Genomic DNA, 56871 nt, shown 5'->3' with positions numbered 1-56871 from the left:
CGATGTGGAAGCGGGCGCCGTTGGCGGCGACGTCCCGGTGGATCACCTCGCGCCCGCCCGGTACACCGAGCCGTACGACCGAGGTGGGGTGCTGCGCCGATGGGGGTTGGCCCATAGGGGTGGCGGGGTCCGTCATGAGGACGAGCGTGCCACAGCCTCGATGGCTTCGGGGGACCGGTCCGCGGGCAGCTCCGGCCGCGGGTGCGGCTTGGCGTTCTGCAGCACGCCCGCCGACTGCTTCACCGAGGCGGCGACCTTCTGCGGGCCGCGGCCCTTCTTGGCCTTCTTCGCGAAGACGATGCCGATCAGCGCGAGGAGGGCCGCCACGAGGACGTTCGCCGCGAAGGACAGCAGGAAGCAGACCGCGAGGTTCCAGCCGCTCCAGGTCCGGATGCCGTAGGCCAGCGCGAAGCTCAGCATCGGCAGCGAGAACACCAGGACGGCCCCGGCCAGCGAGAACGCGCCGCCGCTCGTCGCCCCGCGCTTGACGTCCTGCCTCAGCTGCGCCTTGGCCAGCGCGATCTCGTCGTGCACGAGCGCCGACAATTCGGTGGTCGCCGAGGCGAACAGCTGGCCGATGCTGCGTTCGGTGCCGACCGGGCTGCCGTCGGGTGCGCTCATCGCGGTCTCCCTCTTCTGCTGGCTCATCTGCGTACGGTTCCGTGGCTGTCGAACGCTGCCTGACTACGGCGGCCCGACCGCGTACGGTCCGTCTTTTGTACCGTCTCGTCAGATCATGCCGGACCGTCGCCCTCATCGCCTGCCCCGCCCGGCACTTCGGCAAGCCGCGCCGACTCCATCTCGTCGGCGATCCGGCGGTGCTCGGCGGCCTTCTTCTCGTAGATCGCGGCCACACGCAGGTGGTACGCGGGGTCGTCCTCCTCGTAGATGTCCGGGACGCCGCTGAGGTCGTCGTCGCGCTCCTCGTCCGCGATCAGCTTGCGGTACTTGGCGTTCCGTATCTTCAGCAGGACCGTCGCCAGGGCCGCCGCGATGAGGGAGCCGGCGAGGACGGCGGCCTTGACCTCGCTCGTCATCGCCGCGTCGCCTTCGAAGGCAAGCTCGCCGATGAGCAGCGAGACGGTGAACCCGATGCCGGCCAGGGTCGCCACCGCGAACACGTCGGCCCACTGGAGGTCGTCGCTGAGCGAGGCCTTCGTGAAGCGCGCCGTCAGCCAGGTGCCGCCGAAGATGCCCAGCGTCTTGCCGACGACCAGCCCGAGCACGACACCGAGGGTCTCCGGCTTGGTGAACACGTCGGCGAGCGCGCCGCCCGAGAGCGCGACACCCGCGCTGAACAGCGCGAACAGCGGTACGGCCAGGCCCGCCGAAAGGGGGCGTACGAGGTGCTCGATGTGCTCGCCGGGGGAGTGCCGCTCGCCCTCTCGGGTGTGGCAGCGCAGCATCAGGCCCATCGCGACGCCGGCGATGGTGGCGTGGACGCCGCTGTTGTACATCAGCCCCCAGATCACGAGACCGAGCGGGACGTACAGGTACCAGCCGCGGACGCCCTTGCGGAGCAGAAGCCAGAAGACGGCGAGGCCCACGATCGCGCCACCGAGCGCGACCAGGTTGATCGATTCGGTGAAGAAGACCGCGATGATCAGGATCGCGAACAGGTCGTCCACGACGGCCAGGGTCAGCAGGAAGGCGCGCAGGGCGCTCGGCAGGGACGTGCCGATGACGGCGAGTACGGCGAGCGCGAAGGCGATGTCGGTGGCGGTGGGCACGGCCCAGCCGGCCAGGGAGCCGCCGCCGGAGGTGGCGGTGATCGTGTAGACCAGCGCGGGTACGGCCATGCCGCACAGCGCCGCCACCACCGGGAGGGCGGCGGCCTTCGGGTCCTTCAGGTCACCGGCGACGAGTTCGCGCTTGAGCTCGATGCCGGCCACGAAGAAGAAGATCGCGAGGAGTCCGTCGGCGGCCCAGTGCGCGACCGACAGGTCCAGGCCGAGGGCCGCGGGGCCGAAGTGGAAGTGGCTGACGCTCTCGTAGCTGTCGCTCAGCGCCGGTATGTTCGCCCACACCAGCGCGGCGACCGCGGCGACGAGCAGCAGGACACCGCCGACGGTCTCGGTGCGCAGCGCGTCCGCGACGTAGTTCCGCTCCGGGAGGGACAGGCGTCCGAAGGCTTTTCGGGGGGTGCGGGGCGCGGTCACAGGGAGAACCTCCGGTCGATGGGCAGCACAGAACACATGCCGACCAGACTTCCCGGCGCACCATGAGGATCTTCGAGGCCCTTGATTCGAGGAACTCGTTCCGAGGATCTTGTCCCGCGGACCTTGAGGATCTTGTGTTGAGTTTCTTACGCGCTCATTAGCCTACCTAACCTGCGGCGGAAGCGCCGGGTGATCTCCGTGACGGTGCGTAACGTGACGTATCGGTGCCGGCACCCGCCAAAAGGGCACCCGGTGTCTCTCGCCGGGTGCCCTCGGAACGGACGGTTCAGTCCTCGCTGGGCGCCGCGGGGAGCTTCGTCTGGATGAGGTCCATGACGGTGGAGTCGGTCAGGGTGGTGACGTCCCCGAGCTGCCGGTTCTCCGCCACGTCACGCAGCAGGCGCCGCATGATCTTGCCGGAACGGGTCTTCGGCAGCTCGGCCACCGGCAGGATCCGCTTGGGCTTGGCGATCGGGCCGAGGGTGGCGCCGACGTGGTTGCGCAGGTCGGCGACCAGGTCCTCGGTCTCCGCCGCCGTGCCGCGCAGGATCACGAAGGCCACGATGGCCTGCCCGGTCGTCTCGTCCGCCGCGCCGACCACGGCCGCCTCGGCGACCGACGGGTGGGAGACCAGCGCCGACTCGACCTCGGTGGTGGAGATGTTGTGGCCGGAGACCAGCATCACGTCGTCGACCCGGCCCAGCAGCCAGATGTCGCCGTCGTCGTCCTTCTTGGCGCCGTCACCGGCGAAGTACTTGCCCTCGAAACGCGACCAGTACGTGTCGATGAACCGCTGGTCGTCGCCCCAGATGGTGCGCAGCATCGACGGCCACGGCTCGGTGAGGACCAGGTAGCCGCCACCGCCGTTCGGCACCTCGTTCGCCTCGTCGTCGACGACGGTGGCGGAGATGCCGGGCAGCGCGCGCTGGGCGGAGCCCGGCTTGGCGTCCGTGACGCCGGGCAGCGGGCTGATCATCATGGCGCCGGTCTCGGTCTGCCACCAGGTGTCGACGACCGGGGTGGCGTCCGCGCCGATGTTCTTGCGGTACCAGATCCACGCCTCGGGGTTGATCGGCTCGCCGACCGAGCCGAGGACGCGCAGGGAGGACAGGTCGAACTTCGCGGGGATGTCGTCGCCCCACTTCATGAACGTCCGGATCGCGGTGGGCGCGGTGTAGAGGATCGTCACGCCGTACTTCTGCACGATCTCCCAGAACCGGCCCTGGTGCGGGGTGTCCGGCGTGCCCTCGTACATGACCTGCGTGGCGCCGTTGGCGAGCGGGCCGTAGACGATGTACGAGTGGCCGGTGACCCAGCCGACGTCGGCGGTGCACCAGTAGACGTCGGTCTCCGGCTTGAGGTCGAAGACGGCCCAGTGCGTGTACGCCGTCTGCGTGAGGTAGCCGCCGGAGGTGTGCAGGATGCCCTTGGGCTTACCCGTCGTGCCGGACGTGTACAGGATGAACAGCGGGTGCTCGGCGTCGAACGCCTCCGGCGTGTGCTCGGCGGACTGCCGGTCGACGGTCTCGTGCCACCACTTGTCGCGGGAGTCGTCCCAGGCGACGTCCTGGCCGGTGCGGCGGACCACGAGCACGTGCTCGACGGTGCCGGCGCGCTCGACGGCCTCGTCGACGGCGGGCTTGAGGGCGGACGGCTTGCCGCGCCGGTAGCCGCCGTCGGAGGTGATGACGACGCGGGCGTCGGCGTCCTGGATGCGGGTGGCGAGGGCGTCCGAGGAGAAGCCGCCGAAGACGACCGAGTGGGCGGCGCCGATCCGGGCGCAGGCCAGCATCGCGATCGCCGTCTCGGGGATCATCGGCATGTAGACGGCGACCCGGTCGCCCTTCTGCACGCCCAGCTCCAGCAGGGCGTTGGCGGCCTTGGACACCTCGTCCTTGAGCTGGGCGTAGGTGATGGCGCGGCTGTCGCCGGGCTCGCCCTCGAAGTGGATGGCGACGCGGTCGCCGTTTCCGGCCTCCACGTGCCGGTCCACGCAGTTGTAGGCGACGTTCAGCGTGCCGTCCTTGAACCACTTGGCGAACGGCGGGTTCGACCAGTCGAGGGTCTCGGTCGGCTCCTCGGCCCACGTCAGCCGGCGGGCCTGCTCGGCCCAGAAGCCGAGCCGGTCAGCCTTGGCCTGTTCGTACGCCTCCGCCGTGACGTTGGCGTCGGCGGCCAGGTCGGCGGGGGGCGCGAACCTGCGCTCTTCCTTGAGCAGGTTGGCCAAGGATTCGTTGCTCACGACATCTCCCGTTCTCAGGGTTGTCCGTTGTGTCCCAGGCCACAGCTCATCAGACCCGGGGGGCCGATGACAAGGGTCGACGGACAATTGGTTTAGACCTGTCTGGTGGTCGTTCGCCCTCGTGGCCAGTGGTCATCAGTACCCACGGACGCCGGCGGCGCGGGGTTCAGCGCCTGTTACGACGCTCACACTCCCCGCGCCCCGGCTACCCGTACGGCTCAGGCGGTCAGGTCGGTCTCGAGGACCAGCTCGAACACCGCGCCCTCGGCGCTCTCGGCGTCCTCGGAGAGCAGGTACGCCTGGGCCTCGCCCACGTGGAAGTACATGCCCTGCAGTTCCAGGTCCCCGGCGCGCAGCGCCCGGGACACCGCGTCGTGGGCGCGCAGGTGCTCCAACTGCTGGACCACGTTGGCCAGGCAGAGCTGCTCGGCGGCGTCGGTGGGGCGGCGTCCGGCCAGCCGGGGCCGGGCAGCCTCGTCCTCGGGCATGCGCTCCAGGCTCGGCAGCCCGTGCCGCAGCCACCGCTTGAGCGGCGTCCGCGCACCCCCGGGCTCGGCGCTGAGCAGTGCCTGCATGGCCCCGCAGCCGGAGTGTCCGCACACCGTGATGGACCGCACCTTCAGGATGTCCACCGCGTACTCGATCGCGGCGGCCACCGAATCGTCGCCGCTCTCCTCGCCGGGCAGCGGCACGAGATTGCCCACGTTGCGCACGACGAAGAGGTCACCGGGGCCGCTGGAGGTGATCATCGAGGTGACCACCCGCGAGTCGGCGCAGGTGAGGAACAGCTGGGAGGGCTGCTGTCCCTCACGGGCCAGCCGGGCCAGTTCGCCGCGTACCAGCGGGGCGGTGTTGCGCTGGAACGCGCTGATGCCACGCGCCAGTTCCCGTCCGCTGGATCCGGCGGCCCTGCCCGGGCCACCGCGTCCGGTGAGCCTGGCCGGACCGTCGGCGCCGCTCGGGCCGGTCGTCGTCCCGGACGACTCTCCGGTGCCGTCCTGCCGGTCGGCGCCGGGCGGGGGCGCCTGCTGCGGGCGCTCGCACTGGTGGTTGCGCCAGGGCGTCCAGGGGCGGCAGCGGCAGCCGTCCGCATCGGCCGGTTCGGAGATGCGGGTGCCGGGACGGCGGCCGGTGATGTCGACGGAGCCGCCCTGCGCGGTGTGCGTCTTCTGCCAGTCCTGCAGCGTCTCGTACGCCGCGTGGTCCATGAACGACCCGTCCAACTCCACGACGGTGTCGGCTCCCTGGGGGACTTGGTGCAGGACCCGGCTGAGTCTCGGCACGGCGAGGAACGTCAACTGGCCCCGGACGTGGACATGATGGACTCCTTCCGTCTCGTCGTGCGTGATCCGGGTGCGGGACAGGCGCTGCAGGGCGACGCCGACGGCCACGGCGATGCCCAGCGCGACGCCCTCCAGGACGCCGAAGAACACCACGCCGCAGGTGGTGACCGCGTAGACCAGCACCTCACGGTGGCGGGTCACCGTGCGGATGTGGTTCAGGGACACCATTTTGAGGCCGACGGACATGACCAGGGAGGCGAGTGCGGCGAGCGGGATGAACTCCAGGGCCGGGACCATCAGCAGTGCGGCGATCACTACGAGAACGCCGTGCAGCATCGTGGAGTTCCGGCTGACGGCGCCCGCGCCCACGTTCGCCGAACTGCGCACGGCCACACCGGCGATGGGCAGTCCGCCGAGCGATCCGGAGACGATGTTGGCGGCACCCTGCCCGAGCAGCTCGCGGTCGAGGTCGGAGCGTTTCACCCGGCCGCTCAGACCCGGCCGGGCGGCGACCAGTTTGTCCACGGCGACCGCGCCGAGCAGGGACTGCACACTGCACACCAGGGTGGTGGTGAGGACGGCGGCGACCAGGCCGAGCACCGGGCCGTCGGGCAGCGTGGCCAGGGCGTGGCTGCTCCAGGACGGCAGGTCGACTTTGGGCAGGCGGAGCCCGGCGAGGGCCGCGACCACGGTGGCGCCGGCGACGGCGACCAGGGCGGCGGGGACCTTGCCCAGGAGCTGCCCGGCCCGGCCGGGGACCCGCGGCCAGAGCAGCAGCAGGGTCAGGGTCAGCACGCTCACGGCCAGGTCCGCCGGTCTCGGGCTCGCCAGCTGGGCGGGCAGGGCCCGCAGATTGTCGGGCACCGAGCTCTGCGGGGTGCCGCCGAGGACGATGTGCAGCTGGGCGACGGCGATGGTGACGCCGATGCCGGCGAGCATGCCGTGCACGATGGCGGGGCTGACGGCGAGCGCGGAGCGCGCCACGCGCAGGCAGCCGAGGCCCAGCTGGGCGAGCCCGGCGAGCACGGTGATGGCGCAGGTCGTACGCCATCCGTAGCGCACGATGAGGTCGGCGGTGACCACGGTGAGTCCGGCGGCGGGACCGCTGACCTGGAGTGGGCAGCCGCCGAGCCGTCCGACGACGATCCCGCCCACCGCGGCCGCGACGAGGCCGGCCTGGAGGGGGGCGCCGGTGGCGAGGGCGATCCCGAGGGAGAGCGGCAGGGCGATCAGGAAGACCGCGATCGAGGCCGACACGTCGGCGCCCGCGACGCGGAAGCGCCGGGGGCCGCGGGGTGGCGGGCTGTGGGGTGGATGGACGTGCTTGGGTCGGGCCGAATCGGCCCGGGCGGGTACGCAGGCTGACATTGTTTCCCGTCTCCTCCGGGGCTGCGCGGTCGCGGTCATGGTTGGTCCACCGCTGGGCGGGGACGGTTCGCGGCCGTGGGTCACGGCGGGATGCCGAGCACTCACCGAGCACTCGCCGAGTGCGCAATCGTCGCGCTCGGTAAACAGATCGTAATTCAGAGTAAAGGGAAGGCATAGATTTTTCGCGCAAATGGAGTAATGGGCCGCTCAACCGAGTGAATGGGGTATTTCATCGGCTTGTCGTACTAATTCCTTCTCGCTTTCGTGCCACCTTGACGGCGCTGACGGCACATCCCGGCTCAGCACCCGACATCGCCTCGTCGGCGTTGGCCCGAGAGAAGGAAGAAGGTGGGCGGAACATGGCCGCCACCCACAGGATCGCCGCGCGTACCGCGATCGCCGCCGCGGTCTGCGCCGCGTCGCTCGCCGGTTGCGCGATCGGCAGCGGTTCCGGTTCCGGTGAAGGGACGAACGGTCCGGGGAAGGAGAAGGGGAAAGCGGCGCCCGCACCCGAGAACGCGGTCCGGCTGATCGGTGACGGTTCCACCGCGTACACCGGGGCCCAGCCGCATCTCCCCAGACCCGAACGCCTCGAGCCCGGCCGGCGGCCCCCGCAGTTCGTGGTGTTCTCCTGGGACGGCGCGGGCGAGGACAGCCAGAAGCTGTTCTCCCACTTCCGTGAAGTGGCCAAGGAGAACGACGCGACGATGACGTACTTCCTCAGCGGCGTGTACATGCTGCCGGAGGAGAAGCGGGATCTGTACCGTCCGCCGCAGCACTCCCCGGGCCGCTCCGACATCGGCTTCAACGACGAGCAGGGCATCGCCGACACCGTCGAGCAGCTGCGACTGGCGTGGCTGGAGGGCAACGAGATCGGCACCCACTTCAACGGTCACTTCTGCGGCAGCGGCGGCGGCGTCGGCGAGTGGTCCGTCGAGGAGTGGAAGGAGGAGATCCGGCAGGCCAAGCGGTTCGTGAAGACCTGGAAGACCAACACCGGGATGAAGAACGCGGCCCCCCTCCCCTTCGACTACGACAAAGAGCTGATCGGGGCCCGCACCCCGTGCCTGGAAGGCCAGGAGAACTTCGTGCGGGCCGCCGGTGAGATGGGCTTCCGCTACGACAGCAGTGGCGTGAACGACCAGGTCTGGCCGAAGAAGAAGCGGGGGCTGTGGGACGTGTCGATGCAGCTGGTGCCGTTCCCCGGGCACACCTTCGAGCAGCTCACCATGGACTACAACTTCATGGTCAACCAGTCGGGCACCACGACGCAGGGCGACCCCGCCAAGCACGAGCTCTGGGGCGACCAGATGCGCGACGGCCTGCTTCAGGGCTTCCGGCGGGCCTACGACGGCAATCGGGCGCCCCTGATCATCGGCAACCACTTCGAGTCCTGGAACGGCGGTACCTACATGCGTGCCATCGAGGAGGTCGTCGAGGAGGTGTGCACCAAGGACGAGGTGCGCTGCGTCTCCTTCCGGCAGCTCGTGGACTGGCTGGACGCCCAGGACCCGAAGGTGCTGAAGAAGCTGCGCACGCTGGACGTCGGTGAGGCCCCGAAGAAGGGCTGGGCGTCCTTCCTCGCGGCCGGTCCCGCACCGGCGCCGAAGGGCGTGCCAGGGGCGCCGGCCGCCAAGCGCTGACCGCTCCGGCGGGGCCGGCGAGGAGGCGGGTCCGGTGGAGGTGATGGTTCCCGGCGGAGCTGGCGAGGGAGCGGGTCCGGCGGAGGCGATGGTTCCGGCGGAGCGTGGGGGCCCGCTGGAGTGTGTGGGTCCGGTGGTCGAGCGAGCCCGGTGGTGTGTGTGGGCCGGCGGAGGTGTGAGTCCACTGTCCGGCGTGGGAACCGGGTCCGGCGGAAGCGGCGAGGGCGCCGGAGGCGGTGGGAGTGGGGGTCGCGGAGGCTGCATCCGGCGGAAGCGGTGAGGGCGCCGGAGGCGGTGGTGGGGGTGGCGAGGGTGCCGGAGGCGGTGGTGGGGGTGGCGAGGGTGCCGTCACACCGGCGCAGCGACACCTTCGCTGAGGATGAAACCGGGGTCGATCTGTGCTGCCAGGTCGTCCCCGGTGCGCTCGTTGCCCCAGCTGCGGGCGTTCTTCAGGTGGAAGTGGGCCATCTGGTGCGTGTAGCGCGCCCAGTCCCGCAGCTCGTAGGTCGCGGCGACGGCCGTGTGCAGGGTGTGCAGCGCACGGCGGTTGGGCTCCTCCAGGAGCTCGAACCGGGGCGGCCGGCCCTTCTCCATGGCGCGCACCCAGTCCGAGTGCCCGACGGTCACCAGCAGGTCGCTCCCGACCTGCTCGCGGAGGAAGTCGAGGTCGTCCGGCCCCTGCACCTTGTTGCCGACGACCTTCACGGTGACGCCGAAGTCGCGGGCGTACTCCTTGTACTGGCGGTAGACGGAGACCCCCTTACGGGTCGGCTCGGCGACGAGGAACGTGATGTCGAAACGGGTGAACATGCCGGAGGCGAAGGAGTCCGAGCCCGCGGTCATGTCGACCACGACGTACTCGTCACGGCCGTCGACCAGGTGGTTCAGGCACAGCTCCACCGCTCCCGTCTTGGAGTGGTAGCAGGAGACTCCCAGGTCGGCGTCGGTGAAGGGCCCGGTGACCATCAAACGGACGGCCCCGCCGTCGAGTTCCACCGGCCGGGCGCAGGCGTCGTAGACCGGGTTGTCCTCGCACAACCGCAGCAGACGCGAGCCGGCGCCGGGCGGAGTCGTCTTGATCATCTTCGTCGCGGAGGCGATGCGCGGGTTGGTCCCGCGCAGGTAGTCCTTGATCAGCGAGAGGTGGTCACCCATCGCGGGCAGCGAGGCCGCCTCCTCCTCGTCGAGCCCCAGCGCGGCCCCCAGGTGCTGGTTGATGTCGGCGTCGACCGCGACGACGGGTGCACCGGTGGCGACGAGGTGGCGGATGAACAGGGAGGACAGGGTGGTCTTGCCGCTGCCGCCCTTCCCGACGAAAGCAATTTTCATGTTCACCAAGAGTAGTGAAGCGATAGCGGTGGGTGGTAGGTGGTCCCAGGTCTACGTGAAGAAGACCACTCATTCGTGGGGTGTGGCGTCGGGATGCGTAGGGTCGTACTCATGAGTACGACAGGCGCGACCGCTGATCCGCTCGCGGCCCTGGGCGCACTGCCCGGCGTGGCCGAGTCCGTGGAGTCCGTGCGCAAGGCCGTGGACCGGGTGTACGGCCACCGGATCATGCGACGCCGCAGCAACGAGATCACCTCCGAGGCCGCACTGCGCGGCGCCCGGAGCTCGGCGGCGCTGTCCGGGGCGGACTGGGCGCTGGAGGAGGTGCGCAGGCGGACCGACTTCAGCGGTGACGACGAGGCACGGACGGTGGGTGCGGCTCTGCGGTTGACCGCCGAGGCGGGGCAACTGCTGTCCGTCTGGCGGCAGTCTCCGCTGCGGGTGCTGGCCCGGCTGCACCTGGTGGCGGCCGCGACCAAGGCCGATCAGGTGGGACGGCCCCGCCGGCAGGGCGAGCCGGTGGACGAGCCGCTCGTCCGGCTGCCGCTGCCGGACGCCGAGGAGGCGCACGGCCGCCTGGACGGCCTGGCCGGGTTGGTCATGGCGGGTGGTTCCGCGCCGGCCCTGGTGACCGCTGCCGTCGTGCACGGTGAGCTGCTGGCGCTGCGTCCCTTCACCTCGCACAACGGCCTGGTCGCGCGCGCGGCCGCGCGCATCGTCCTGATCAACAGCGGTCTCGATCCCAAATCCGTCTGCCCGGCCGAGGTCGGCCATGCCGAGCTCGGGCGCGCCGCCTACCTGACGGCGCTGGACGGCTACGTCTCCGCGACCCCGGAGGGTGTGGCCGCGTGGATCGCCCACTGCGGCAGGGCGGTCGAGCTGGGCGCGCGCGAGTCGACGGCGGTGTGCGAGGCGCTCCAGCGCGGAGCCGCGTAGGAACGTGGGACGCGCCCAGGGGCAGGGAGCCCGGGAGCCGTGTCGGGCGCGTGGCGTGCCGGGCGGGACGTAATGCGGCGGTACGAGTACTCGTACCGCCGCTGGCATGACCACCGGGTTACCAGGCGTCCTCGATATGTTGCCCATCAGGTCGGGAACTTTGCCCGTCACCTGGTGCGGCTGGCCCGTAATCGACGGGTCGACGTCGCGTGGGTGCCCGATGTCCATGCTCGGTCCGTGGGGCCAAATGCGGTTTTAAGGTGATCCTTTCGGATGTCCTTGGTCTCGCGGGCCGTTGAGTCCTTTGTACTCCTGGCCCGGGGCAAGCGGAAGTGCACGCTGCACTTCTTTACTTTCCCGCTCATACGCGGGTGAAAGAGCGACTTTCGGGGCTGCTCCGTACCGTCGCGGACCGCCGCCGGCTCGCATACCAGACGAGACCCGCGGTGGCCGCTGCGGCGCCCACCGCGGCGGCGGCCACGAGCGCAGGGCGCGGCGGTACGGAGAAGCCCCGGATCCGTTGCTTGAGCCGTACCGGACGATGGAAGTCGAGGATCGGCCACTCGCGCGCGAGAGCCTCGCGGCGCAGTGCCCGGTCCGGGTTCACCGCGTGGGGATGGCCGACGGACTCCAGCATCGGCAGGTCGGTCGCCGAATCGCTGTAGGCGTAGCAGCGGGTCAGGTCGTACCCCTCGGACTCGGCCAGCTCCCGGATCGCCTCCGCCTTGGTGGGGCCGTACGCGTAGTACTCCACCTCTCCCGTGAAGCAGCCGTCGTCGCCCACGATCATGCGGGTCGCCACCACCCGGTCGGCACCGAGCAGCTCGCCGATGGGTTCGACCACCTCGGCGCCCGACGTGGAGACGATCACGACGTCCCGGCCGGCGGTGTGGTGCTCCTCGATCAGGGAGGCGGCCTCGTCGTAGATGATCGGGTCGATCAGGTCGTGCAGGGTCTCGGCGACGAGTTCCTTGACCAGCTGGACGTTCCAGCCGCGGCACAGCGCGGAGAGGTACTCGCGCATCCGCTCCATCTGGTCGTGGTCGGCTCCACCCGCGAGGAACACGAACTGGGCATATGCGGTACGCAAGACAGCCCTGCGGTTGATCAGCCCGCCTTGGTAGAACGACTTGCTGAACGTGAGTGTGCTCGACTTCGCAATGACCGTCTTGTCCAGGTCGAAGAAGGCGGCTGCGCGGGGCATGGAGTGCGGCAAGGAGTGGTTTTCCACGACCCCGAGCATAGGCGCAGCCCATTCGGCGTAAGGTGGGGCGCGTGGGTTTGCCTGAGATGGCTCTCGGGTACACCATGGAAGTCACGGATCGTTCGCGACCGTGCTAACCCGGTCCGACTCCTCCCCCCCCCGAGTCGGCCGTGGAGACGACCCCCGCTCTCCCCCCCGGCGGGGGTCGTCGCATGTCCGGGTGGGTTTTTCTTCTCATCTCATGTTCCAGGGCCGTGTGCTGTGACGGTGCCGGGAGTGCATTGTCATGCCCACGCCTCCTGACGGAGGGTAGTCGTCGCGCTGCTCTCCGGGAGTCGTGGGCGGGGCGGAGCGGGGGAGGGGCGGGGCTCCGCGGTTTGTGGGGGCGATATTCACAACCGTCGAGTTGTCCACAGTTTTCGACCAAGATCCACACGATTTCCCGGATCGGTGCACCGTGATTCCCATGCGTCCGGGCCGCGTCGAGTTCTACGGCCGGTTCTGTTTGCAGGACGCGTATGGCCGGGATCGACCGAAGTTCAAGCCGACGTACAAGTCGGTGTTCACATCGGGCGTTCACGCCGGCCGTTCACGTGGGGACCGGTTGCCGGTTCTTCACGCGATTGCGAATCGCGGGGCCGCGAGGGCCGCGCGAGGCCACAGATGCCGGGTGCGACCGCGGAAGTCGCAGCGAAGGGGGACGCAAGTCATGACCGGAACCATCGTCAACGACCCGCCGCCTGCCGCCGAGGGGCGGCAGAGCGGGCCATTGATCGTCACCGAGGACACCGAACTGCTCGACGACCTGTTGCGTCTGTGCGCGGCGGCCGGTGCCACGCCGGAGGTGCACCACTCGGTGCCGGCGGTACGGGCTGCCTCCGGACAGCGGGGCAGCTGGGAAGCCGCGCCGCTCGTCCTCGTCGGCGACGACGCCGCGCGGCGTGTGCGCGGAGCCGTGCGGAGACGAGGGGTGGTCCTCGTGGGCCGCGACCAGGACGATTCGGGGGTCTGGCAGCGGGCCGTCGAGATCGGCGCCGACCACGTCCTGATGCTGCCCGACGGTGAGCAGTGGCTGGTCGACCGCATCGCCGACGTCGCCGAAGGCGTCGGCCGGCCCGCGCTCACCGTCGGTGTCATCGGCGGCCGGGGCGGCGCCGGAGCGTCGACACTGGCCTGCGCGCTCGCCGTCACCTCCGCGCGCGAGGGGATGCGCAGCCTCCTCGTGGACGCCGACCCGCTGGGCGGCGGCCTCGACGTCCTCCTGGGGGGCGAGACGGCCGAGGGGCTGAGGTGGCCCGCGTTCGCGGCCTCGCGAGGACGGGTCGGCAGCGGCGCCCTGGAGGAGTCACTGCCCGAGCTGCACTCGCTGCGGGTACTCAGCTGGGACCGGGGGGACCGCGTCACAGTGCCGGCCCAGGCCGTACGGGCGGTGCTCGCGGCGGCCCGGCGCAGGGGCGGCACGGTCGTCGTCGACCTGCCGCGCCGGATCGACGACGGCGTCGCCGAAGTCCTCGCCCAGCTCGACGTCGGCCTCCTCCTCGTCCCGGCCGAACTGCGGGCCGTCGCGGCGGCGGACCGGGTGGCCGCAGCGGTCGGCATGGTCCTGCGCGACCTCCGTGTCGCGGTCCGCGGTCCGTACGCCTCCGGGCTCGACGACCGCGAGGTGGCCCGGCTGCTCGGACTGCCCCTGGTCGGTGAGGTGCCCATCGAGTCCGGGCTCTTGCGCGCCACCGAGAGCAGGCGCCCCCCGGGCACGTCCGCACGAGGCCCGCTGGCGCGTTTCTGCCGGGAGTTCTGGGAGCGGGCGCTGGTGGAGACGGGCGGGGCGGCATGAGGGCCCCTGTGGACCTTGCGGGAGCGGGTGGCGGTGTGCCGAGCGGTGGCGTGCCGGCCGAGAGGACCGGAGCCGGGTGCGCGGAGCCGGCTGCCGGGGAGTCCGCGGTCGTGCCGACCTCCCCGGTGCCCGGGGGGACGGGCTCCGGTGCGGCACCGGAGCCCGCTGACGAACGGTTGCCGGACGGGGCTCTCGGAGGATGCGGAGGACCGGCCGCGGAAGGGGCCCAGGCACCGAGCCGCCGGCCTTCCGGGACGGACGCGGGACCGACCGGGCGGGTGGTCCCGCGCTGGGCTTCACGGACGTCCTCTGTCCACGGGCGGCTTCCGGCACTGGTTTCCGGGCGGCTTCCGGAACCGGCATACGGGCGCCCTTCGGCACCGGCTTCCGTGAGAGCCCCGGGCCCCGCTCCCGGCATGCTCGACGGTGTCCGGCGATGGCTCGCCGAGAGTGGGGCCGAGCCGACGCCCGCGCGCGTGGCGCAGGCCCTTCGGGAGCAGGGGCGGGTGCTCGGGGACGCCGAGATCCTCGGCGCCGCCGAGCAGCTGAGGTCGGAGCTCGTCGGCAGCGGACCGCTGGAGCCGCTGCTCGCCGACCCCACGGTGACCGACGTACTGGTGTCCGCCTCGGACCGGGTCTGGGTGGACCGGGGCGGCGGCCTGGAGCTGACGACGGTTTCCTTCCCGGACGCCGGTGCCGTACGGCGGCTCGCGCAGCGCCTCGCCGCAGTCGCCGGGCGCCGGCTCGACGACGCCCGGCCGTGGGTGGACGCCCGGCTGCCCGACGGCACCCGGCTGCACGCGGTACTGCCACCGGTCTCCGTCGGCTGCACGAGTCTGTCGCTGCGGGTGGTACGGCCGCGTGCGTTCACGCTCGACGAACTGGCGACGGCGGGCACCGTGCCGCCCGGCGGCGACCGCGTACTGCGCGCGCTGCTGGGAGCACGGCTGTCGTTCCTCGTCAGCGGCGGTACCGGCAGCGGGAAGACGACGCTGCTGAGTGCGTTGCTGGGGCTCGTCGGACCGGACGAACGCATCGTCCTTGCCGAGGACTCGGCGGAGCTGCGGCCGGACCACCCGCACGTGGTCCGCCTGGAGACCAGGCCCGCCAACCAGGAGGCCGCGGGCCTGGTCACCCTGGAGGACCTGGTTCGGCAGGCACTGCGCATGCGTCCGGACATGCTCGTCGTCGGCGAGGTGCGCGGCGCCGAAGTGGCCCACTTGCTGGCCGCGCTGAACACCGGTCACAGCGGCTGCGGGACGGTGCACGCCAATGCCGCTGCCGACGTACCGGCCCGGCTGGAGGCACTCGGTACGGCCGCAGGCCTCGACCGGGCGGCCCTGCACAGTCAGCTCGCGGCGGCGCTCTCGGTGGTCCTGCACCTGGTACGGGACCGAACCGGACGGCGTCGGATCGCCGAGGTGCACGTACTGGAGCGCGACCCGTCGGGGCTGGTGCGGACGGTGCCGGCGCTGCGGTGGGGCACGGAGGCCTTCGTGGCCGAGTGCGGCTGGGAGCGATTGCGGGAGCTGCTGCGCGGTGGCGGTCTCGAAGCGCGCGCCGACGGACGGGAGGCGTACGGGTGACGGGGACGGGTGAGCTGTCGACGGGTGTGGCCCTGGTCTGTCTGGCGACGGCGGCGTGGCTGGCCGGGAGCGGGTGGCACTCCGGGGCGCGGCGTGCGCGACGGGTGTTCGCCGACGGCGGGACGGCCGGTACCGGACCGCCCACGGTGCGCCTGGTGACGGACAAGCTGCGGTGCGTCCGCGGTCGGCTGAGGCCCGAGTGGTGGTCGTTGACGGTTGGGGTGGCGCTGGCGGTACTGGGCCATTCGGTGCTGCCGGTCGTCGCGGGCGCGGCCGGGGTGCCGGTGCTGCGCCGGACACGCTTGGCAGGCCGCGCGCGACGGGCCCGGGAGCGCCGGCGGGACGCGGTGATCGCGCTGTGCGGGGTGCTCGCCGGGGAGGTGCGGGCGGGACGCCAGCCGGGCGAGGCACTGCTGTGCGCGGCGCACGACTCCGGAGGGCTCGGTGACGCGCAGCCGGCGGTGCTGGCGGCGGCCCGGTTCGGTGGGGATGTCCCGGGTGCACTCGCGGCGGCGGCGCGGCAACCGGGTGCCGAGGGGCTGCGGGGGCTCGCGGCGTGCTGGCGGGTCGCCGTCGACCAGGGTGCCGGACTCGCGGCCGGGCTCGACCGGTTGGAGGGCGCACTGCGCGCCGAACGTGATCAGCGCTCCGACCTGCGCGCCCAGTTGGCGGGTGCGCGCGCCACGGCGGTGATACTCGCCGGCCTGCCGGTCCTGGGCCTCCTGCTCGGAGTCGCCCTCGGTTCCGACCCGTTGGGCGTGCTGCTGCACACCGGGGCCGGGCTGGGCTGCCTGCTGGCCGGCGGGTTCCTGGAGGGCCTGGGCGTGTGGTGGGTGTCGCGGATCGTGCGTGGAGCGGAGTCGGTGTCGTGAACGGGGACGTGGTCCACGGGCTTGGGTCCGTGGTGGGGGCAGTGGCAGGGACGGTGCTGGTCGCCGGATGGCTGGCGCGCGGGTTGGGAGCCGTGCGGCGGGAGCGGACGGTGCGCAGACGGCTCACCGGGCTGCTGGCCCCCGAACCGGCCCGCGCCACCCCACGGCGTGCCGAGCTGCTGGGCGCCGTCCGCGGATGGCTGCCGCTGGTGGGCACGGTGGGCGCGGGATGGGCTCTGCTCGGGGGTGTCGCCGGCGTCGTGGTGGGGCTGGTGGGTGCGGCAGGGCTGTGGCGTTGGCGCTCCCGACGGTCGGCCTCCGGGACGCAAGCGGCGGAGGCCGTGGCCGCGGACGCCGCTCGTCAACTGCCGCTGGCAGCCGACCTGCTGGCGGCCTGCATCGCGGCGGGTGCCGGTCCGGTGGCGGCGGCCCAGGCGGTGGGTGACGCCCTGGGCGGACCCGTCGGGGACGCGTTGGGGCACGGCGCGGCGGAGGTCCGGCTCGGCGGCGAACCGGGCGGGGCCTGGCGCGGGTTGGCCGCGATTCCGGGCGCCGGTCCGCTGGCGCGGCTACTGGAGCGGGCCGACGTGTCCGGCCTGCCCGCGGCCGGTCCGGTCGCCCGGCTCGCGGCCCAGGCCCGTGCCGACTGGGCTCGCGCCACGACGGCCCGGGCCCGCCGGGCGGCCGTCATGGTCACCGCTCCGGTGGGGCTGTGCTTCCTGCCCGCGTTCATCGCGGTGGGCGTGCTGCCGGTGGTGATCGGCCTTGCGGGCGGGGTCCTGGGAGAGGGAGGGGGTGGTGGCTGACGGAACGGAGCGGAGGGCGCGGAGCCCACGAGTGAGTGACCGACGAACGAGTAAGTGAGCAACGAGAACGGACCTTACGGGGGTTGCGATGTATCAGATGTATCAGGTGTGTCGGGTGTATCGGGCGGCACGGGCACGGCTGAGTGCCCGGGTGCGCGGAGCAGTACGTACGGCACGGCGGGACGCGGGAATGGTCACGTCCGAGTACGCGATGGGGATCGTCGCGGCGGTGGCGTTCGCCGTGGTGCTCTACAAGGTGGTGACGAGCGGTGCGGTCAGCGCGGAGCTGCAGGGCATCGTGAAGCAGGCACTCGATGCGCGGATGTGAGCGGGCAGCGGGGACGGGATCCCGCCGAGGAACCGGCAGAGGCTCCGGCAACCGCTTCGGCAGAGGATTGGACAGGGGGTTCGTGACCGCGGAGACGGCCGTGGTGCTGCCGGTGCTGGTGGTGTTCGCGATGGCGCTGGTGTGCGGGCTGCTTGTCGTGGCGGCTCAGATCCAGTGCGTGGACGCGGCGCGGACGGGTGCCCGTGCGGCGGCCCGGCAGGATCCGGCCGACGCGGTAGTCGAGGTCACCGAGCAGGCGGCACCGCGCGGAGCGCGGGTCACGGTCAGCCGGGAGGAGGGCCGGGTCCGTGTGGTCGTGGTGGCCGAGCCACCGGCGTTGCACGGCCTGCCCTTCGAGGTACGGGAGGAGGCCGTGGCTTCGGTGGAGCAGACGGTGGGGGCGGGGCCATGAGAGGCGATGTGTCGCTCGGCGCGGTGACCGCCCTGGGTCCTGGGCCCGGCCCTGAGCCCGCCCCTGAGCCCGTTCGTCCCAGCCCTGAGCCCGCCCCTGAGCCCGTTCGTGGCTCGGCACCTGGCTCGGTACCTGGCTCGGCACCTGGCTCGGTACCTGGCTCGGGGTCTGGCGTCGGCTCAGGCTCCGACATCGGCTCAGAAGAACCGGGCTCGGGCCTCAGCCCGGGCTCGGGCTCCAACCCCGGCTCCGGTCTCAACGGTGGCTCGGGCTCGGCCGCGGGACCCAACCCCGGCTCAGGTTCGGGCTCGGGCTCCGGGCTCGACCCGGGCTCGGGCTCCGGGCTCGACCCGGGCTCGGGATCGGGCTCGGCCTCGGGATCGGGCTCGGGCATCGGATCGGTCCCCGGCCCCGGTGGGGGCTCGGGCGTCGCCTCCGCCTCCGCCCGCGACCGGGGCTCCGCCACTGTGTGGAGCGTCGGAGCCATTGCTGTTCTGTGCCTGGTGTTCGGCATCGTGCTGGCCCTGGGCCAGGCTGTCGTGGTTCGGCACCGGGCGGCCGGCGGCGCCGATCTGGCAGCGCTCGCGGCGGCGGACCACTGGGCACAGGGCGGCAGGGCGGCGTGTGCCCGGGCGGACCGGGTCGCGCGTGCCCAGGGGACGCGGTTGGTGCGATGCGTGCTCACCGGGCAGACCTCGGACGTGACGGCGGCTTCGGGCCGGGGGCCGTTCGCGGCGGAGGTCCGGGCGAGAGCAGGCCCGGCTACGGGCGTGCCGCCGACCGGTGTCGCCCCGGCCGGTGTCGATCCGACCGGTGTCGATCCGACCGTGGCCGTGCCGACCGTGGCCGTGCCGACCGAGGGCCGGTCGACGGGGTTCCTGGCAGGGCCCCCGCCTACCCCGCCTCCCTACCCGCGGCAGGACCCGTCTCCGGCTCTGTCACCGGCTTCGGCGTCGTCCCCGGCTCCGCACCCCGCTCCGGCCCCTCCGCCACCCCACGCAACAGCACCGTGAGCAGCCGCACGGCGCCCCGCTTGTGCAGCGGCTCGTTGCCGTTGCCGCACTTGGGGGACTGGATGCAGGACGGGCAGCCGGCGTCGCAGTCGCAGGAGGCGATGGCCTCCCGGGTGGCGGTGAGCCAGTCGTGGGCCGTACGGAAGGCGCGCTCGGCGAAACCGGCGCCGCCCGGGTGGCCGTCGTACACGAAGACCGTCGGCAGCAGCGTGTCCGGGTGCAGGGGGACCGACACGCCGCCGATGTCCCAGCGGTCGCAGGTCGCGAACAGGGGAAGCATGCCGATCGAGGCGTGTTCGGCGGCGTGCAGGGCCCCGCCGAGGATCTCCGGGTTGATCCGGGCCGCGTCCAGCTGGTCCTCGGTGACCGTCCACCACACCGCGCGTGTGCGCAGCGTCCGAGGGGGGAGGTCGAGTTTCGTCTCGCCCAGGACCTCACCGGTGATGAGGCGCCGGCGCAGGAAGGAGACCACCTGGTTGGTGACCTCGACGGAGCCGTAGCAGAGGCGTCCGTCACCCCAGGGGACCTCGGTGTCGGTCTCCAGGACCGAGATTGCCGTCGTGTCGCGGGCGACCGTGGAGTACGACGGGGTGGCCTGCTCGACCAGCGCGACGGAGTCCTCCAGGTCCAGGGACCGGACGAGATACGTGCGCCCCTGGTGGAGGTGCACGGCGCCCTCGTGGACCGTCGTGTGGGCGGCGCCGGCGTCGACCGTGCCCAGCAGCCGGCCCGTCCCGGCCTCGACGACCTGGACCGGACGTCCACCCTCCCCGCGGATGTCGGTCAGGTCGGCGGCCCTTTCCCGGCGCGTCCAGTGCCAGGCCCGGGTCCGGCGGCGCAGCAGCCGGGCTTCCTCCAACTGGGGGAGCAACTCCTCGCAGGCGGGGCCGAACAGCGTCAGGTCCTCGTCGGTCAGAGGCAGCTCGGCCGCCGCCGCGCACAGGTGGGGGGCGAGTACGTACGGGTTGTCGGGGTCGAGGACCGTGGACTCCACGGGCTGGTCGAACAGGGCTTCGGGGTGGTGGACGAGGAAGGTGTCCAGCGGATCGTCGCGGGCGACCAGCACCGCGAGGGCCCCCTGCCCGGCCCGCCCCGCCCGGCCCGCCTGCTGCCACAGTGAGGCCCGAGTGCCCGGATAGCCGGCGATCACCACGGCGTCCAGGCCGGAGATGTCGAGGCCGAGTTCGAGGGCGTTCGTCGCCGCGAGACCGAGGAGCTCACCGGAGTGCAGGGCGCGTTCCAGGGCGCGGCGCTCCTCGGGGAGGTAGCCGCCGCGGTACGCCGCCACGCGCCGGGCCAGCGAGCGGTCGACCTCGGCCAGGCGTTCCTGGGCGATCACCGAGATCAACTCGGCGCCGCGCCGGGACCGGACGAAGGTGATCGAGCGCATGCCCTGCACGGTGAGGTCGGTGAGCAGGTCGGCGGCCTCGGCGGTGGCCGTGCGGCGGACCGGCGCGCCCTTCTCGCCCTCCAGTTCGGTCAGCGGCGGCTCCCAGAGGGCGAACACCAGTTCACCGCGCGGTGAGGCGTCGTCGGCGACCTCGACCACCGGCAGTCCGGTGAGCCGCCGGGCCGCGACCGAGGGCTCGGCGGAGGTGGCGGAGGCGAGCAGGAACACGGGCGACGCGCCGTAGCGCGTACACAGCCGGCGCAGTCTTCGCAGCACCTGGGCCACGTGGGAGCCGAAGACACCCCGGTAGGTGTGGCACTCGTCGATCACGACGTACTTCAGCGACTTCAGGAAGGAGGACCAGCGGGGATGGGACGGCAGGATGCCGCGGTGCAGCATGTCCGGGTTGGTCAGCACGTAGGTGCCGTACTGGCGGATCCACTCGCGTTCCTCGAACGGCGTGTCGCCGTCGTACACCGCGGTTCGCACGGATGTGCCGAGAGGTTGTGAGAGTTCCTTCACCGACCGGCACTGGTCGGCGGCGAGCGCCTTGGTCGGTGCCAGGTAGAGGGCGGTGGCGCCACGCCCGTTGGGGGCCTCTGATCCGTCCAGGAGCGTCGACAGCGCCGGCACCAGGTACGCCAGGGACTTGCCGGACGCGGTGCCGGTGGCGACGACCACCGAGTCGCCGTCCAGGGCGTGCTCGGCCACGCGTGCCTGGTGGGCCCAGGGGTGTTCGATGCCCGCGGCCCGTACCGCCGCGACGACCTCCGGCCGAATCCGGTCCGGCCAGGCGGCATGACGACCCGCACGCGGGGGCAAGTGCTCCGTATGAGTGATGCGCGTAGCCCGGCTCGGTCCCGCGGCGAGCCGGTCCAGGAGTATGCCCGGATCGGGCCGGGAGCCGGGCTCCGCCGGGGGTCGATCGGATCGGTGATTCTTGGCCATCGGCACCGAGTCTGTCACTGGCGTGACGGACAATGGGACCAAGGCGTCGTGCACGCCCGCCGGTAAGTGATTGAATGCCATCGCGGCTGGCGAACCGTCCTGGGGGCTTCAAGCCGAGGTGTCCCGAGGGACGACCGCTCGATAGCAAGGTGCTGGAGGATCCGTGGACCTGTCCCTGTCGACCCGTACCGTCGGCGATCGTACGGTCGTCGAGGTCGGTGGCGAAATTGACGTATACACCGCGCCCAAGCTGCGAGAGCAGCTGGTCGAGCTCGTGAACGACGGGAGTTTCCACCTCGTCGTCGACATGGAGGGCGTGGACTTCCTCGACTCCACCGGGCTCGGCGTGCTGGTCGGCGGACTGAAGCGCGTGCGTGCCCATGAGGGCTCGCTGCGCCTGGTCTGCAACCAGGAGCGCATTCTCAAGATCTTCCGTATCACCGGCCTCACCAAGGTGTTCCCCATTCACACCTCGGTCGAGGAAGCGGTGGCGGCCACCGACTGACGACCGGTCCCGGGCCCCTGGGCCCGGGACCGCAGCAGTACAAGGGAGGTCCGGGCTGTCGGCGGCCCGGACCTCCGAAAGCACGCCCGTAGTTCCGAGGGGGACGCATGGCCACCGTCGAACTCCGCTTCAGCGCGCTGCCCGAGCATGTCCGCACCGCCCGTCTGGTGGCGGCGGCGGTGGCACGCAGGGCCGGAGTGGACGAGGCCGTCCTCGACGAGGTCAGGCTCGCCGTCGGCGAGGCCTGCTCCCGAGCCGTGGGCCTGCATCAGCACGTCGGCATCACCGCGCCGGTCAAGGTGTCGCTGATCGAGGAGGAGAAGCAGTTCTCCATCGAGGTCGGCGACGAGGCGCCGCACGCGGTACCCGGGGCCGGAAACCCGGGTGCCGTCGACGACGCGGAGGCCGAGGAGGACGAGATGGGTCTCGCTGTCATCAGCGGACTCGTCGACGACGTGGAGGTCACGGCCGGCGAGGACGGCGGACTGATCCGCATGACCTGGCCGACCGCACCGGCGATCCTGCCGCCGGTCTGACGCCGGCCCGGGCCACCCCGGACCCGGGCCACCCCGGACCTGGGCCACCCCGGACCCAGGGCCTCACGCAGTCACCAGCCAGCCCGCAAGCCCGCAAGTCACCCGAAGGGCCCTACCTCGTAGGGCCCTTCGTCATGTGCGGAAGGCGAGGCCCACACATACAGTGGTGCCGTACGGGCGATAAGTGAATTCATTCACGATCGATCGTGCGAGAAAATGGATCACGGCAATGCGAACGTCAGGTGATCGCCGCTAATGCCGAAAGGCCATTACTACTTCTGGCCCCTTTGGGTTGACAGGTCAATTCCTTTTGTCGTGCACTGTTTTGATCAGGTTCCGGTACCTACAATCCCGTCCACATCTTGAGCTCAGTCCAAGCGTCAAGGAGGACGAATGGCGGAGCTTTCCACCCCTCATCAGCTGGGTGACACCTCGACCGTCGCAGCCGCCGTCCTGACCGACTCGAACCGTGCCCTGGTCGCGGTGATCGCGGTCGTCGCGCTGGCAGCGCTGGTGCTCGCGGGCGTCCTGGTGCGCCAGGTGCTCGCGGCGGGCGAGGGAACCGACAGGATGAAGGAGATCGCGGCGGCCGTTCAGGAAGGCGCGAACGCCTACCTGGCCCGGCAGCTTCGTACGCTCGGCGTATTCGCCGTCGTCGTGTTCTTTCTGCTCATGCTGCTGCCTGCGGACGACTGGAATCAGCGGGCCGGACGATCGATCTTCTTTTTGATCGGCGCGGCGTTCTCGGCGGCCACCGGTTATATCGGCATGTGGCTCGCGGTGCGCAGCAACGTACGCGTCGCCGCGGCGGCGCGGGAAGCGACACCCGCTCCCGGCGAACCGCAAAAAGACCTCACCCTCGTCTCGCACAAAGCGACGAAGATCGCTTTTCGTACGGGCGGCGTGGTCGGCATGTTCACGGTGGGACTCGGCTTGCTGGGCGCCTGCTGCGTGGTGCTGGTGTACGCGGCCGACGCCCCGAAGGTCCTGGAGGGCTTCGGCCTCGGCGCCGCGCTGATCGCGATGTTCATGCGAGTCGGCGGCGGCATCTTCACCAAGGCCGCCGACGTCGGCGCCGACCTGGTCGGCAAGGTCGAGCAGGGCATTCCGGAGGACGATCCGCGCAATGCCGCGACCATCGCCGACAACGTGGGCGACAACGTCGGCGACTGCGCGGGCATGGCTGCCGACCTCTTCGAGTCGTACGCCGTGACCCTGGTGGCCGCGCTGATCCTCGGCAAGGTGGCGTTCGGCGACGCCGGACTGGCCTTCCCGCTGCTGGTGCCGGCGATCGGCGTGGTCACGGCCATGATCGGCATCTTCGCGGTGGCACCCCGCCGGTCCGACCGCAGCGGCATGAGCGCGATCAACCGTGGCTTCTTCATCTCCGCGGTGATCTCGCTGGCGCTGGTGGCGGTGGCCGTCTTCGTCTACCTGCCCGGAAAGTACTCCGACCTGGACGGCGTCACCGACGCGGCGATCGCGGGCCGGGACGGCGACCCGCGGATCCTCGCACTCGTCGCGGTGGCCATCGGCATCGTGCTCGCCGCCCTGATCCAGCAACTCACCGGCTACTTCACCGAGACCACCCGACGCCCCGTCAAGGACATCGGCAAGACCTCGCTCACCGGCCCCGCCACCGTCGTCCTCGCCGGCATCTCGATCGGCCTCGAATCCGCCGTCTACACCGCCCTCCTGATCGGCCTCGGCGTCTACGGGGCGTTCCTGCTCGGCGGTACGTCCATCATGCTGGCGCTGTTCGCCGTGGCACTGGCCGGCACCGGCCTGCTCACCACGGTCGGTGTCATCGTCGCCATGGACACCTTCGGCCCGGTCTCCGACAACGCGCAGGGCATCGCCGAGATGTCCGGCGACGTCGAGGGAGCCGGCGCCCAGGTGCTCACCGACCTGGACGCGGTCGGCAACACCACCAAGGCCATCACCAAGGGCATCGCCATCGCCACCGCCGTACTCGCCGCCGCGGCCCTCTTCGGGTCGTACCGCGACGCCATCACCACCGGCGCGGCGGACGTGGGCGAGAAACTCAGCGGCGAGGGCGCGCCGATGAGCCTGATGATGGACATCTCGCAGCCCAACAACCTGGTCGGCCTCATCGCGGGCGCGGCGGTCGTCTTCCTCTTCTCGGGGCTGGCGATCAACGCGGTGTCGCGGTCGGCGGGCGCCGTGGTCTTCGAGGTGCGGCGGCAGTTCCGGGAGCGGCCCGGGATCATGGACTACAGCGAGAAACCCGAGTACGGCAAGGTCGTCGACATCTGTACCAGGGACGCCCTGCGCGAACTCGCCACGCCCGGGCTGCTCGCCGTCATGGCGCCCATCTTCATCGGGTTCACGCTCGGTGTGGGCGCGCTCGGCGCCTTCCTGGCGGGCGCGATCGGCGCGGGCACGCTGATGGCGGTGTTCCTCGCCAACTCCGGTGGTGCCTGGGACAACGCCAAGAAACTCGTCGAGGACGGTCACCACGGCGGCAAGGGCAGTGAGGCCCACGCCGCCACCGTCATCGGCGACACGGTCGGCGACCCCTTCAAGGACACCGCGGGCCCGGCGATCAACCCCCTGCTCAAGGTCATGAACCTGGTGGCACTGCTCATCGCTCCGGCGGTCATCAAGTTCTCCTACGGCGCCGACAAGAGCATCGGCGTACGGGTGGGGATTGCCGTCGTCGCGTTCGTCGTCATCGCCGCGGCGGTCTACGTCTCCAAGCGGCGCGGAATCGCCATGGGCGACGAGGGCGACGCCGACCAGGAGCCCAAGTCGGCCGATCCGGCGGTGGTTTCGTAGATTCCGACAGCGGTCCCTCCAGGAGACGCAGGGCAAAAGGCGGGCGTACGGCGCGTATTGACGCGCCGTACGCCCGCGTCGTGCGCGTGCGCGCCCTTCATCGTGAGCCTTCTCTCTCTTGATGCAAATGGCTGCAATACGGTCTTAACGGATGTTCGTCCTGCGGAGGTCCCCCGTCCGGCGTGTATGTTCCGGGGCCGAGAGCCATGGAAGGGACCAATCCGGTGAACAAGAAGCTCGCGGCCGCACTGTCCGGCGGTGCGGTACTGGTACTGGCGCTGACGGGATGCAGCAGCAGCAGCGACGACAACGACAAGCTGGACTCCTGGGCGAAGGAGGTCTGCGACGGAGTGCAGCCGCAGGCCAAGAAGATCGAGGCGGCCAACGCGGCGATCCAGAAGGAGACCTCGGACAACAGCACGCCGGACGAGGTCCAGAAGACCGACGCCAAGGCGTTCCAGGACATGTCCGACGCCTACAAGGCGATGGGCAGCGCCGTCCAGAAGGCCGGGGCGCCGGACGTCGAGGACGGCGAGAAGAAGCAGAAGGACGCGGTCGCCGAGCTCAACGGCCTCTCCTCGTCGTACGCCTCCCTGAGGAAGCAGGTGGAGGCCCTCGACACCAAGGACCAGGCGAAGTTCGCCGACGGTCTCAAGGGCATCGCCACCGAACTGAACAAGCTCAGCAAGAGCGGCAGCGACGCGCTGAAGACCCTCGAGGAGGGCGACGTCGGCCAGGCGATGGCCAAGCAGGCCAGCTGCAAGTCGGCCTCGGGGACGCCGTCGGCCGCGGCCGGCTGACCTCCGCCGCACGGACACGGGGCGGGGCACGGGCCGCAGGGCCCCAGCGAGGTGCGGGCACAGAACCGCACGAGGTGCGGGCGCAGGGGGCCCAGCGAGGTGCGGGCGCAGGGCTCCAGCGAGGTGCGGGACTCCGGGCCACAATGGGGGAGTGAGTAACGCCAGCCTCTCCCCCCTGCCCTCCGCCGACCGCCCCGACGTCACCGCCCGGCTGCGGGACGCCCTGCTCGGGGCCTCCTTCACCGCCGACGGACTGCTGGAGCTGCTCGGCGCCCCCGCCTACGCGGCGCTGTCGCGCAGCGAGACCGTGCCCGCGCTCCGGGCCACCCGCGGCGACACGCCGCTGGAACTGCTCGTACGGCTCTTCCTGCTCCAGCAACCCGTCCTCCACGCGCGCGTGGAGGAGGTGCTGCCCGTCGACGCCTGCCTGGAGAGCGGGTGGCTCGTCCGCGCGGGTGACGACGAGGTGGCGGCCACCGTGGACGTACGGCCGTACGGGGGGCCCGGGGGCGAGGACTGGTTCATCGTCTCCGACCTGGGATGCGCGGTCGGCGGAGCGGGAGGAGTGCGCGTCGGCGCTCCTGGAAGGGGCGAGGACGGGCGACGGGCGGGCGGCACCGGCAGTCACGCCCAGGGCGTCGTCCTCGGTGTGGGAGGCGCCTCCATGACCCTCGCCGGCCTCACCGTCCGTACGCCCGTCTCCGCGGCCCTGGACCTCGGCACCGGCTCCGGCATCCAGGCTCTGCACGCCGCCGCGCACGCCACGCGCGTGACGGCGACCGACGTCAACCCGCGCGCGCTGCACATCACCGCGCTCACGCTCGCCCTGTCCGGTGCCCCGGCCGCCGAGCTGCGCGAGGGATCCCTCTACGAGCCGGTCCATGACGACGAGACGTACGACCTGATCGTCTCCAACCCGCCCTTCGTGATCTCACCGGGCGCCCGCCTCACCTACCGCGACGGTGGGATGGGCGGGGACGATCTGTGCCGCTCGCTCGTTCAGCAGACGGGGGAGCGCCTGAACGAGGGCGGGTTCGCGCACTTCCTCGCCAACTGGCAGCACGTGGAGGGGGAGGACTGGACGGACCGGCTGCGCTCCTGGGTGCCGCGCGGCTGCGACGCCTGGATCGTGCAGCGCGAGGTGCAGGACGTCACGCAGTACGCCGAGCTGTGGCTTCGGGACGCGGGCGACCACCGGGGCGACGCGGCCGATTACCAGGCGCGCTACGACGCGTGGCTGGACGAGTTCGACGCGCGCAAGGTCAGGGCGGTCGGCTTCGGCTGGATCACGTTGCGCCGGACCGCGGCCGCCGAGCCCTCCGTCATGGTCGAGGAATGGCCGCACCCGATCGAGCAGCCGCTCGGCGAGACCGTGCGCGCGTACTTCGACCGTGTCGACTACCTGCGCGCACACGACGACGCGGCCCTGCTCGAAGCGCACTTCACGCTGGCCGGCGAGGTCGTCCAGGAACAGGTCGGACTGCCCGGCGCCGAGGACCCGGAGCACGTCGTCCTGCGCCAGAACCGCGGGATGCGGCGGGCCACCCGGGTCGACACCGTCGGTGCCGGTTTCGCGGGCGTCTGCGACGGCACCATGAGCGCGGGCCGCATCCTGGACGCCATCGCCCAGCTGGTGGGCGAGGACCCGGTGGCGCTGCGCGACCGCACGCCCGCGCAGATCCGGCTGCTGGTGGAGCAGGGATTCCTCGAACCGGCGTAGAGACGGGGGCGGCGATCATCGCCGCCGGGCCCTGTACGGGAACGAGCCACGGGCGGGGGGCCGCCGAGCCGGCGGTTCCCCGTTCACCTCGGGTTCGCCTGCCCGCCGCCGTCGCGTGACAGCCTCCCGGGGGCTGGACACACGCAAGCTGGAGAAAAGGGGCACGGGGACCATGGAGAGCGGGCCGGCGATCTTCGCTGGGATGGTGTTCGCCCTGTTCGGGGCCGGTCTGCTGGTGTGGACCGCGACGCGGGTCCGGCACGGCCGGCCCGTCGCGCACGGTGTGAGCCCCGTCGCATCGGCGACCGTCGCGAGCGTCGCCGGGGTGACCGCCCTCGCTCTCGGGGCATGGTGCCTGACGCACGTGTGAGAGGCCGGTTCCGGCCCCCGGCCGCACCCCCGCCCGAGTAATCGGGGGATCGCGCTCCGGATGCGCACTTCAGGGCAGGTAAACACTCCGGGCGGCAGGAACAGGGTTCGTCGGGTTACCGTTCGAGTGGCCGTTGCGGGCTTTTCCCGTTTGACACGGGGGCGGGAGGTACCGTCACACTCCGCAGCGTCACGACCGAAATGCAGCACACCCCGACCCCGGGACCACGGCCTGGGGAGGCCCAGCGTCGACCGGAGAGAAGAGCGAAGTTGTCCCCGACCAGCGAGACCGCGAAGGGCGGCCGCCGACTCGTCATCGTCGAGTCGCCTGCCAAGGCGAAGACGATCAAGGGCTATCTCGGCCCTGGCTACGTCGTCGAGGCGAGCGTCGGGCACATTCGCGACCTTCCCAGCGGCGCCGCGGAGGTACCCGAGAAGTACACCGGTGAGGTCCGCCGCCTCGGTGTGGACGTCGAACACGACTTCCAGCCGATCTATGTGGTCAACGCTGACAAGAAGGCGCAGGTCAGGAAGCTCAAGGACCTGCTGAAGGACTCCGACGAACTCTTCCTCGCCACCGATGAGGACCGCGAGGGCGAGGCCATCGCCTGGCACCTGCAGGAAGTCCTCAAGCCGAAGATCCCCGTCAAGCGCATGGTGTTCCACGAGATCACCAAGGACGCGATCCGGGCCGCCGTCGCCAACCCGCGCGAGCTCAACCAGAAGCTCGTCGACGCCCAGGAGACCCGCCGCATCCTCGACCGCCTCTACGGCTACGAGGTCTCGCCGGTCCTCTGGAAGAAGGTCATGCCGAAGCTGTCGGCCGGCCGCGTCCAGTCCGTCGCCACGCGCCTCGTGGTCGAGCGGGAACGCGAGCGCATGGCGTTCCGTTCCGCCGAGTACTGGGACCTGACGGGCACCTTCGCGACCGGCCGCGCCGGTGACGCGTCGGACCCGTCGTCGCTGGTCGCCCGCCTGCAGACCGTCGACGGCAGGCGCGTCGCCCAGGGCCGCGACTTCGACTCCCTGGGCCAGATCAAGAGCGCGAACACCCTCCATCTCGACGAGGCGAACGCCCGCGCGCTCGCCGCCGCCCTGGAGAACACCCGCTTCGCGGTCCGCTCCGTCGAGTCCAAGCCGTACCGCCGCTCGCCGTACGCCCCGTTCCGTACGACGACGCTCCAGCAGGAGGCGAGCCGCAAGCTCGGCTTCGGCGCCAAGGCGACCATGCAGATCGCCCAGAAGCTGTACGAGAACGGCTACATCACCTACATGCGTACGGACTCGACGACCCTGAGCGACACGGCGGTCACCGCCGCCCGCGCCCAGGTCACGCAGCTGTACGGCGCCGACTACCTCCCCGCCCAGCCGCGGACGTACGCCGGCAAGGTCAAGAACGCGCAGGAGGCGCACGAGGCGATCCGTCCCTCGGGCGACCGCTTCCGCACGCCCGCCGAGACCGGGCTGACCGGCGACCAGTTCCGGCTCTACGAGCTCATCTGGAAGCGGACCGTCGCCTCCCAGATGAAGGACGCGACCGGCAACAGCGTCACCGTGAAGATCGGCGGCGCCGCCTCCGACGGCCGGGACGTCGAGTTCAGCGCCTCCGGCAAGACGATCACCTTCCACGGCTTCCTCAAGGCCTACGTCGAGGGCGCCGACGACCCGAACGCCGAGCTGGACGACCGCGAGCGCCGGCTGCCGCAGGTCGCCCAGGGCGACGCGCTGACGGCCGAGCAGATCACGGTCGACGGCCACGCCACCAAGCCCCCGGCCCGCTACACCGAGGCGTCGCTGGTCAAGGAGCTGGAAGAGCGCGAGATCGGCCGCCCGTCGACGTACGCGTCGATCATCGGCACGATCCTGGACCGCGGCTACGTCTTCAAGAAGGGCACGGCGCTCGTCCCGTCCTTCCTGTCCTTCGCCGTGGTCAACCTCCTGGAGAAGCACTTCGGGCGGCTCGTCGACTACGACTTCACCGCGAAGATGGAGGACGACCTCGACGCCATCGCCCGCGGCGAGGCCCAGGCGGTGCCGTGGCTGCGGCGCTTCTACTTCGGCGAGGGCGACGGTGCCGGCAACGGCGGCGCCGCCGACGCCGGCAACGGCGACGGGGACCACCTCGGCGGCCTCAAGGAGCTGGTGACCGACCTCGGCGCGATCGACGCGCGCGAGGTGTCGTCCTTCCCCGTCGGCAACGACATCGTGCTGCGCGTCGGACGCTACGGCCCGTACGTCGAGCGCGGCGAGAAGGACGCCGAGAACCACCAGCGCGCCGACGTCCCCGAGGACCTGGCACCGGACGAGCTGTCCGTCGAACTGGCGGAGGAACTGCTCGCCAAGCCGAGCGGCGACTTCGAGCTGGGCACCGACCCGGCCACCGGCCACGCCATCGTCGCCAAGGACGGCCGCTACGGCCCGTACGTCACCGAGGTGCTGCCCGAGGGCACCCCGAAGACCGGCAAGAACGCCGTGAAGCCCCGTACGGCCTCGCTGTTCAAGTCGATGTCCCTGGACACGGTGACCCTCGACGACGCCCTCAAGCTCATGTCGCTGCCGCGCGTCGTCGGCACCGACGCCGAGGGCGTCGAGATCACCGCGCAGAACGGCCGCTACGGCCCGTACCTGAAGAAGGGCACGGACTCGCGGTCCCTCACCTCCGAGGAGCAGCTCTTCACGATCACGCTGGAGGAGGCGCTGGCGATCTACGCCCAGCCCAAGCAGCGTGGCCGGGCCGCGGCCAAGCCGCCGCTGAAGGAGCTGGGCACCGACCCGGTCAGCGAGAAGCCGGTCGTGGTCAAGGACGGCCGCTTCGGCCCGTACGTCACCGACGGCGAGACCAACGCGACCCTGCGCTCCGGCGACAGCGTCGAGGAGATCACGCCGGAGCGCGGCTACGAGCTCCTCGCGGAGAAGCGCGCCAAGGGGCCCGCCAAGAAGACGGCGAAGAAGGCCGCCGCGAAGAAGGCCCCGGCCAAGAAGGCGACGGCGAAGAAGACCGCGGCCAAGAAGACCACGGCCGCCAAGACCACGGCCGCCAAGACGACGGCCGCGAAGACCACGGCCGCGAAGAAGACCGCGACCAAGACGACGGCCAAGACCGCGGTGAAGAAGACGGCCACCAAGAAGGCGACCGCCTCCAAGGTGTCGGAGGACTGAGCCCGCTCCAGGGACCGCTCGGCGCTCCGGGCGCTCTTCCCGCGCTTCTTCCTTCCCGCGCTTCTTCGCGAAACGAACGCCCCGGCATCATTTCGGTGCCGGGGCGCGCGTACGTTCGGCCGGGCACACCGGACTGTCGGCGACGGCAGATAGGCTGAACGCATGACGCGAGCCGAGCAGCCAACGGCCACTCACCCCGCCCCGGACGACGCCCTGGTCGCGGACTCCCGCGAGCGCGCCGTCCGCGCCCTGCTGCGCCGCCCGCAGTTGAGGCGGTTGTGGAGCGCACAGCTCGTGGGGGGTGTCGGCGACATCCTCGCCCTCCTGGTACTGGTCCTCCTCGCCGTCCAGGCCGCGATCGGCGCGGGCTCGTTCGGCGGGGGCTACCGGGGCGTGGCGTTCGCAGTGGCGACCGTTTTCGGCGTACGCATCCTGGCGACGCTGCTCTTCGGCGCCGTCCTGCTCGGGCCCCTCACCTCACTCACCTCGCAGGACGGCCCGCTCGACCGCCGCTGGACCATGGTCGGCGCCGACGGGCTGCGGGCCGCGCTGCTGATCGTCGCTCCGCTGTGGATCGACTGGACGCCGGACGACGCGCTCGCCGTCCTCCTGGTGACCGCCTTCGTCACCGGCGTCGCCGAGCGCTTCTGGACGGTGTGCCGGGAGAGCGCGGCCCCTGCGCTGCTGCCCGCGCCGCCGCCGGAGGGCGCGACGGTACGACCGCTGCCGGACCACATGGACGCGCTGCGCCGCCTGTCGCTGCGTACGGGCTTCGTGGCGATCCCCCTCGCCGGCGCCGTGCTGGTCGTCGCGGGGCTGCTGAACAACCTGCTGGGCGCCGGCATCGACTGGTTCGCCGAGCACCAGGCGGCGCTCGGCTCGTACGTCGCGGCCGGGCTGTTCGCCGCGTCCCTGTCCCTGGTGACCTTCCTGGAACTGCCCGGCGTCCGCACCCCGCGCGCGCGGTCGCCGCTGGAGGGCATGCGCCGCCCCAAGACCGGCACCGGCGTCGACAAGGGCCGCACCGGCGTCCTCCCCCTGCTGGTACTCGCCTGCGCGGCGGTCGCCGCCGTGGTGTCCGCCGCGGTCGCCGTGGCGGTGCTGCACGCCAAGGACCTGGGCGGCGGCCCCGTGCTGTACGGGCTGATGGTGGGCGCGCTGACCGGCGGAGTCGTCGTCGGCATCCGCACGGCCCCCGCCCTGCTGCCGTCCCTGTCGCGCCGGCGGCTGCTGGCCCTGGCGATCGCCTTCGCCGGCGTCACCCTGCTGGCCGCCGGGCTCGTCCCCGACGACACCACCGTGCTGCTGCTCCTCGCACTGGCCGGCGTCGGCGCGGGCGTGACCGCCAACACCGGGCACGCGCTGCTCGACCAGGAGACCGAGGACGCCCGCCGGACGCGGACGACCGAGCACCTGCACGCCGTCGTCCGCGTGTACGTGGCACTCGGCGCGGTCGTCGCGCCCGTGATGGCGGCGTCGATCGGACCGCACCGGCTGGAGAACGGCAGGTTCGTCTTCGCGCACGGCGGCGCCGCGTTCGTCCTCATGCTGCTCGGCGCGCTGCTGCTGCCGGTGGCCGCGCTGGTGCTGGCCAAGGTCGACGACCGCTCCGGTGTGCCCCTGCGGCACGACCTGCGGGACGCGCTGCTCGGCGGCGACGACCCGGCGGCGACGCCCGTGGCGAACGGTTTCTTCATCGCCCTGGAGGGCGGCGACGGCGCCGGGAAGTCCACCCAGGCCGAGGCCCTCGCCGAGTGGATCCGGGGCAAGGGGCACGAGGTCGTGCTGACGCGCGAGCCGGGGGCGACGCCGGTGGGCAAGCGCCTGCGGTCCATCCTGCTGGACGTGTCGAGCGCCGGTCTGTCGCACCGCGCGGAGGCGCTGCTGTACGCCGCCGACCGCGCGGAGCACGTCGACACCGTCGTCCGGCCCGCGCTGGAGCGCGGCGCCGTGGTCATCTCCGACCGGTACATCGACTCCTCGGTGGCCTACCAGGGCGCCGGCCGTGATCTGTCGCCGACCGAGATCGCCCGCATCAACCGCTGGGCGACCCACGGGCTCGTACCGCACCTGACGGTCCTGCTGGACGTCCCGCCGGAGACCGCGCGCGAGCGGTTCACCGAGGCACCCGACCGGCTGGAGTCGGAGCCCGCCGAGTTCCACGCGCGCGTGCGCTCCGGTTTCCTGACCCTCGCCGCCGCCGACCCCGGGCGCTACCTCGTCGTCGACGCGGGCCAGGAGCCCGAGGCCGTCACCACCGTCGTACGCCACCGGCTCGACCAGGTGCTGCCGCTGTCCGAGGCCGAGATCAAGGCCCAGGAGGAGGCACGCCGCAAGGCCGAGGAGGAAGCGCGCCGCAAGGCCGAGGAGGAAGCCGCGCGCAAGGCCGAGGAGGAGCGCCTGGAGCGCGAGCGCCTCGAACAGCTGGAGCGGCTGCGCGCCGAGGAGGAGGAGCGCAAGCGGCGCGAGCTGGAGGAGGCGCAGCGGCGCGAGGCCGAACGGCAGGCGGAGGAGGCCCGGCAGCGGGCCGAGGAAGCGCGCCGGAAGGCCGAGGAGGAGCGGGCGCGGCTCCTGGCCGAGGAGAAGGCACGGGCCGAGGAGGAGGCGCGGCTGCGGGTCGAGGAGGAGCGCCGCCGCAAGCAGGCCGAGGAGGAGGCGCGGCTGAGGGCCGAGGCCGAGGCCCGGCGCCTGGAGAAGCAGCGCAAGGCCGAGGAGGCCCTGATGCGGGCCGAGGAGGCACGCCGGGCGGCGGAGCAGGCGGCGGCAGCGGCCGCGGCGGGTCCGAAGCCGACGGCACCTCCCGCGGCGGGCGTGCCCCGCCCGGCGCCGGCCGCTCCGGCCGCCTCGGACCCCTCGGACGCGATGACCGTGCCGACCCCGGTCGTGACCCCGACGGATGCATCCGGCGGGCCGGTGGAGGACACGGCGGTACTGCGGCCGGTGCGGGAGCCGGGCGGCTCCCGGGACGACCGGGGCGGCGCCGAGGACGACGCCTGGGGCGGGCGCGGCGACGACGGCCGGGCGCCCGGGGCGTCGGGTGGCTCCGAGCCTGATCCCGAGTCCGAGGTGTCCGAGTCCGAAGTGACGGCCGAGCTGCCCATGCCGCCGGTGCCGCCCGGTGCGGCGGACGAGACGGCGGTGCTGCCGGCGGTGGATCCGAGGGCCGCCGACGAGACGGCGGTACTGCCGACGGCGGATCCGAGGGCCGCCGACGAGACGGCGGTACTGCCCGCCGTACGCGAGGAAGACCCCGCCGACCGGGTGCCGCCGGGCTATTTCCGCGAGGACGGCCCGGCCGCTCGCTCCGACCGGTCCGGGCAGGCCCAGGAGGACCGCACGCGGGAGCTCCCCCAGATCGACCCGAACCAGGCGCCGCCCCGCAGGCGACGCTCGGACTGGGCCGAGGAGACACCGCTGGACGACCTGCCGACGCTGGCGGACGAGCTGCTCGGCCCGCACGACGGCGGGGGAGACGGCCGGGGTGACAGCCGGAGTGACGGCCGGAGTGACGGCCGCGATGACGACGGCGGCGACGGTGGCCGCCGGGGCAGGGGCCGGGGCACGGGCTGGGGCAGGCGCTGAGCGGGGCCCCTGCCCCAGGCGTTCCGGCTCGTTTGACCGAGGCGTCCCGCCGCGTTGTCAGTGCCGCCCCGCACAATGGAAAGCGCGACGCGGCGGACGGGCGCAAAGCGGACCGGCGCGGCGCGATGTGCCGGCGGAGAGCAACGGAAGGACGGCGTGACCCATGACCGTGTGGGACGACCTCGTCGGGCAGGAGAGGGTGAGCGAGCAGCTCGCCGCCGCTGCCCGGGACGCCGACGCCTTCGTCACCGCCGCCGCGGCCGACGGCCCGCTCCCCGAGACGTCGAGCATGACCCACGCCTGGCTGTTCACCGGCCCGCCCGGCTCGGGAGTGACACAGACGGCGCGGGCCTTCGCCGCCGCGCTGCAGTGCGTGAGCCCCGACCGCGCCCTCGGCGGCGTCCCCGGCTGCGGCTTCTGCGACGGATGCCACACGGCGCTCGTCGGCACCCACGCGGACGTCAGCACGGTGGTCGCGGTGGGCGCGCAGATCCTCGTGGAAGCCATGCGCGACACGGTCCGCAAGTCGTTCACCTCACCCGCGAACGGCCGCTGGCAGATCATCCTCGTCGAGGACGCCGAGCGGCTGAACGAGAAGTCCGCCAACGCCGTCCTCAAGGCCGTCGAGGAGCCCGCCCCGCGTACGGTCTGGCTGCTGTGCGCCCCGTCCGTCGAGGACGTCCTGCCCACGATCCGCTCCCGCTGCCGCCACCTGAACCTGCGTACGCCGTCGGTCGGTGCCGTCGCCGACATGCTCGTACGGCGCGAGGGCATCGAGCCGGACGTCGCCGCCGGAGTGGCCCGGGCCACCCAGGGCCACGTCGACCGTGCCCGCCGCCTGGCCACCGACCCGGCCGCCCGCGAGCGACGGGCCGCCGTGCTGAAACTGCCGCTGCGGGTCCAGGACGTCGGCAGCGCCCTCAAGGCCGCCCAGGAACTGGTCGACGCCGCCGCGGAGGACGCCAAGCAGCTCGCCGAGGAGACGGACACCAAGGAGACCGAGGAACTGAAGGCGGCCCTGGGCGCGGCCCAGGGCGGCCGGCTGCCGCGCGGCACGGCAGGCGTGATCAAGGACCTGGAGGACAACCAGAAGCGCCGCAGAACGCGCACCCAGCGCAACAGCCTCAACCTCGCCCTGACCGACCTCACCGCCTTCTACCGAGACGTCCTGGCCCTCCAGCTCGGCTCCCGCGTGGCCATCGCCAACGCCGACGCCGAGGACACCCTGGAGCGCCTTGCCCGCGCGGGCACACCGGAGTCGACCCTGCGCCGCATCGAGGCGATCGCCGCCTGCGGGGAGGCCCTCGACCGCAATGTGCCGCCGCTGCTCGCGGTGGAGGCGATGGCGATGGCGCTGAGAGAGGGCTGACACTCCGGAAGGGCCGGAGGCCGCGTCCGCGGTTGACGACGTAACTCGTACGAGGCACGACGAGTACGCACGGCGTTGATGCGGTCGCGGAGAGTTACCCTCGCTCAATGCACACAAGGCGCACTCATCGCAGGACCCGTACCGGAACCACGCTGCTGGCCGCCGCGCTGCTCGCCACCGCCTGCTCGGCCGGGGGCGCGTCGACGTCCGCCGGTGCGGCGGCGGAGGCGGCCGGAGCGACGGAGGCGGCGAAGGCGGCCCTGGCCGCGCTGCCGCAGGCCACGCCCGCCGCGCTGAGGCCGTACTACGAGCAGAGGCTGAGCTGGCGCGACTGCGGCGTCCCCGGCTTCCAGTGCGCCACCATGAAGGCCCCGCTCGACTACGCGAAACCGGCCCGGGGGGACGTCCGGCTCGCCGTGGCCCGCAAGAAGGCCACCGGCCCGGGCGAGCGGCTCGGCTCGCTGCTGGTGAACCCGGGCGGACCGGGCGGTTCGGCGATCGGCTACCTCCAGCAGTACGCCGGCATCGGCTACCCGAAGGCGGTCCGCGCCCAGTACGACATGGTGGCCGTCGATCCCCGGGGCGTGGCCCGCAGCGAGCCCATCGAGTGCCTCGACGGCCGCGAGATGGACGCGTACACGCGGACGGACGTCACCCCGGACGACGAGGGCGAGGCGGACAAGCTGGTCGGCGCCTACAAGGAGTTCGCCGAGGGGTGCGGAGCGGACGCGCCGAAGCTGCTGAGGCACGTGTCGACCGTCGAGGCCGCCCGGGACATGGACGTCCTGCGGGCGGCGCTGGGTGACAAGAAGCTGACCTACGTGGGCGCGTCGTACGGCACGTTCCTCGGCGCGACGTACGCCGGCCTGTTCCCGGACCGGGTGGGCCGGCTCGTCCTGGACGGTGCGATGGACCCGTCGCTGCCCGCACGCCGGCTGAACCTGGAGCAGACGGCCGGCTTCGAAACGGCGTTCCAGTCCTTCGCGAAGGACTGCGTACGGCAGCCCGACTGCCCCCTCGGCGGAAAGGGGACCACCCCCGGCCGGGCCGGCAAGAACCTGAAGGCCTTCTTCGAAGACCTGGACGCCAAGCCGATCCCCACCGGTGACGCCGACGGCCGCAAGCTCACCGAGTCCCTGGCCACCACCGGTGTGATCGCCGCGATGTACGACGAGGGCGCCTGGCCGCGGCTGCGCGAATCGCTGGCCGCGGCGATGAAGGACAACGACGGTGCCGGCCTGCTGGTCCTGTCCGACAGCTACTACGAGCGCGAGTCCGACGGCGGCTACAGCAACCTGATGTTCGCCAACGCCGCCGTGAACTGCCTGGACCTCCCCGCGGCCTTCTCCTCCCCGGACGAGGTGCGCGACGCCCTCCCCGACTTCGAGAAGGCGTCCCCGGTGTTCGGCGAGGGCCTCGCCTGGTCCTCCCTGAACTGCGCGTACTGGCCGGTGAAGGCCACGGGTGAGCCGCACCGCATCGAGGCCGCCGGCGCCGCCCCGATCGTGGTGGTCGGCACCACCCGCGACCCCGCCACCCCGTACCGCTGGGCCGAGGCGCTGGCCGGCCAGCTCTCCTCCGGCCGCCTCCTTACCTACGAGGGCGACGGCCACACCGCCTACGGCCGCGGCAGCACCTGCATCGACTCCGCGATCAACACGTACCTCCTGCGCGGCACCGCGCCGAAGGACGGCAAACGCTGCTCGTAGCAGCCCTCCACCTGCTCTGCACCCGCCCCGCACCCGCCCCGGAATCCACCCCTCCGGGGCGGGTGCGAAGCACCCCGGGAAACTGTGTAGACTTACCGACGTTGCTGATCGCACCATAGGTGCGCAGCGCGCCGCCTTAGCTCAGATGGCCAGAGCAACGCACTCGTAATGCGTAGGTCTCGGGTTCGAATCCCGAAGGCGGCTCCATTGGAACCCCAGGCCCGCTTTCTGCGGCTTGGGGTTTCGGCGTTCGTGTTGCCGTGTGGGTCGGCTTGTGAGCGTGGTCCGGACATGATCGCCGGCCCGTGATCTCCGCCCCGTGGGTTCCGCCTGCTCGAGGGCCGGCGTGGGGGCCGCCGTGATCGCGGTCTCCTTGGTGGTCCTGTCGTACGAGTCGGTTGCTGTCGTGCTCCGGATGCCTGAGCTTCCGCAGCCCCGCCGCCGAGCTCTGCGGCGGTGTCAGCCGGGCCCGCCGGTCATTTGGCGTCCGCGTAGCACTCGACCACCGCCGTCGTGAACGGAAACCGCACCGGCGTCCGCCCGAACGTCAGCCGGCCCGCCAGCTCCGCCGCCTCCCGGATCGCCGCGACGACGGCGGCGGCCTCCTCCTGCGGACAGTGCACGATCACCTCGTCGTGCTGGAAGAAGACCAGCTCCGCCGCCTTGCCCGCGAGGGCCTGCCGTAGCGCGGCGAGCAGCAGCAGGGCCCAGTCGGCGGCGCTGCCCTGGACGACGAAGTTACGGGCGAAACGGCCTCGGGCGCGGGCGTCGGTGGAGGCGTAGCCGGGCACCCACTCCTGCGTCCGGCCCTGGGTGGCGGAGGGATCGTCCTGTGGCATGCCCGCCTCCTCGGCACCGTCGGCCGCGCCGGCCGCCGGTGGGCAGGTGCGCCCCAGCCAGGTGCGCACGAGCCGTCCCTCCTCGCCCGCGCGTGCCGCGTCGTCGACGTACGCCACCGCCCTGGGGAAGCGGCGTCTGAGCGTGGCGAGGTTCTTCAGGCCGTCGCCGGAGGTCTGGCCGTAGACCGCGCCGAGCACGGCGAGTTTGGCCTGGTCGCGGTCGCCGGAGAAGGCGCGGTCGGACACCGACTGGTAGAGGTCGGTCTCCCGGCCGGCCACCTGCATCAGCCCGGGGTCGCGGGAGATCGCCGCCAGCACGCGCGGTTCCATCTGGTCGGCGTCGGCGACGACCAGTCGCCAGCCCGGGTCGGCGACGACGGCCCGCCGGATCACCTTGGGGATCTGCAGGCCGCCCCCGCCGTTGGTCACCCAGCGTCCGGTGACGGTGCCGCCGGCCAGGAACTCGGGGCGGAACCGTCCGTCGCGCACCCAGTCCTGCAGCCAGGACCAGCCGTGGGCGACCCAGATGCGGTACAGCTTCTTGTACTCGATCAGCGGTTTCACGGCCGGATGGTCGACCGACTCGATCTCCCACCGGCGGGTGGAGCCGACCCTGATGCCGGCCTGCGCGAACGCCTTGACCACGTCCGCGGGCAGGTCGGGCCGCACCCGGCGTCCGAACGCCGCGGACACCTCCTCCGCCAGCTCGGCCAGGCGGCGCGGCTCGCCACCGCCCGCGTACCGCTCGCCGAGCAGGTCGTGCAGTACCTCGCGGTGGACGTCGGCGCGCCAGGGCAGTCCGGCGCGGTTCATCTCGGCGGCCACCAGCATCCCCGCCGACTCGGCCGCCGTGAGCAGCCGCATCCTGTCGGGGTGGGCGGCTCTGTCGTGGCGGCGCTGCTGCTCGGCGTAGACGGCGAGCAGGTCGTCCAAGGGCAGGTGGACGCCCTGGGGCTCGAACAGCGGGGACTGGGCGCCCGGCTCGGCGGAGCGCTGCGGGGGGTCGGGCGGCACGGGGCCGCCGCGCAGCCGGGCCAGGGCGGCGGCGGCCGAGCGCGGCTCCCCGTACCGCCCCTCGTGGCCGAGCAGGAGGGTCTCGGCGGCCTCCACGTCGTAGCACCGCTCTGCTCGCACCCCCGCGGCGAGCAGACGCGGAGCCACCTCGGCGGTGGACCGCCACACCCAGCGTGCGACGTCCGGCCTGCTCCGCACGGCCTCGGCGGGATCGGCCTCCCGCCGCACCGGGCCGGCGGGCAGCCCGTCGGGGCCGAGGGGGGCGACCTCCACGCCACCGTCCTCGGCCACGGCGAGTGCCCACCGGTCGGCCATGAGTGCGAGTGTCGCAGGGGGGTCTGACAATGGCCCTCGCCCTGGCCGGGGTCGTGGCCCTCGCCCTGGCCGAAGGTCGCCGCGCTAGCCGTGGTCAGGGTCGCAGTCCTCGCCCTGGCCGGGGTCCCCGCCCTTGTTGTGGCCGGGGCTCAGGCCTTTCCTGCCCAGGGTCGCGCCCTTGCTGTGGCCGGGGTCGCGCCCTTGTTGTGGCCGGGGCTCAGTTCTCTTCTGCCCCGGCCTCAGCCTTCTTCTGCGGGGCCTCAGCCCTCTCCCTGCCCGGGCTCCTTCCCCTCGGTCATTTTGATGAACTCCGCCAGCGCCTCGGTGACGTAGCGCTCGGTGGCCTCCTTGTCGAGGCCGAGCCCGCTGAGCACGCCCTCGCCGTGCTCGTGCTCCAGCAGGGCCAGCAGGATGTGCTCGGTGCCGATGTAGTTGTGGCCGAGGCGCAGGGCCTCGCGGAAGGTGAGTTCGAGGACCTTCTTGGCCGCGGGGCTGTAGGGCGCCGGTTCCGGGACCTCCGCGGCGGCGGGCGGGAGTGCCGCGGTCGCCGCCGCGTGGACCGCGTCGAGGGTCACGCCCTGCGCGGCGATCGCCTTGGCGGCGAGGCCCCCGTGTTCGGTGAGCAGGCCGAGGACGAGGTGTTCGGGCAGGCACTCGGCGGAGCCGGCGGTTTTGGCCGAGTTCTGGGCGGCCGTCACGACGCCGCGCGCGCGGGGGGTGTAGCGGCTGACGCCCTGGCTCGCGTCCAGGTCGGCGGACTCCTTGGGCACGAACCGCTTCTGCGCCGCCTGCCGGGTGACGCCCATGCTCCTGCCGATGTCCGTCCAGGACGCGCCCGAACGACGGGCCTGGTCCACGAAGTGTCCGATGAGGTGATCGGCCACTTCGCCGAGGTGCTCGCCGGCGATGACGGCGTCCTGGAGCTGTTCGAGCGGCTCCGGGTGCACCTTCTTGATCGCGGTGATGAGTTCGTCGAGGCGTACGGATGACGTGATGCTCGGGTTCGTCGTCATGTGTCAACCGTAGGTTGCACCCTCCTGGCTGTCAACCGGCGGTTGACAGTCATTTTCGGCGTGTGAGAGCGGGCCGGGCGGCCGTGGCACCATCGCCGGGTGAGTACGCCCCGCACCGTCGACCGTGCCTTCGAGACCGCCCTGTACGACGCCGCAGACGACGCCCTCGACACCGCCGCCTCACTGCTCGCGGCCGACCCGGCGGCCGACGCGGAACTCGCCCGGCGGGGTGAGGAGTTCGTGGCGACCGCCTGGCGGCGCGGCTGGCAGCCCGCCGACCTCGTACGGATCGTGCGGCGCGAGCTGGACGACGTCCACGTACGGCTGGTGGCGGCGCTGATCCGCGCCCAGGCTCCGCAGGACCGTCCGCGAGGCCCCCGCTGGGCCGCGCAGCTCGCCGACGTGCCGGGGCAGGCGCCGCCCCGCACCGACCGTTTCTCGCACGCCACGGCCGTACTGGAGCTGTACCGCCTGCTGCTGCGCCTGCCCGCCCTGGAGCCCTTGGAGGCGGGGGAGCCGGGTGAGGGGCTCCGCCGGGAGAGCCGGCCCGAGTCCCGCACCCTCGCCCGCATCCGCGCGCTGCTCGCCAAGGCGGAGGCGACCGGGTATCCGGAGGAGGCGGAGGCGCTCAGCGCGAAGGCGCAGGAGCTGATGGCCCGGCACAGCGTCGACGAGGCGCTGCTGTCGGCGCACGCGCCCTCCCCCGACGCCCCGGGGGCCTGCCGGATCGGGGTGGAGCCGCCGTACGAGCAGGCCAAGGCGGTGCTGCTGGACGCGGTGGCCGACGCCAACCACTGCCGGGCCGTGTGGAACGAACCCCTCGGCTTCTCCACCGTCGTCGGCTTCGAGGCCGACCTGGAGGCGGTCGAACTCCTCTACACCTCGCTGCTGGTGCAGGCCGAGGCGGCGATGGCTAAGGCGGAGGCGGCGCAGCGGGCCGGCGGGCGCAAGCGGACCAAGACCTTCCGTCAGTCGTTCCTCGCCGCCTACGCCCACCGCGCGGGCACCCGGCTCCGGGCAGTGGCGGAATCGGCCACCGCCGGGGCCGGCACGGCTGCGGACGTGGACCTCCTGCCGGTCCTCGCCTCCCGTGAGGTCGCGGTCACCGACCGCCTGGAGCGCATGTTCCCGGAGACGACGACGACCCGCCTGCGCGGCGCCGCCGACGCGGCGGGCTGGACGGAGGGGACCCGGGCGGCCGACCACGCCCGGGTCGGCCGCCGGCGACCACTGCCCTAGACGTCAGACGTCACCCGGGCGAGGGCGCCCATGCCGCGTCGACGGGCGCCCCTGCGTTGTCTACGGCCGTGCATGCGTTTTCTGCGGCCGTGTGTTCGTTGTCTGCGGCAGTGCGTGCCTCGGCTGCGGCCGTCCGTGTTCCGTTCAGGAGCCGAGACCGGCGGTCGGCAGACCGGGTGGTGGGGACCCGCCCTCCGACCTGGTGTACGTCTCCTTGCCGAGGCTGCCCTGCCACGCCACCTTGAGTGATGCCCCGTCGACCGACTCGACGGTACCCGTCGCCCGGTCGTCGCTGCCGTCGGTGCACTTCAGGCGGATCGTCCGGGTGCCGGAGTCCTCGCCGGCGGTGCCACTGCACACGGTCCCGCCCGTGGCGAAGAGGGCGGCCTTGCCACCGTTGACCATCAGCGCGACGGCCTGGCCGTCGGTGGTGGCCAGCCAGCTGCCCTCCAGTTCACCCGCGGTCGCGGACGGCGACCCGCCGCTGCCGCTGCCGCCGTCGCCGCTGCCACCGCCCGTGTCGGCGCTCGCGGTCGCGCTGGGCGCGGCCGAGGACCTGTCACCACCGCCCGTGCCACCGTCGTCGGAGTCACCTCCGCCGGTGCAGGCGGTCAGTGTCAGCGCGCCCATCAGCCCGACGGTCACGGCGGCCACGGCGGCGGCCCGCACGGGCCGACGGGCCGTCCGCCGGCGCGGTTCGCGCGCACCTGCAGCCGTGCTTGCCGTACTCGCCGTACTCGCCTTGCTCTCCGCAGTCACCAACGTCACCGCAAGCTCCAAGCTGTAGCCGGACGGCCGGGTCGGCCCCAGGACAGTGGCCCCAGGACAGCCGCAAGTTACCAGCAAGTCACGCCAGGACGGCCTACCAGGACGACTTGCGGACTCCCGGCAGATGCCCGGCGTGTGCCTGCCCGCGCAGGTTCACCCGGGACAGCCCGAAGACGCGGAAGTAGCCGCGCGGGCGACCGTCGATCTGGTCGCGGTTGCGTACGCGCGTGGGGCTCGCGTCGCGGGGCTGCCTGCGCAGTTCCTCCTGGGCGGCGAGCCGTTCGGCCGGCGTCGAGGACGGCTTGCGGATGATCTCCTTCAGTTCGGCCCGGCGCGCGGCGTACCGCGCGACGGTCTCCTGTCGCTGCTCGTTCTTCGCGATCTTGCTCTTCTTCGCCATCGGTCCCTCGGCCCTTCAGATCTTCACTCCGCGCGCGCGGATGCGCGCCACGGCCGCCTCGACGCCGATCGCGTCCACCGTCTTGATCGCCTTCGTGCTCAGCCGCAGCCGTACGTGCCGGCCCTCGCTCGGCAGCCAGTAGCGCTTGGTCTGGATGTTGGGGTCGAAGCGGCGGGAGGTCCGCCGGTGGGAGTGGGAGATGCGGTTGCCGAAGCCGGGCCGGGTGCCGGTCAGCATGCAGTGGGCGGACACGGTGACGTACCTCTCCTTCGGGTCGTACGACCCCTAGCTGTTAATGGAATTCATTTTCAGTAAGATAGCAGCCATGGCACGCAACGAACTCCGTCCGGTCATCAAACTCCGGTCCACCGCCGGGACCGGCTTCACCTACGTCACCCGCAAGAACCGCCGCAACGACCCGGACCGGCTGACCCTGCGCAAGTACGACCCGGTCGCCGGCCGCCACGTCGACTTCCGAGAGGAGCGCTGACCCGCCATGCGCAAGGGAATCCACCCCGAGTACCGTCCGGTCGTCTTCCGCGACCGCGCCGCGGACTACGCCTTCCTCACCCGCTCGACCATGACCAGCGAGCGCACCATCGAGTGGGAGGACGGCCACACCTATCCGGTCGTCGACGTCGAGATCTCGAACGTCAGCCACCCCTTCTACACCGGCACCGCCCGCGTCCTGGACACGGCCGGCCGCGTGGAGCGCTTCGAGCGGCGGTACGGGAAGCAGGACGGGGCATGAGCGGGCCGGACCGCCCGGCCCTGCCGGTGGCGATCGTCGGCGGGCTGCACGCCGACGCCCGCAGGGCGGCCGTGGCCCGGCTGCTGAACGACGTGCCCGGCAGCGTCGTCCTCCACCACGACCTGGCGACGGCCACCGCGGGCACGGTCGTACGGACCGTCCGGGACGCCACCGGCATCCTGTCCGCCGGTGAGGCGCCCCTGGTCAACGACTGCGCCTGCTGCGCCCTGCGCGAGGACCTCGTCCCCGAGCTGGAGCGCCTCGCGGACTCCGGAGGCGTCCCGCTGGCGGTCGTCGAGCTGTGGGACTCCGTCGAGCCCAAGGCCATGGCGGAGGTGGTGACGGCCGGCGGCTTCACCGTCACCGGCGTGATCACCGCCGTAGACCCGGCGCTGGTGCTGCCCTACCTCGGCAACGGCGACGACCTCGCCGAGGGCGGCCTCGCCGCCGCGGCCACCGACCAGCGCACCGTCGCCGACACCTTCGCGCGCCAGCTGGAGTACGCCCCCGTCCTCGCCCTCGTCGATTCCCCGCCCGGCTCCCCCGAGGCCGACGACGAGGACCGCGAACTGCTGGCCCAGCTGCATCCGACGGTCCGCCGGGTCCCGATCGGCCACGGTGACCCGGCGGGCGCACCACCCGCGCCCTCACCCGCCTCCGGCCCCGGTTCCGGCCCCGCCTCCGGCCCCGTACCCGCCTCCGGCCCCGGTTCCGGCTCCGTACCCGCGCCCTCCGAACTGGCGCGGGCCGCCCTCGCGGGGTTCGACGTGGAGGCCGCGGCGGCGGCCCAGCACCCGGCCTGCGCCCTGCTGCCCGCCGAGGCCGACGCGCACGGCGTCGCCACCCTCGTCTGGCACCGGCGCCGCCCCTTCCACCCGGAGCGGCTGTACGCGGCGCTGGAGGACCTGACCTGTGCCGCCGCCCGCAGCCGGGGCCGGTTCTGGCTCGCCGGCAAGGGGGACACGCTGTTGCACTGGGACGCCGCGGGCGGGGCCCTGTGCGTGGAGAGCGCGGGGCCGTGGCTCGCGTCGCTGCCCGACGCCGCCTGGGAGCTGGTCCCTCCGGTGCGCCGCGCCGCCGCCGCGCTGGACTGGCACCCCGAGCACGGCGACCGCTGCCAGCACCTGGTCTTCACGTCCCCGGGCCTCGACCGCGACGGCCTGGAACGACTCCTGGAGTCCTGCCTGCTGACCGACGCCGAGTACGCCGCCGGGCAGGCCGCCTGGGAGCGGCTGCCGCCCGCCTTCGACACCCTCCTGGAGGTCTGACCCCATGCCCCGCAAGAGCGACCGCAAGAGCGACGGCAGGTCTGCCAGGCAACGGCCCAACCCCCTGGACCAGGCCGGAGTGACGTACATCGACTACAAGGACACCGACCTGCTGCGGAAGTTCATCTCCGACCGCGGCAAGATCCGCAGCCGCCGCGTCACCCGCGTGACGTCCCAGCAGCAGCGGCAACTGGCCAGGGCGATCAAGAACGCGCGCGAGATGGCGCTGCTGCCGTACACCGCGCGCTGATCCGCGCCACCCCGCGCCGGGGGCTCGCTCTCACGAGCGGGCCCCCGGTTTGTTGCATGTTGATGCATGTTCTTGGAATGCGGGGGCATACGGGGAACGACTTGCTGGGAGCGGGCGTCAGAGAGAGCAAGGACTTCCGAGTTGAGCGGCCGTCAAGGCTGTAACCACGGGAGCACCGCGCGTGCACGTGCATTTGCTCATGCATCTGCACGAGGAACAGGGTTATGATCCGGATCAGTTGACCACAGCATCAATGGCCACATCAGCCAGTGCACCACCGGGGAGCGACCTGTGGACCACGACGTGTACAACGGCATGGCCGCCACGCAGCTGCACGACGCGGCCTGGCAGAAGAGCCGGCACAGCAACTCGCAGGGTTCCTGCGTGGAGTTCGCACGGCTGCCCGACGGTGCCGTGGCGGTGCGCAACTCCCGCTTTCCCGACGGTCCCGCACTCGTCTACACGCGCGCCGAGATCGAGGCCATGCTGCTGGGCGTCAAGGACGGCGAGTTCGACCACCTGATCGCGAGCTGATCGCGAACCGGGCGAACTCGACAGCTAGCTGACCGCGACCTGACCGCGAAACCGATGGCGAACTGGGCGAACTGATCGCAAGCCGGCCGCGAACCGACCGCAAGCCGGCCGCGAACCGGCCGTGAGCCGACCGCGCGTCAACGCGAGCCGCCACACCGGAGCCGCCACACCGGAGCCGCGCCGCGCAACGGCGCCGCGGCTCGTCGGCACCGTCACTCGTAGACGGGCCGGTCCGTCATGTCGTCGGGCTTCCGGAGCCGGAACAGCGCCCAGACCACCTTGCCGTTGAGCGTCCCGGCGAGCGGGTGCCAGCCCCAGCTGTCGCTGAAGGAGTCGACGAGGAACAGCCCCCGGCCGGATTCCGCCGAGAAGTCGTCCGTCTCACGGGCCACCGGGCTGTCGTGGCTGGGGTCGCGCACCGCGCAGACCAGACGCTCGGTCCAGCGCATCAGATGCAGCCGGACGGGGCCGTTCTGCTCGCCGTGCCGCGGGGTGTCGGCGGGCAGCGCGTGCCGCAGGGCGTTGGTGACGAGCTCCGAGACCACCAGGCAGACGTCGTCGAAACGGTCACCCGTGTCCCAGCCGTCGAGAGTTCTGCGGGTGAACCTCCGGGCCTCGCGCACCGCTTCGTAACGCGGCGGCAGGGCGCAGGAGGCGGCGTTGGACACGGCCGCGGGGTCGAGTGGCGGAAGGCCCTGCCGTAACGGCTCGAGCATGGTCGATCCATTCGTCCCCATGCGAGGCACTCCCGGGAATTCGCGGTCGTAGCGATGCGGCGCGGTGGTGCGGGACCATGGTTTCCGATGCGTACCGCAGATGCAAGGGCAGATGCACGTGCACGTGACCGAAATGGACCTGCCCGTACCGCTTGTTGGTCAATTTTTCCGCCTTCTTCGTCTCTCCTTCACCTCGCTCGGCGACCGCTTTCCGCCCCCTCCGTGCATGATCCTGCGCGCTCCCTCTGGCTCGATTCCGTTTCCGTAACCGGGCGAGTACTGCTCGGAGTGTTTTAGTGGCAGACTTCGGCACCTGGAGACGGTTGGGGAGGCTGGCGAAGGTGAGCGCGGGAGAACCCGGATCGGTGGTGCGGCGCATGCTGCTCGGATCACAGCTCAGGCGGCTGCGTGAGACGCGGGGGATCACGCGGGAGGCGGCGGGCTACTCGATCCGCGCCTCGGAATCGAAGATCAGCCGGATGGAGTTGGGCCGGGTGAGCTTCAAGACGAGGGACGTCGAGGACCTGCTGACGTTGTACGGCATCACGGACGAGCAGGAGCGCGCCTCGCTGCTGTCCCTGGCCAAGGAGGCCAACGTCGCCGGGTGGTGGCACAGTTACTCCGACGTCCTGCCCAGCTGGTTCCCCACCTACGTGGGCCTGGAGGGCGCGGCCGCACTCATCCGCGTGTACGAGGTGCAGTTCGTGCACGGCCTGCTCCAGACCGAGGAGTACGCCCGCGCGGTCGTCCGGCGCGGCATGAAGGGCGCCGGCGAGGCGGACGTCGAACGGCGGGTGGCGCTGCGCCTGGAGCGGCAGAAGCACCTCGTCGCCGAGAACGCCCCCGAGTTCCACATCGTCCTGGACGAGGCCGCGCTGCGCCGCCCGTACGGCGACCGCGAGGTGATGCGCGGCCAGCTCCAGCACCTGATCGAGATGTCCGAACGCCCCAACGTGCGGCTGCAGATCATGCCGTTCGGCTTCGGCGGGCACTCCGGCGAGAGTGGCGCGTTCACGATCCTCAGCTTCCCCGAGTCCGACCTGTCGGACGTCGTGTACCTGGAGCAGCTCACCAGCGCGCTGTACCTGGACAAGCCCGAGGACGTCACCCAGTACGAGACGGCGCTGAAGGAGCTCCAGCAGGACAGTCCGGGTCCGGACGAGAGCCGCGACCTCCTGCGGGGGCTTCTCCAACTCTCCTGAAACATAAGTACGATGACGCTCAATCAGGCGGCTCGCTCGCGGCGGCTGCGGCAGCTAGGGGATTGAGGGATCACATGTCGTCGTACTTCACCGACCTCGCCCAGCAGTACATCGACGGCGAGTGGCGCCCGGGCACCGGCTCCTGGGACATCATCGACTTCAACCCGTACGACAACGAGAAGCTGGCCTCGATCACCATAGCCACCGTCGACGAGGTCGACACCGCCTACCGGGCGGCCGAGCGCGCGCAGAAGCAGTGGGCGGCGACGAACCCGTACGCGCGCCGCGCGGTGTTCGAGAAGGTGCTCCGCCTGGTCGAGGACCACGAGGCGGAGATCAGCGAGGCGATCACCGCGGAGCTGGGCGGCACCCGCCTGAAGGCCGCCTTCGAGCTGCACCTCGCCAAGGAGTTCCTGCGCGAGGCGGTGCACCTGTCGCTGGCGCCCGAGGGCAGGATCATCCCGTCCCCGGTCGACGGCAAGGAGAACCGCGTCTACCGGGTGCCGGTCGGTGTCGTGGGCGTCATCAGCCCCTTCAACTTCCCCTTCCTCCTCTCCCTGAAGTCGGTCGCCCCGGCCCTCGCCCTCGGCAACGCCGTCGTCCTCAAGCCGCACCAGAACACGCCGGTCGTCGGCGGCACCCTGATCGCGAAGCTCTTCGAGGACGCCGGCCTGCCGGGCGGCCTGCTCAACGTCGTCGTCACCGACATCGCGGAGATAGGCGACGCCTTCCTGGAGCACCCGGTCCCGAAGGTGATCTCCTTCACCGGCTCCGACACGGTCGGCCGCCACGTGGCTACCGTCTGCGCCGCGAACTTCAAGCGCTCGGTCCTCGAACTCGGCGGCAACAGCGCCCTGGTGGTCCTCGACGACGCCGACGTCGACTACGCGGTCGACGCCGCGGTCTTCAGCCGGTACGTCCACCAGGGCCAGGTCTGCATGGCCGCCAACCGTGTCCTGGTCGACCGCTCGGTCGCCGACGAGTTCACCGAGAAGTTCGTCGCCAAGGTGAAGACCCTCAAGGCCGGCGACCCGCGCGACCCGTCGACCGTCATCGGCCCGGTGATCAACTCCTCGCAGGCGGACGCCCTGTCCGGTGTCGTGGAGCAGGCGCTCGCCGAGGGCGCGACCGCCCTGGTGCGCGGCACGACCACGGACAACCTCGTCGAGCCGTCGGTCCTGACCGGCCTGCCCGCCGACTCCGCCCTGCTGCGGCAGGAGGTCTTCGGCCCGGTCGCCTTCCTCGTTCCGTTCGACGGCGAGGAGGAGGCCGTACGCCTCGTCAACGACACCCCGTACGGCCTGAGCGGCGCCGTGCACACCGGGAACATCGAGCGCGGCGTCAACTTCGCCAAGCAGATCGACACCGGCATGTTCCACGTGAACGACGGGACCGTGCACGACGAGCCGATCGTGCCCTTCGGCGGCGAGAAGCACTCCGGCGTCGGCCGCCTCAACGGCGACACCATGCTGGACGCCTTCACCACACAGAAGTGGATCTCGGTGCAGCACGGCCGGAGCGGGTTCCCGTTCTGAGCCTCTCCTCTCCGGACGGGCCCTTGCGGACAGAGGCTGACCGCAAGGGTCCGTAGCTTCGTCGGTGTCGGGGGAAAGGCCCCCTGACCCGACGAAAGGCGGCCCGTCATGGTCACTCACGTGCGACCCGAAGCGCAGGGCGACGAGCGCGGAGCGCTGCTCTCCTTCCTGGCGGAGCAGCGCGGCGGCATCCGGCGCTCGGTGCTGGGCCTGACGGACGAGCAGGCGGCGTCCCGGCCCACCGCCGGTGAACTGTCCCTGGCCGGACTGATCAAGCACGTCGCCGAGGTCGAGCAGGGCTGGATCGCCCGCGCGAAGCAGGAGCCGCCGGCCGTCGCGCGGGACGAGTCGAACTGGCACGAGTGCTTCGTCCTGGTCGGCGACGAGACGGTCGCCTCGCAGCTGGCGTACTGGGAGAAGGTCGCCGCCGGGACGGAGGCGTTCGTCCGCTCGGTGTCCAGCCTCGACGACACCTTCCCGCTGCCGGACGATCCCTGGTTCCCGCCGGACGAGCGCGTCTCGATGCGCTGGCTCTGTCTGCACCTGATCCGGGAGACGGCCCGGCACGCCGGCCACGCCGACATCATCCGCGAATCGCTGGACGGCGCCTCGGCCTGGGACCTGGTGGCGGAGGAGCAGGGCAGCTCCTCCGGATGACCGGTCGCGGCCTAACCTGGGCCCATGTCAGTGATCCGTCTCCTCGTGCTCGGAGCGGTCCGCCAGCACGGGCGGGCCCACGGTTACCAGGTGCGCAACGACCTGGAGTACTGGGGCGCGCACGAGTGGTCCAACGCCAAGCCCGGTTCGATCTACCACGCGCTGAAGCAGATGGCCAAGCAGGGCCTGCTGCACGCCCACGAGATCGCCCCGTCGACCGCCGGCGGCCCGCCGCGCACGGAGTACGAGATCACGGAGCGGGGCGCGGAGGAGTACTTCGGCCTCCTCCGCGCGTCCCTCACCGCCTACGACCAGAAGCCGGACGTGCTCTCCGCGGGACTCGGCCTGATGGTCGACCTGGAGCGCGAGGAGGTGCTCGCCCTCCTGGAGGAGCGGGTCCGGGCCATCCGGCAGTGGCGCAAGTCCGTCACCGAGTACTACACGCCCGAGGCCGGCCCCGGGCAGCTCGGCCACATCGGCGAGATCATGAACTTCTGGGTGCACTCCGCCGACACCGGCGCCGAGTGGACCCGCGCGCTCATCGAGCGCATCCGCGGCGGCGCGTACACGTTCGCCGGGGAGGGCGAGCCGTTCGTCGGCGTCCTGGGGGAGGGCGAGCAGAACCCGTACGCGACGCGGGAGCGGCACTCCGAAGACCGTGACTGACCGGCAACGGCGGCCGGTCGGAAAACTTCGGCTAATCAAGTTTGACTAAACCCTTCGGCGGGGATACGGTCCTGGGCAAGTAGTCAAGTTTGACTAACCGGGAGGTGCAGTGGCCGACGCAGCGATCACCGTCGAACGGGCACGCAAGAGGTACGGCAGCAAGAACGCGTTGGACGGACTCGACCTCACGGTCACGCGCGGCACGGTGCACGGCGTACTGGGTCCCAACGGCGCGGGCAAGACGACGCTCGTCCGGGTCCTGTCGACCCTGCTGCGGCCCGACGCGGGCCGGGTCGAGGTGGCCGGGCACGACGTCGTGACCGACCCGTACGCCGTACGGCTGCGCATCGGCCTGCTCGGCCAGCACGCGGCGCTCGACGAGGAACTCGGCGGCCGGCAGAACCTGGAGATGTTCGGCCGCCTCCACCACCTGGGCGCCCGGCGGGCACGCGCGCGTGCCGACGAACTCCTGGCGCGCTTCGACCTCACGGACACCGGACGCAAGCCGGTCAGCGCCTACAGCGGAGGCATGCGGCGCCGCCTGGACCTCGCCGCGTCCCTGATCACCGAACCGGAGGTGCTCTTCCTGGACGAACCGACCACCGGCCTCGACCCACGCGGCCGCGCCGAGGTGTGGGACTCGGTCCGCTCCCTGGTCGGCGGCGGCACGACGGTACTCCTGACCACCCAGTACCTGGAGGAGGCCGACCAGCTCGCCGACCGCATCTCGGTCGTCGACGCCGGCCGGGTGGTCGCCGACGGCACGGCGGACGAACTGAAGGCCGCCACCGGCGGCGACCGCGTCGACGTCGTCCTGCGCGACGCCGGCCGACTGGGCGCCGCGGCCGCCCTGCTGCCGCTCACCGGCGTCCGCGTCGACCCCGACCGCCGGCTGCTCAGCGCGCCGGTAACCGACCGCATGGCGGCGCTCTCCGGCGTCGTACGGGCGCTGGAGGAGGCCGGTCTGGAAGCGGAGGACGTGGCCCTGCGCCGCCCGACCCTGGACGAGGTGTTCCTGCACCTCACCGACCGCACGAAGGAGACCGTGTGAGCATCAGCGTGCCTACCGGCACCAGCACGAACACCGTCACGACCCCCATGACGCACGCCCTGACCGACTCGTGGACCATGACCCGCCGGGAGCTGGCCCGCTGGGGGCGGCAGCCGGTCACGGTCGTCGTCAACCTGGTCTTCCCGGTCATGCTGCTGCTGATGTTCGGCTACCTGGTCGGCGGCGGCCGGGGCGTGAGCGGCGACTACGTCGACTATCTGGTCCCCGGCATGCTGGCCCTCACCATGGCCTTCGGCCTGGAGGGCACGATGATCGCCGTCACCCGGGATCTCGACAAGGGTGTCGTCGACCGCTTCCGCTCGCTGCCGATGGCCAACGGGGCGGTCCTGGTGGGTCGTTCGGCCGCCGACATGCTCCAGTCGGCGCTCGGTCTCACCGTGCTGATCGCGGTCGGGTACGCGCTCGGCTGGCGGGCCGACGGCGGTCCGGGCGCCTTCCTGGGTGCGGTGGGCCTGCTGCTGCTCTTCCGGTTCGCCATGCTGTGGATCGGCATTTTCCTGGCCCTGGTGGCGGGCAAGCCCGAAATGGTGCAGGCGGTGCAGATCCTGGTCTGGCCGGTCGGCTTCCTCTCCAACGCCTTCGCCACGCCCGACTCCATGCCCGGCTGGCTGGGCACGGTCGTCGAGTGGAACCCGATGTCCCAGACCGCCACGGCCGTCCGCGACCTCTTCGGCGGCCCCGGCGGCGAGTCCGGCCACGTATGGGCGGCGATCGCCTGGCCCCTGGCCCTGCTCGCGGTGTTCTTCCCGCTGGCGGTGGGGAGGTTCGCGCGGCTCAGCCGGTGAGCGCGGGGACGTCAGCGCCCCGCCCTGGCGTCCGCGTGCGCGAGGAGCCGGGCACCTCTGCTCTCCGCGATCCGCCTCACGTCGGTCAGGGCCTCGCTCATGCGGGCAAGGACGTAGCGGAGCTGGCCGGACGTCACGTCCGGGTCGTCCAGCATGTCGGCCACGTGGCCGAGGAGGTCGCCGGCCATGCCGAGTTGGACGCTTTCGACGGTGTCGGCGGCTCGGGAGAGCGGGCCGCTGCCGTCGGTCAGGAGATAGCAGGGCTTTCCCTCGGGTCCTGCCCAGGGCAGGAGTCGGGCGGGGGTGGGGGCGTGGTGTGTCATGCGGTCAGTCCCAGGCAGTGCGTCGGGTACGGGCGCGGGGGCAGGTGGACCCCCTGTGGGGCGATCAGCAGGGAACGGCGTCGGGCTTGTCGACGCCGTTCCTGTTCTCGGCGCTCGTGTGCGATGACGTAGGGGCGTACGAGGTTGTGGTCCTCGCCGCGCAGAGGACGTGTGCCGAACTGCCGTGGGGCCGGGCCCTCGACGGGCGGGAGCGGAGGGTCGTATCCGTCCCGTGCGTCGAGCCGGCGTCGTCCCGTACCAGGGGCGACAAGGCCGAGCAGTGGTTCCAAGAGGCGGGCGATGAGACCGAGCATGTATGACTCCGTGACCGATGTCGCGTTCTGTAGCGATCGACATACAGAGTGAGACGGTCGGGATTAGGCTCGCCAGGGGGCTGGTAGTGACAGCGCATTTGTCACAAAGGAGTTGATCTCGTGGGCACCAACTACGGCGACTGGCTCAAGGAGCAGCGCGAGGCGGCGGGGCTGACGCAGCAGCAGTTGGCCGAGGCGGCGGTCATGACTCGAACGCACATCGCGCATATCGAGGCGGGACGCCGGGTCCCGTCGCGGGAGGACGCACGACGGCTGGACAACGCGTTGGGTACGGGGAATGTGCTGAGCAGTTTCCTGCCACAGAACGATCGCGCAGTCGCCGACCACTTCGAAGCGGCGCGAGCGTTCGAGCAGCAAGCCACGATGATCCGCGAGTTCGCTCTGTCCTATGTGCCAGGCATCCTCCAAACGGAAAGGTACATGCGTGCGGTTCTGGGCGTTGCCTTCCCTCCTCTGGGGGAAGAGGAATGTGACAGGGCCGTTGTCACACGGCTGGAGCGGGCGGAGATCCTGGCAGATCCGGTGACGCCCGTAGTGTGGGCCCTGCTGGATGAGGCCGTGCTGCGTCGGCCGGTTGGTGGGGCGGAAGTCATGGCGGAGCAGATCATGCACGTTGTTCGCTTGGCCGAGGCGAATCGCGTTCGTGTGCACGTGATGCCCTTCGGCCTGGGTGCCCACCCGCTGCTGCAAAACATGCTGACCCTCATGGGGTTCGAAGACCAGCCGCCAGTGGCCTACGTCGAGGGTTTGCACACGGGCGTAGTGCATGATTCCCCGGCGATGGTCGAGCGGTTCCGGGACACTTACGATCTTGCGCTGGGTGACGCCCTGCCTCAGCGTGAGTCACTGGCCCTCATGAGAGCGACAGCGAAGGACTACGGACACCATGACTGAGCACAGCATGCCGGATGCGTCCATAGCGACCGGGTGGCGCAAATCGTCGTACAGCGGGCCCGACCAGGGCAGCTGCCTTGAGGTGTTGGACCGCTTTCCCTCTGGCGTCCCCGTACGCGACTCGAAGAAACCCCACGGCCCCGCCGTGATCGTCCCGGCGTCCGCGTGGTCGACGTTCGTCACGGCGGTCAGGAGCGGCGAGTTCCCCTCCTGACCGCCCGCTGACGTACGCGGTCGATCGCGTCCGGGGCCCGGCCCTTGACGCGCCGGTCGACGATTGGCTCATGTCCAGCGCGCAGGGTACGAGAATCTCGCCAGCGCTCGTAGGTGAGCGGGGCGAGATCTCGTGGTCGGCGGGCACCGGGTGTCAGCGGTGCCCGCGGCGCATGGGTATCAGGTTGCCGCGCCGGTGGGCGGCGATGAGCATCGGGATCGCGATCAGCAGACTGAGGATGACGGGCACGATCGACGCCTCCAGGCCGAAGTCTCCGCCGGTCACCAGGTCGGGGCCGGTCGGAGTGGTGGTCATCAGGCCCTCCGAGGCGTGGCCGGAGACGGGGATGCCGATCAGGCCCAGGGCGGTGTTCCAGGCGAAGTGCAGGCCCACGACGAACCAGATGTTGCGCTTCCACAGGAACGCGGCACCGAGGAGGACGCCGGCCTCGATGGCGATCGCGGTCGAACTCCACAGCGTGGCGCCCGGGTTGGCCGCGTGCAGTCCGCCGAAGAGCGCCGCGGTGATCGCCAGAGCCGCCCAGCTGCCGCACAGCTTCTCCAGTGCCTGGAGGGCGAGGCCGCGGAAGAGCAGTTCCTCGGTGACGGCGGCGCCGACCTGTATCGCGGCCATGCTCGCCACGATCGACAGGCCGTTACCGGGCCGTTCGTCGAACGAGAACTCGGTGAGGAGCGTGAGCATCGACACGGTGATGAGCCCGAGGCCGATCGCGACACCGAACACCGTCTGTGTCACGGCCCCCGACTTCGCGATCTCCGGTACGTCCCGCCCTGCGAGGTGGCGCATGACCGCCCAGTAGATGACGACCGCCAGGGCCGCGCCCACGATGGCGACCACCCCGCCCACCGCGACCAGGCTGGACACCAGGCCCACACCCACTATCCCCGCCAGCATCCAGCCGAAGGGAGACCGGAAGAAGCGGCCACCCTTTTGGCGCGTGGGCTGGGGGGACGTGGCGTGCGTCGTACTCATGGTGACCTCCGTTTGGCATCGGCCGCGCGCCTTCCGCGTGCCTGCCGCGACCTGCCGAGAACGCTATGAGAGCGGCGCCGTTTCCGAATCACCCCTGGGTGGACAGGTCCGGGTAGCTCCCACGGGGGACAGGGGGGACAGGGGGACAGGGGGGACAGGGGGACACGGAGGACGGGGCGCCGGACGCCGCGCGAGGCGGGGCGTTCACCGTGCGGCACGCGGAACGTCCGGGCTTGCACCTCACGTCACGTGAGGAGGCAGCGTGAAGGGCGTCAGAGAAGGGAGCGGAAGTGAGCTACTCCGTGGGACAGGTCGCCGGCTTCGCCGGAGTGACGGTGCGCACCCTGCACCACTACGACGACATCGGCCTGCTCGTACCCAGCGAGCGCAGCCACGCGGGCCACCGGCGCTACAGCGACGCCGACCTCGACCGGCTGCAGCAGATCCTGTTCTACCGGGAGCTGGGCTTCCCGCTCGACGAGGTCGCCGTCCTGCTCGACGACCCGGCCGCGGACCCGCGCGCGCACCTGCGCCGCCAGCACGAGCTGCTGACCGCCCGGATCAAGAGGCTGGAGGAGATGGCGGCGGCCGTGGAGCACGCCATGGAGGCACGCAGCATGGGCATCAACCTCACGCCCGAGGAGAAGTTCGAGGTCTTCGGCGACTTCGACCCCGACCAGTACGAGGAGGAGGTCCAGGAGCGCTGGGGCGACACCGACGCCTACCGCCAGTCCAAGGAGAAGACCGCCTCGTACACCAAGGAGGACTGGCAGCGCATCCAGAACGAGGCCGACGAGCTCACCCGGCGCTTCGTCGCCCTGATGGACGCCGGTGAGCCCGCCGACTCCGAGGCGGCCATGGACGCCGCCGAGGACCACCGGCAGGGGATCACCCGCAACCACTACGACTGCGGGCACGAGATGCACACCTGCCTGGGCGAGATGTACGTATCGGACGAACGTTTCACGCGAAACATCGACACCGCGAGGCCGGGCCTCGCCGCCTACATGCGCGACGCGATCCTCGCCAACGCCGTCCGGCACACCCCCTGAGCGGTGGGGGGGGGGGGGGGGGGGGGGGGGGGGGGGGGGGGGGGCGGGGGCCGCGCCCCCCCGCCGGTACGGCGTCCGGAGCGTAGGGCTCCGGCGCCGGGACGGCGCCCGGACGGTACGGACCCGGCGCCGGGA

Annotated in this window: 49 protein-coding genes, 1 tRNA gene and 1 pseudogene (1 of these 51 only partly in view); 35 read left to right on the top strand and 16 right to left on the bottom strand. The window is 71.8% G+C overall.

The features are described 5' to 3' along the window. From ACP4J0_RS26900 to ACP4J0_RS26880, 5 genes are all read right to left on the bottom strand, one after another. A protein-coding gene (locus ACP4J0_RS26900; protein WP_426601307.1) for an alpha/beta fold hydrolase crosses the window boundary here: on the bottom strand, positions 1–136 show its 5' portion. Its footprint begins 833 nt before the window's first position; 136 of the gene's 969 nt are visible here — the first part of the coding sequence; the start codon lies at positions 134–136; its stop codon lies beyond the left edge, outside the window. Continuing rightward, positions 133–621 carry a phage holin family protein gene (locus tag ACP4J0_RS26895; RefSeq protein WP_426523935.1) on the bottom strand — a complete coding sequence of 163 codons (489 nt, stop codon included), beginning with the start codon at positions 619–621 and terminating at the stop codon, positions 133–135. Before ACP4J0_RS26895 ends, ACP4J0_RS26900 begins: the two co-directional genes overlap by 4 nt. 113 nt (positions 622–734) lie before the next feature. After that, on the bottom strand, positions 735–2159 hold the full coding sequence (gene nhaA, locus ACP4J0_RS26890; protein WP_426601306.1) for a Na+/H+ antiporter NhaA: 1425 nt from the start codon (positions 2157–2159) through the stop codon (positions 735–737). Positions 2160–2445: 286 nt separating this feature from the next. Then, positions 2446–4401, bottom strand: a complete 1956-nt coding sequence (acs, locus tag ACP4J0_RS26885; RefSeq protein ID WP_426601305.1) for an acetate--CoA ligase — start codon at positions 4399–4401, stop codon at positions 2446–2448. Positions 4402–4619: 218 nt separating this feature from the next. Continuing rightward, a complete protein-coding gene (locus ACP4J0_RS26880) occupies positions 4620–7052 on the bottom strand; it encodes a SulP family inorganic anion transporter (protein ID WP_426601304.1) in 2433 nt (810 codons plus the stop codon). A gap of 359 nt (positions 7053–7411) precedes the next feature. On the opposite strand from ACP4J0_RS26880, the gene ACP4J0_RS26875 reads away from it, so the two are divergent. Next, a complete protein-coding gene (locus tag ACP4J0_RS26875) occupies positions 7412–8695 on the top strand; it encodes a hypothetical protein (protein WP_426601303.1) in 1284 nt (427 codons plus the stop codon). 348 nt (positions 8696–9043) lie between these two features. On the opposite strand, the gene ACP4J0_RS26870 is transcribed toward ACP4J0_RS26875, so the two are convergent. After that, positions 9044–10024, bottom strand: coding sequence for an ATP-binding protein (locus tag ACP4J0_RS26870; protein WP_426601302.1), 981 nt, complete (start codon positions 10022–10024; stop codon positions 9044–9046). Positions 10025–10135: 111 nt separating this feature from the next. Here ACP4J0_RS26870 and ACP4J0_RS26865 point away from each other — a divergent pair, with 111 nt between their 5' ends. After that, positions 10136–10960, top strand: coding sequence for an oxidoreductase (locus ACP4J0_RS26865; RefSeq protein ID WP_426601301.1), 825 nt, complete (start codon positions 10136–10138; stop codon positions 10958–10960). Positions 10961–11321: 361 nt separating this feature from the next. Here ACP4J0_RS26865 and ACP4J0_RS26860 read toward each other — a convergent pair whose 3' ends face one another. After that, on the bottom strand, positions 11322–12203 hold the full coding sequence (locus ACP4J0_RS26860) for an HAD family hydrolase (protein ID WP_426601300.1): 882 nt from the start codon (positions 12201–12203) through the stop codon (positions 11322–11324). A gap of 670 nt (positions 12204–12873) precedes the next feature. Between ACP4J0_RS26860 and ssd the strand changes: the two genes are divergently transcribed. The 7 genes and pseudogenes from ssd to ACP4J0_RS26825 form a co-directional block, all read left to right on the top strand. After that, positions 12874–13998 (top strand): septum site-determining protein Ssd, encoded by a 1125-nt coding sequence (ssd, locus tag ACP4J0_RS26855; protein WP_426601299.1) that lies wholly within the window; start codon positions 12874–12876, stop codon positions 13996–13998. Between the two features lie 416 nt (positions 13999–14414). After that, positions 14415–15584 (top strand): TadA family conjugal transfer-associated ATPase, encoded by a 1170-nt coding sequence (locus ACP4J0_RS26850; RefSeq protein ID WP_426601298.1) that lies wholly within the window; start codon positions 14415–14417, stop codon positions 15582–15584. Further along, on the top strand, positions 15581–16456 hold the full coding sequence (locus tag ACP4J0_RS26845; RefSeq protein WP_426601297.1) for a type II secretion system F family protein: 876 nt from the start codon (positions 15581–15583) through the stop codon (positions 16454–16456). The genes ACP4J0_RS26850 and ACP4J0_RS26845 overlap by 4 nt, the downstream gene beginning before the upstream one ends. Beyond that, positions 16453–17262: a type II secretion system F family protein gene (locus ACP4J0_RS26840; protein WP_426601296.1), complete on the top strand. Its 810-nt coding sequence runs from the start codon at positions 16453–16455 to the stop codon at positions 17260–17262. The genes ACP4J0_RS26845 and ACP4J0_RS26840 overlap by 4 nt, the downstream gene beginning before the upstream one ends. 115 nt (positions 17263–17377) lie before the next feature. Beyond that, positions 17378–17590 carry a DUF4244 domain-containing protein gene (locus tag ACP4J0_RS26835; protein ID WP_426601295.1) on the top strand — a complete coding sequence of 71 codons (213 nt, stop codon included), beginning with the start codon at positions 17378–17380 and terminating at the stop codon, positions 17588–17590. Between the two features lie 82 nt (positions 17591–17672). After that, positions 17673–18002, top strand: a complete 330-nt coding sequence (locus ACP4J0_RS26830; RefSeq protein ID WP_426601294.1) for a TadE family type IV pilus minor pilin — start codon at positions 17673–17675, stop codon at positions 18000–18002. 392 nt (positions 18003–18394) lie between these two features. Continuing rightward, a pseudogene (locus ACP4J0_RS26825) lies at positions 18395–18802 on the top strand (Rv3654c family TadE-like protein); the annotation flags it as partial. A gap of 94 nt (positions 18803–18896) precedes the next feature. Here the strand turns inward: ACP4J0_RS26825 and ACP4J0_RS26820 are convergent. Beyond that, the gene (locus ACP4J0_RS26820) at positions 18897–21434 is read right to left on the bottom strand and encodes a DEAD/DEAH box helicase (protein WP_426601293.1); all 2538 of its coding nucleotides are present in this window, start codon (positions 21432–21434) and stop codon (positions 18897–18899) included. An 82-nt stretch (positions 21435–21516) separates the two neighbouring features. On the opposite strand from ACP4J0_RS26820, the gene bldG reads away from it, so the two are divergent. From bldG to ACP4J0_RS26765, 11 genes are all read left to right on the top strand, one after another. Next, a complete protein-coding gene (gene bldG / locus ACP4J0_RS26815) occupies positions 21517–21858 on the top strand; it encodes an anti-sigma factor antagonist BldG (protein WP_003975386.1) in 342 nt (113 codons plus the stop codon). 107 nt (positions 21859–21965) lie between these two features. After that, the gene (locus ACP4J0_RS26810; RefSeq protein ID WP_426601292.1) at positions 21966–22394 is read left to right on the top strand and encodes an ATP-binding protein; all 429 of its coding nucleotides are present in this window, start codon (positions 21966–21968) and stop codon (positions 22392–22394) included. Positions 22395–22787: 393 nt separating this feature from the next. Further along, on the top strand, positions 22788–25193 hold the full coding sequence (locus tag ACP4J0_RS26805) for a sodium-translocating pyrophosphatase (RefSeq protein WP_426601291.1): 2406 nt from the start codon (positions 22788–22790) through the stop codon (positions 25191–25193). 206 nt (positions 25194–25399) lie between these two features. Continuing rightward, the gene (locus ACP4J0_RS26800) at positions 25400–25993 is read left to right on the top strand and encodes a small secreted protein (protein WP_426601290.1); all 594 of its coding nucleotides are present in this window, start codon (positions 25400–25402) and stop codon (positions 25991–25993) included. A gap of 151 nt (positions 25994–26144) precedes the next feature. Continuing rightward, positions 26145–27713 (top strand): DUF7059 domain-containing protein, encoded by a 1569-nt coding sequence (locus ACP4J0_RS26795; protein ID WP_426601289.1) that lies wholly within the window; start codon positions 26145–26147, stop codon positions 27711–27713. A 172-nt stretch (positions 27714–27885) separates the two neighbouring features. After that, positions 27886–28083 carry a hypothetical protein gene (locus ACP4J0_RS26790; RefSeq protein ID WP_426601288.1) on the top strand — a complete coding sequence of 66 codons (198 nt, stop codon included), beginning with the start codon at positions 27886–27888 and terminating at the stop codon, positions 28081–28083. A 269-nt stretch (positions 28084–28352) separates the two neighbouring features. Then, on the top strand, positions 28353–31241 hold the full coding sequence (gene topA / locus ACP4J0_RS26785; protein WP_426601287.1) for a type I DNA topoisomerase: 2889 nt from the start codon (positions 28353–28355) through the stop codon (positions 31239–31241). Positions 31242–31403: 162 nt separating this feature from the next. Continuing rightward, the gene (gene tmk, locus ACP4J0_RS26780) at positions 31404–34823 is read left to right on the top strand and encodes a dTMP kinase (protein ID WP_426601286.1); all 3420 of its coding nucleotides are present in this window, start codon (positions 31404–31406) and stop codon (positions 34821–34823) included. Positions 34824–34986: 163 nt separating this feature from the next. Then, entirely contained in the window at positions 34987–36192 is a 1206-nt protein-coding gene (locus ACP4J0_RS26775) for a DNA polymerase III subunit delta' (protein WP_426601285.1), read from the top strand. A 107-nt stretch (positions 36193–36299) separates the two neighbouring features. Beyond that, complete coding sequence (locus ACP4J0_RS26770; RefSeq protein WP_426601284.1) at positions 36300–37901, top strand: alpha/beta hydrolase; 1602 nt, start codon at positions 36300–36302, stop codon at positions 37899–37901. A 130-nt stretch (positions 37902–38031) separates the two neighbouring features. Continuing rightward, a tRNA-Thr gene (locus ACP4J0_RS26765) sits at positions 38032–38108 on the top strand. 269 nt (positions 38109–38377) lie between these two features. Here the strand turns inward: ACP4J0_RS26765 and ACP4J0_RS26760 are convergent. Both ACP4J0_RS26760 and ACP4J0_RS26755 read right to left on the bottom strand, forming a co-directional pair. Continuing rightward, positions 38378–40069 (bottom strand): bifunctional 3'-5' exonuclease/DNA polymerase, encoded by a 1692-nt coding sequence (locus ACP4J0_RS26760; protein ID WP_426601283.1) that lies wholly within the window; start codon positions 40067–40069, stop codon positions 38378–38380. A gap of 260 nt (positions 40070–40329) precedes the next feature. Then, a complete protein-coding gene (locus tag ACP4J0_RS26755) occupies positions 40330–41082 on the bottom strand; it encodes a Clp protease N-terminal domain-containing protein (protein ID WP_426601282.1) in 753 nt (250 codons plus the stop codon). Between the two features lie 99 nt (positions 41083–41181). Between ACP4J0_RS26755 and ACP4J0_RS26750 the strand changes: the two genes are divergently transcribed. Then, complete coding sequence (locus tag ACP4J0_RS26750) at positions 41182–42321, top strand: DUF2786 domain-containing protein (RefSeq protein WP_426601281.1); 1140 nt, start codon at positions 41182–41184, stop codon at positions 42319–42321. Positions 42322–42465: 144 nt separating this feature from the next. Here the strand turns inward: ACP4J0_RS26750 and ACP4J0_RS26745 are convergent, their stop codons facing one another. The 3 genes from ACP4J0_RS26745 to rpmB all read right to left on the bottom strand — a co-directional run bounded on the left by ACP4J0_RS26745 (position 42466) and on the right by rpmB (position 43741). Then, the gene (locus ACP4J0_RS26745) at positions 42466–42951 is read right to left on the bottom strand and encodes a hypothetical protein (RefSeq protein WP_426601331.1); all 486 of its coding nucleotides are present in this window, start codon (positions 42949–42951) and stop codon (positions 42466–42468) included. A 232-nt stretch (positions 42952–43183) separates the two neighbouring features. Further along, positions 43184–43489: a 30S ribosomal protein S14 gene (gene rpsN, locus ACP4J0_RS26740; RefSeq protein ID WP_426601280.1), complete on the bottom strand. Its 306-nt coding sequence runs from the start codon at positions 43487–43489 to the stop codon at positions 43184–43186. A gap of 15 nt (positions 43490–43504) precedes the next feature. Then, entirely contained in the window at positions 43505–43741 is a 237-nt protein-coding gene (gene rpmB / locus ACP4J0_RS26735) for a 50S ribosomal protein L28 (protein ID WP_426601279.1), read from the bottom strand. 73 nt (positions 43742–43814) lie between these two features. Between rpmB and rpmG the strand changes: the two genes are divergently transcribed. The 5 genes from rpmG (at position 43815) to ACP4J0_RS26710 (ending at position 46292) form a co-directional block, all read left to right on the top strand. Beyond that, complete coding sequence (gene rpmG / locus ACP4J0_RS26730) at positions 43815–43979, top strand: 50S ribosomal protein L33 (protein WP_044382365.1); 165 nt, start codon at positions 43815–43817, stop codon at positions 43977–43979. 6 nt (positions 43980–43985) lie between these two features. Then, a complete protein-coding gene (locus ACP4J0_RS26725; protein WP_426601278.1) occupies positions 43986–44240 on the top strand; it encodes a type B 50S ribosomal protein L31 in 255 nt (84 codons plus the stop codon). Then, complete coding sequence (locus tag ACP4J0_RS26720) at positions 44237–45508, top strand: CobW family GTP-binding protein (RefSeq protein ID WP_426601277.1); 1272 nt, start codon at positions 44237–44239, stop codon at positions 45506–45508. The genes ACP4J0_RS26725 and ACP4J0_RS26720 overlap by 4 nt, the downstream gene beginning before the upstream one ends. Positions 45509–45512: 4 nt before the next feature. After that, the gene (gene rpsR, locus ACP4J0_RS26715; RefSeq protein WP_426601276.1) at positions 45513–45758 is read left to right on the top strand and encodes a 30S ribosomal protein S18; all 246 of its coding nucleotides are present in this window, start codon (positions 45513–45515) and stop codon (positions 45756–45758) included. A gap of 291 nt (positions 45759–46049) precedes the next feature. After that, on the top strand, positions 46050–46292 hold the full coding sequence (locus ACP4J0_RS26710) for a DUF397 domain-containing protein (RefSeq protein WP_279564253.1): 243 nt from the start codon (positions 46050–46052) through the stop codon (positions 46290–46292). Between the two features lie 212 nt (positions 46293–46504). Here the strand turns inward: ACP4J0_RS26710 and ACP4J0_RS26705 are convergent, their stop codons facing one another. Further along, positions 46505–47029 (bottom strand): ATP-binding protein, encoded by a 525-nt coding sequence (locus ACP4J0_RS26705; RefSeq protein ID WP_426601275.1) that lies wholly within the window; start codon positions 47027–47029, stop codon positions 46505–46507. Positions 47030–47385: 356 nt separating this feature from the next. Between ACP4J0_RS26705 and ACP4J0_RS26700 the strand changes: the two genes are divergently transcribed. From ACP4J0_RS26700 to ACP4J0_RS26675, 6 genes are all read left to right on the top strand, one after another. Next, positions 47386–48210, top strand: a complete 825-nt coding sequence (locus tag ACP4J0_RS26700; RefSeq protein ID WP_426601330.1) for a helix-turn-helix domain-containing protein — start codon at positions 47386–47388, stop codon at positions 48208–48210. A gap of 74 nt (positions 48211–48284) precedes the next feature. Next, a complete protein-coding gene (locus ACP4J0_RS26695; protein WP_426601274.1) occupies positions 48285–49745 on the top strand; it encodes an aldehyde dehydrogenase family protein in 1461 nt (486 codons plus the stop codon). A 108-nt stretch (positions 49746–49853) separates the two neighbouring features. Continuing rightward, on the top strand, positions 49854–50402 hold the full coding sequence (locus ACP4J0_RS26690) for a DinB family protein (protein ID WP_426601273.1): 549 nt from the start codon (positions 49854–49856) through the stop codon (positions 50400–50402). Between the two features lie 24 nt (positions 50403–50426). Beyond that, complete coding sequence (locus ACP4J0_RS26685; protein WP_426601272.1) at positions 50427–51068, top strand: PadR family transcriptional regulator; 642 nt, start codon at positions 50427–50429, stop codon at positions 51066–51068. A gap of 109 nt (positions 51069–51177) precedes the next feature. Next, on the top strand, positions 51178–52119 hold the full coding sequence (locus ACP4J0_RS26680; RefSeq protein ID WP_426601271.1) for an ATP-binding cassette domain-containing protein: 942 nt from the start codon (positions 51178–51180) through the stop codon (positions 52117–52119). Between the two features lie 47 nt (positions 52120–52166). After that, the gene (locus ACP4J0_RS26675) at positions 52167–52925 is read left to right on the top strand and encodes an ABC transporter permease (protein WP_426601329.1); all 759 of its coding nucleotides are present in this window, start codon (positions 52167–52169) and stop codon (positions 52923–52925) included. 11 nt (positions 52926–52936) lie between these two features. Here the strand turns inward: ACP4J0_RS26675 and ACP4J0_RS26670 are convergent, their stop codons facing one another. Then, on the bottom strand, positions 52937–53248 hold the full coding sequence (locus ACP4J0_RS26670; protein ID WP_426601270.1) for a hypothetical protein: 312 nt from the start codon (positions 53246–53248) through the stop codon (positions 52937–52939). 434 nt (positions 53249–53682) lie between these two features. Here ACP4J0_RS26670 and ACP4J0_RS26665 point away from each other — a divergent pair, with 434 nt between their 5' ends. After that, a complete protein-coding gene (locus ACP4J0_RS26665) occupies positions 53683–54477 on the top strand; it encodes a helix-turn-helix domain-containing protein (RefSeq protein ID WP_426601269.1) in 795 nt (264 codons plus the stop codon). Beyond that, positions 54470–54691: a DUF397 domain-containing protein gene (locus ACP4J0_RS26660; protein WP_426601268.1), complete on the top strand. Its 222-nt coding sequence runs from the start codon at positions 54470–54472 to the stop codon at positions 54689–54691. The genes ACP4J0_RS26665 and ACP4J0_RS26660 overlap by 8 nt, the downstream gene beginning before the upstream one ends. Positions 54692–54844: 153 nt before the next feature. Here ACP4J0_RS26660 and ACP4J0_RS26655 read toward each other — a convergent pair whose 3' ends face one another. After that, entirely contained in the window at positions 54845–55684 is an 840-nt protein-coding gene (locus ACP4J0_RS26655) for a CPBP family intramembrane glutamic endopeptidase (protein WP_426601267.1), read from the bottom strand. Between the two features lie 290 nt (positions 55685–55974). Between ACP4J0_RS26655 and ACP4J0_RS26650 the strand changes: the two genes are divergently transcribed. Then, a complete protein-coding gene (locus ACP4J0_RS26650) occupies positions 55975–56736 on the top strand; it encodes a MerR family transcriptional regulator (protein ID WP_426601266.1) in 762 nt (253 codons plus the stop codon). Positions 56737–56871 lie beyond the last annotated feature (135 nt).

Origin of the sequence: Streptomyces sp. WG7 (assembly GCF_049975785.1) — a bacterium.
Taxonomy (GTDB): Bacteria; Actinomycetota; Actinomycetes; order Streptomycetales; family Streptomycetaceae; genus Streptomyces.
The sequence above is the reverse complement of the archived record's forward strand: the minus strand, read 5'-3'. Positions and strand labels throughout refer to the sequence as shown.

Bases quoted from the DNA above. Each gene is read 5' to 3' on its own strand.
- ACP4J0_RS26895 (WP_426523935.1), bottom strand. From the start codon at position 621: ATGAGCGCACCCGACGGCAGCCCGGTCGGCACCGAACGCAGCATCGGC.
- ACP4J0_RS26880 (WP_426601304.1), bottom strand. From the start codon at position 7,052: ATGTCAGCCTGCGTACCCGCCCGGGCCGATTCGGCCCGACCCAAGCAC.
- ACP4J0_RS26875 (WP_426601303.1), top strand. From the start codon at position 7,412: ATGGCCGCCACCCACAGGATCGCCGCGCGTACCGCGATCGCCGCCGCG.
- ACP4J0_RS26870 (WP_426601302.1), bottom strand. From the start codon at position 10,024: ATGAAAATTGCTTTCGTCGGGAAGGGCGGCAGCGGCAAGACCACCCTG.
- ACP4J0_RS26865 (WP_426601301.1), top strand. From the start codon at position 10,136: ATGAGTACGACAGGCGCGACCGCTGATCCGCTCGCGGCCCTGGGCGCA.
- ACP4J0_RS26860 (WP_426601300.1), bottom strand. From the start codon at position 12,203: ATGCTCGGGGTCGTGGAAAACCACTCCTTGCCGCACTCCATGCCCCGC.
- ssd (WP_426601299.1), top strand. From the start codon at position 12,874: ATGACCGGAACCATCGTCAACGACCCGCCGCCTGCCGCCGAGGGGCGG.
- ACP4J0_RS26850 (WP_426601298.1), top strand. From the start codon at position 14,415: ATGCTCGACGGTGTCCGGCGATGGCTCGCCGAGAGTGGGGCCGAGCCG.
- ACP4J0_RS26820 (WP_426601293.1), bottom strand. From the start codon at position 21,434: ATGGCATTCAATCACTTACCGGCGGGCGTGCACGACGCCTTGGTCCCA.
- ACP4J0_RS26810 (WP_426601292.1), top strand. From the start codon at position 21,966: ATGGCCACCGTCGAACTCCGCTTCAGCGCGCTGCCCGAGCATGTCCGC.
- ACP4J0_RS26805 (WP_426601291.1), top strand. From the start codon at position 22,788: ATGGCGGAGCTTTCCACCCCTCATCAGCTGGGTGACACCTCGACCGTC.
- ACP4J0_RS26800 (WP_426601290.1), top strand. From the start codon at position 25,400: ATGGAAGGGACCAATCCGGTGAACAAGAAGCTCGCGGCCGCACTGTCC.
- ACP4J0_RS26790 (WP_426601288.1), top strand. From the start codon at position 27,886: ATGGAGAGCGGGCCGGCGATCTTCGCTGGGATGGTGTTCGCCCTGTTC.
- tmk (WP_426601286.1), top strand. From the start codon at position 31,404: ATGACGCGAGCCGAGCAGCCAACGGCCACTCACCCCGCCCCGGACGAC.
- ACP4J0_RS26775 (WP_426601285.1), top strand. From the start codon at position 34,987: ATGACCGTGTGGGACGACCTCGTCGGGCAGGAGAGGGTGAGCGAGCAG.
- ACP4J0_RS26770 (WP_426601284.1), top strand. From the start codon at position 36,300: ATGCACACAAGGCGCACTCATCGCAGGACCCGTACCGGAACCACGCTG.
- ACP4J0_RS26760 (WP_426601283.1), bottom strand. From the start codon at position 40,069: ATGGCCGACCGGTGGGCACTCGCCGTGGCCGAGGACGGTGGCGTGGAG.
- ACP4J0_RS26755 (WP_426601282.1), bottom strand. From the start codon at position 41,082: ATGACGACGAACCCGAGCATCACGTCATCCGTACGCCTCGACGAACTC.
- ACP4J0_RS26745 (WP_426601331.1), bottom strand. From the start codon at position 42,951: ATGGGCGCGCTGACACTGACCGCCTGCACCGGCGGAGGTGACTCCGAC.
- rpsN (WP_426601280.1), bottom strand. From the start codon at position 43,489: ATGGCGAAGAAGAGCAAGATCGCGAAGAACGAGCAGCGACAGGAGACC.
- rpmG (WP_044382365.1), top strand. From the start codon at position 43,815: ATGGCACGCAACGAACTCCGTCCGGTCATCAAACTCCGGTCCACCGCC.
- ACP4J0_RS26725 (WP_426601278.1), top strand. From the start codon at position 43,986: ATGCGCAAGGGAATCCACCCCGAGTACCGTCCGGTCGTCTTCCGCGAC.
- ACP4J0_RS26720 (WP_426601277.1), top strand. From the start codon at position 44,237: ATGAGCGGGCCGGACCGCCCGGCCCTGCCGGTGGCGATCGTCGGCGGG.
- rpsR (WP_426601276.1), top strand. From the start codon at position 45,513: ATGCCCCGCAAGAGCGACCGCAAGAGCGACGGCAGGTCTGCCAGGCAA.
- ACP4J0_RS26705 (WP_426601275.1), bottom strand. From the start codon at position 47,029: ATGGGGACGAATGGATCGACCATGCTCGAGCCGTTACGGCAGGGCCTT.
- ACP4J0_RS26700 (WP_426601330.1), top strand. From the start codon at position 47,386: ATGCTGCTCGGATCACAGCTCAGGCGGCTGCGTGAGACGCGGGGGATC.
- ACP4J0_RS26695 (WP_426601274.1), top strand. From the start codon at position 48,285: ATGTCGTCGTACTTCACCGACCTCGCCCAGCAGTACATCGACGGCGAG.
- ACP4J0_RS26690 (WP_426601273.1), top strand. From the start codon at position 49,854: ATGGTCACTCACGTGCGACCCGAAGCGCAGGGCGACGAGCGCGGAGCG.
- ACP4J0_RS26685 (WP_426601272.1), top strand. From the start codon at position 50,427: ATGTCAGTGATCCGTCTCCTCGTGCTCGGAGCGGTCCGCCAGCACGGG.
- ACP4J0_RS26675 (WP_426601329.1), top strand. From the start codon at position 52,167: ATGACGCACGCCCTGACCGACTCGTGGACCATGACCCGCCGGGAGCTG.
- ACP4J0_RS26670 (WP_426601270.1), bottom strand. From the start codon at position 53,248: ATGACACACCACGCCCCCACCCCCGCCCGACTCCTGCCCTGGGCAGGA.
- ACP4J0_RS26660 (WP_426601268.1), top strand. From the start codon at position 54,470: ATGACTGAGCACAGCATGCCGGATGCGTCCATAGCGACCGGGTGGCGC.
- ACP4J0_RS26655 (WP_426601267.1), bottom strand. From the start codon at position 55,684: ATGAGTACGACGCACGCCACGTCCCCCCAGCCCACGCGCCAAAAGGGT.